Source organism: Sphingomonas sp., assembly GCF_050725575.1.
GTDB lineage: Bacteria > Pseudomonadota > Alphaproteobacteria > Sphingomonadales > Sphingomonadaceae > Sphingomonas.
Genome location: NZ_JBOHHW010000002.1, coordinates 223,397 through 279,854, shown reverse-complemented (window position 1 = coordinate 279,854; position 56,458 = coordinate 223,397). Strand labels below are relative to the sequence as shown.

Sequence of the window (56,458 nt, the reverse complement as noted above, 5' to 3'; positions counted from 1 at the left end):
GAGCGATGCGGAACGGGCGCGGGCGGTGCATCCAGCGATGCGTCCAGTAGAACCAGGTGTCGTGCGCGAAGAGATAGAGGAGCACCGACAGCGGCAGATACCAGAGCGGCCAGGCATAGATATCGCCGTAGATCTGCGTCCAGCCGCGATTCTGCCAGCCCCAGGCGACCACACCCGCCGGGACGCCGTAGATCGCGGCTGAGGCCAGGCTCCACCGAATCTCGCGCCGGATCTGCGGATCGAGGCCGGTATAAAGGCCGGGAAAACGCCAGCGCGTGGCGAGTGCGAAGGCGCCGCTGACGATCAGATAGCGCACACCTACGATCAGCGTCATGGCGATCGCGGAGATCAATATGGCTGATGCTGCAGTCATGCGGCGCCCTTATAGACGCCCAGCGGCTCCCGTCACCCGCTCGCGTTACGCCACCAGGGCGGCACAATCCTTCGCAATCTGCTCAAGCGCCTCGCGCGGTTCGCCCGCGCGCGCGCGAACGCTCAGCGAATGGATCACCGCGGCGACGATTCGGGCATGGGCAGCGGGATGCATGCTGCCGGCGGCGGCCAGCAATTCCTCGATACGGCGATCCTCCATGGCCAGAAAATCGGCGAGCGCCGCGCGTATCTGGGGGTCGGATGTGGATTCTGCGCTCGCCGTGCTCACCGCCAGGCAGCCCGATGGCCCTGTCTCGCCAGAGAGAAAGCCGTCAATCGTGAACATCAACATGCATTCGACCAAAGTGCGCAGGCCCAGTTGCTGCGCCGCGATCGCATCGAAACCTCGCTCGGCACGCGCGCTCACCCGGGCCAGCGCCGCCAGATAGAGCGCGCGCTTGTCGCCAAACGCCGCATAAAGGCTGGGGCGAGCCAAGCCGGTCGCATCGACCAGATCATCAAGCGACGTCGCCGCATAGCCCCGGGTGCGGAAACGCTCGCTCACCGCTTTCAGCGCCACATCGGGATCGAAGCCGCGCGGGCGGCCACGTGATCTGCCCTTTGCGGGCGGGTCGAGAGGGGAGTCGGGCAATTACGTACCATTTCGCAAAGAATCATTGACGGCCCTTATATTATGCGGAATGGTACAAAAATCAATTGACCGGGAGGCAGTCATGAAGCTCTATTTCACCCCCTTTGCCTGTTCGCTCGCCACGCGCATTGCAATCGAGGAAGCGGAACTGGATGCCGAGTTCGTCCTGGTTCCGTCGGGCAGAATCCTGCCTGACGGCCGCCCGTTCGCGGTGATCAGCCCGATGGAATATGTTCCGGCGATGGAGAACTCGGGCGGCATGGTACTAAGCGAGGGAACGGCGGTACTAACCTATATCGCCGATCTCGCCGCGGAGGGTGTCCTCGCGCCGGCGCCCTATACGCTCGAGCGCTACCAGATGATGCGCTGGCTCAATTTCATCGCGACCGAGATCCACAAGGGGATCTTTTCGCCGCTGATGACGCGCAAATCGGGCGAAGCGGCGCGGGAATGGGCATTGGGAATGATGCCCAAGCGCTTCGAGCTGCTGTCGCGGCAGCTCGACGGGCAGGATTATCTGGTCGGCAGCTTCAGCGTCGCGGACGCCTATCTGCTCGCAGTACTCAACTGGTGCGAGCATGCCAGCGTACCGATCGCGGACTGGCCGGTGCTTCTGGGCTGGCGCGCAAGGATGCGCCAGCGTCCGTCAGTCGCCCGGGCAATGGCGGCCGAGATGCCACTGTTGCAGGCGGCATAAGCCCGAAAGGGTGGCGTCACTTCTTTTTTGCGCCACCCTTTTTCACACCCACTTTCTCGATCCTGGTGCCATTGACGCTCCACACGGCATCGTCCGGGGTGCCGACAAACACCGGCTGGCGCGACCAAAGCGAAAGATAGACGTGCATTTCGGTCGGGTGCGGATCAAGCAGATGCGTTATCCACAGCCCCTTGGTATCGGCCGGGCTGTCGAGCACAACGCAGCTCTTGCTGAAATCGCGTGTCGCCAGCAGCCTGCCATCGGACCCGACATCCACCTCATGATGGCCGCCAAAGGGATAAGCGTCGCGCTGCAGCATCGGAGTCAGCAGATAGACCGGAATGATTCCGCTGCCCGGCCGTGGCGGCAAGGTGACGGTGTTGAAAGGTCGTTCGACGCAGGCGCCGAAGGGTTGGGCGACTGCGACGTCATGCGCCGCCGCCATGCGCACCGCCTGGGCCGACAGGCTGCGGTCGCCGGCCGGTTCGGGCACGCGGTCGCCAACGACCTTCCCGTCGCGATAATCGGCGACATAGATCGCATAGGGTGACGCTCCGTTCAGTCCGTAATAGGTCACGGTCAGCAAATCGCCCGCCGGCTCGACCACCCAGCCGCGGATTGCGCGCATCGACTCCCGGGGCAGCTTGCGCGCCACCATCGCGTCGGTGCTATGCCAGGCCGCCTGGTCGAAAGCGTAGATTTCAGCGCCGCGGGCAGCCACGGTCGCAAGGTCGGCGGTCGGAATGACCGATGGCTTGGCCGCTTCTCCGGCATGCGCCGGCACGGCCAGTATCGCGGTGGCCAGCGCCAGCGCTCCGAGCCGGAACAGTCGCATCGGCAGTCTCCCCCGAAATCCCCCAGACACAAGGTCTAGCATCGCTGCAGCGGGCGCCCTATCCCCACTCAAACCTAACGGACCGGCATCGACGCCGCAACCGCATTGCCGTCCCGCACAACTCCGCGCTTGCACAGAGGCGCGGATCGGTTAGGCGCTGAGACATGGCAGCGATCATTCCGTGCGATGTAGCGATCGTCGGCGCGGGGCTCGCCGGCGGGCTGATGGCGCTGGCGTTGAAGCGCCGGCATCCTGGTCTCGACATCCGCCTGATCGAAGGCAGCAGCACGATCGGCGGCAATCATGTCTGGTCGTTCTTCGCCAGCGACATTGCCGACGCTGACCGTTGGATCGTCGCGCCGCTGATCTGTTACGGCTGGAAATCCTACGACGTCGCCTTTCCTGCGCATACCCGCATGCTGACCAATGGCTATTATTCGATCGAGTCCGCGCGGCTCGACGCGGTCGTGCGCGCCGCCCTGCCCGAGGGTGCGCTGATGACCGGGCGCAAAGTGCTCGGCGCCAGCCCACGCGCGGTGGTGCTGGGGGATGGCGACCGGATCGAGGCGCGGGGCGTGATCGATGCGCGCGGGACCGGTGACCTGAAGCTGCTTGATCTCGGCTGGCAGAAATTCCTCGGGCGCGAATTCGCGCTGAGCGAACCGCATGAGTTGACCCGGCCGATCGTTATGGACGCAACGGTGGCACAGCTCGGCGGGTATCGCTTCGTTTATTCGCTGCCCTTCGCGGCGACACGGATGTTCGTAGAGGATACCTATTACAGCGACGGCCCGGAGATCGAGCGCGACGCGTTGGGTGTACGGATCGACGCCTATGTCGCGGCAAAAGAATGGCAGGTCGATCGCCTGGTGCGCGAGGAAGCCGGCGTGCTGCCGGTCGCGATGGGCGGCGATTTCGAGGAATATTGGCGGTCGGGCGGCAACAGGGTCGCCAAGATCGGCATGCGCGCCGGCCTGTTTCACCCGACCACCGGCTATTCGCTGCCCGATGCGGTACGGATCGCCGCTCTGGTGTCGAACTCGACCGACCTGACGGGAAAGGTGCTTCACGACCTGACCTATCATCATGCCCGGGCACGATGGCGTGAGCGCGGTTTCTATCGCCTGCTCGACAAGATGCTGTTCCGCGCCGCCGAGCCGGAAGAGCGTTACCGTATCCTTGAACGCTTCTATCGTTTGCCGCCTGCGCTTATAGGCCGTTTTTATGCAGGACGTTCGACCATGACCGACAAGGCGCGTATTCTCACCGGCAAGCCGCCAGTTCCGATCGGTCGCGCCATCCGCGCCATCACCGGCGGTATCTGATGAGCAGCGCCCCACCGCGTTCCGCGATCGTCATCGGCGCCGGATTCGGCGGGCTCGCGCTCGGCATCCGGCTGCAGTCGGCCGGAGTCGACACCACCATCGTCGAGGCGCGCGATAAGGCCGGGGGCCGCGCCTATGTCTGGGAGAAGGACGGCTTCACCTTCGATGCCGGGCCGACCGTGATCACCGATCCGCCTTGCCTGCAGGAATTATGGGCACTGACCGGACGCAACATGGCCGACGACGTGAAGCTCGTGCCGGTCACGCCCTTTTACCGGCTCAACTGGCCCGACGGCGTGAGCTTCGATTACACCAATGACGATCAGGTGCTGAACGCCGAGATCGCCAAGCTCAATCCCGAGGAGATCGCCGGATACCGCAAATTCCTCGATTATTCCGCCGGCGTGTTCCGCGAAGGCTATGAAAAGCTTGGCCATGTCGCGTTCCTCGACTTTGCGTCGATGATCAAGGCGGCGCCTTCGCTAGCCAAATATCAGGCATGGCGGTCAGTCTATTCGATCGTGTCGAGCTTCGTGAAGGACGAGCATCTGCGCCAGGCGCTGTCGTTCCACACGCTGCTGGTCGGCGGCAACCCGATGACCACCAGCGCGATCTACGCGCTGATCCACAAGCTGGAGCGCGATGGCGGGGTATGGTTCGCGATGGGCGGCACCAACCGGCTGGTTGCCGGCATGGTGACGCATTTCGAGCGGCTCGGCGGCAAACTGCGCCTGGGCGATCCGGCGACGAGCATCGAGACGCTCGGCGACAAAGCGACCGGCGTGACCACGAAGAATGGCTGGGTCGGCACCGCCGATATGGTGGCCTGCAATGGCGACGTCATGCACATCTACCGCGATCTGCTGAAAACCTCCCGCAGCGGGCAGCGGACCAAGGCGAAACTGGAGCGCAAACGCTATTCGCCATCGCTGTTCGTGGTGCATTTCGGCATCAAGGGCACATGGCCGGGCATTCCGCACCACATGATCCTGTTCGGGCCGCGTTATAAGGGCCTGCTCACCGACCTCTACGATACCGGCATCCTGCCCGAGGATTTCTCGCTCTACCTCCACCATCCGACCGTGACCGATCCATCGCTGGCACCCGAGGGGCATTCGACCTTCTACGCACTGGCGCCCGTGCCGCATCTGGGCAAGTTTCCGGTCGATTGGGACGAGTTGGGCCCAATCCTGGAAAAGCGCATCCTCGACGAGGTCGGGCGGCGGCTGATCCCCGATATCCATGAGCGGATCGTGACCAAATTCCATTATGCGCCGAACGACTTCGCCCAGGATCTCAACGCGCATCTCGGCAGCGCATTCAGCCTGGAGCCGATCCTGACGCAAAGCGCCTGGTTCCGCGTGCATAATCGTGACGACCATATCCCAAACCTGTATTTCGTCGGCGCCGGAACGCATCCGGGGGCGGGCATTCCCGGCGTGGTTGGCAGCGCCAAGGCGACGGCGGCACTGATGCTGGAGGGCGCGCGGTGACTCTCGCGCTGGTCGACGTCGTGCGCGAGCATTGGGGCTGGACGGGAGTCGCACCCGCGCAGGTTACGGCAACAAGCCCCTTCGGGCATCTGGTCGTCAAGGACGAGGCCGGCGCTTTCTGGTATCTCGATCCGGAAATACGTGAGCTGAATAGAATCGCGGACGATGATTCCGGGCTGGCACGATATTTCTCGGATAAGGTCGTCCGGTTCACCTGGGATGCTACCGTTCTGGTCGCTGCCGCGCATGAGCGCCTGGGCCCTCCCGGAGAGGGAAGATGTTACTCGCTGAAGCCGCATGCCTTGTTGCAAGGCGACTATGCGCCGGAGAATCTCTGCATTCTGCCGATTGCAGAAGTCGTCGGCTGGACCGGTGATGTCGAACGCCAGACGCGCCATCTGCCCCAAGGCGCATCCTTTGCCCTGAAAGTTGTCGATTAAATCATGAAACGTCTTGCCATCTATTGCGGCTCCGCCACGCCGGCCGATCCCGTCTATATCGAGTCCGCCCGACAGGTAGGCCGCATGCTGGCCGAACGCGGCATCGGCGTGGTCTATGGTGGCGGGCGGCTCGGGCTGATGGGCGCGGTAGCGGATTCGGCACTTGAGGCCGGGGGTGAGGTGATCGGGATCATCACCCAGGCGCTGGTCGATATCGAGGTCGCGCATCGCGGCTGCACCGAACTTCATGTCGTCGAGACGATGCATCAGCGCAAACAGGCGTTCACCGACCTGTCCGACGGCTTCGTTAACCTGCCCGGCGGAACGGGGACGATGGATGAGCTATGGGAAGCGATGAGCTGGGCGCAGCTCGGCTATCACACCAAGCCGGTCGGGCTGCTGAATGTCGCGGGCTATTATGATCATTTGATCGCCTTTTATCACAAGATGGGCGAGGTCGGTTTCCTGCGGCCACAGCATCAGGGGCTGTTGATCGTCGACACTGCGATTGATGGTTTGCTGGCGAAGATGGCCGATAGCCAGCCGATCAGGGCAATTACGACGATGAGCGCTTCCGACCTGTGAGTTCCTTCCGCTCCGTGCGGTCGGGCGGCAGATCATGAGTCATGCACCCGCCCTTCCCACCCGCGCCGCGATTGTCACAGCGGCACGGGACTCGATCGCGCGCGGATCAAAGAGTTTTGCAGCTGCAAGCACATTATTCGGCCCCGCGACGCGCGAACGCGCCTGGCTGCTTTATGCCTGGTGCCGCGCCTGCGACGATATCGCCGACGGACAGGACCATGGGCATGACATGAGTGTCGTGAACGATGCGCCGGAGCGACTCGTGCGCATGCGGGCATTGACCGAGGCGGCGCTGGCCGGTGAACCGGTCGGCGAACCCGCCTTCGAGGCGCTGCGCATCGTCGCGGCCGAGACGCGCCTGCCGCACGGTTTCGCGCGCGACTTGATTGAGGGGTTTGCGCTCGACGCGCGCGACTGGCGGCCACGTTCCGAAGCCGATCTCTACAAATATTGTTATCATGTCGCTGGCGTGGTCGGCTGCATGATGGCGGTGATCATGGGCGTGTCGCCCAATGACGATGCGACGCTCGACCGCGCCTGCGACCTGGGCATGGCGTTCCAGCTCGCCAATATCGCGCGCGATATCGAGGAGGATGACCGAGTCGGGCGTTGTTATGTGCCCGAGGACTGGCTGGTCGAAATGGATATCCCGCCGGGCCAGCATATGAAGCCGCCATTTCGCCGCCGCCTGGCGGTACTGGCGCGGCGGCTGGCCGATCGCGCTGCGCTGTTCGAGGCAAGCTCGCGGATCGGCACGACGAAGCTTGACCTGCGATCGGCCTGGGCAGTGCTGTCGGCTGCCGGCATCTATGGCGCGATCGGGCGCAAGGTCGCGGAAGGTGGCGAACATGCCTGGGATCACCGTGTGACGACGTCCAAGGCAGCGAAGATCGGCTTTATCAGTCGAGCGTTGGCCGAAGCGATGCAGCGACACAGGCTATACCCGGACGTACCGCGCGATCCCGAATTGTGGACGCGCCCGCGCCCCTGAAATTCCGCATCGAACAGGGTCAACGCTGCGCTAACCATGGTCAGTCACCGGCTGGTCACCCCGCATCCAGCATCGCGGACCTTGTGACCATGCTCTCTCTCAAATTGTCCCGCGCCCTGGCGCAGGGGCGCGCCGTCCGGCCCGAGCCCCCAAGCCGGGCCGCATTGCTGGCGATGTTGCTGCGCAAGCGCGCCGCCGCGCATAATGTCGGCGCGGCAGACCTCGAAGCCCTGCTGCGCGACCAGATCCGCTGGTCGCTGCCGATCGAACGCAACCCCGTTTCAGCCGAGTAACGGCTCTCCGGGATAAGGTTTGCGGTGGATCCGCGCCGCGATCCATCCGCCCACCAGCGGTACAATAATCGCACAGGCCTGCATCCATGGCGGATGGGGCAGCATGACGATGGCGGAGACGCCGCCGGCGACGACCAGCAGTGCGACGATCCAGCCCGCCCAGCGCCAGTCGGAAATTCGCAGCGCCAGCCATGCGCCGCCAAGCCCACCAAGGAACCAGGCCAGCACCACCAGCAGCTTCGCCGGGAGCGGCATGCCGGCCATGATCGCGGCGGTGGTTTCGGCATCGGCGCTGTCGAGCTCCCCACCCAGCGGATAGAGCGTTCCGGCAAGCAGCTCGATCAGCGCGACGATCGCCACGGCGGCGACCGCGCCGAGGACGACGCTCAGGATCCGTTTACCCATCAAAAAACCCCACCGTCCGGACGATGGGGTCGATCTATCAGTTCACCGGCGACCGGCCAATTGGGTTCAGTTGGCGGGTTCAGCTCGCGCGGCGATCCTGCTTCAGCTGCACCATATGCTCACCATTTGCGCGGCACGCGGCACTGACCACCGGAAAGTCGATATCGCTGTTGCGGGTGAGTGCCGCGGGCATCGCCGCCTGGCATTGCTGGATCGTCGCATAGCGCGCGGATTCGACCCGCGCCTCGGCGCAATTCGCGCTGCCGTCCGAGCATCCCATGATCGCCATGACGTAGAACAGGGGTTCCATGTCGTCGTCTCCCGTATCACGGGCATAAATCGACGAACCGACACTCTGGTTCCATGAAATGATTGTCCGGGGGATTGACCTTTCACCGGCGGCACTGACGACCTACATGTCATCCCTATGCCGCCCATGACCGAACCGACATCCCGAGAGCGTCCGCTCCTGCCGACGCTCCGGCGGTTCCTCCCCTATCTCTGGCCCGCCGATGCGCCGGCGCTGCGCTTGCGCATCGTACTCGCCATGGCGCTGGTCGTCGTGTCGAAGGTGGTGCAGGTCTATGGCGCACCCTTCGCACTGCAGGGCGCGGTCGACGGCATGGCCAAAGGCGATCGTAGCGCGACGACGCTGATCCTCGCTTTGGTCATCGGCTATGCCGCTGCGCGTTTCGGGTCGGTGCTGTTCGACAATCTGCGCAACACCGTGTTCGAACGGGTCGGACAGGATGCGACCCGCCGCCTTGCCGCAACCGTATTCCGCCACCTGCATCAGCTTTCGCTGCGCTTCCATCTCGAACGGCGCACGGGTGCTGTCACTAAGGTGGTCGAGCGCGGCACCAAGAGCATCGATACGATGCTCTATTTCCTGCTCTTCAACATCGCGCCGACCGTGCTTGAGCTGGCTATGGTGGTCGGCATCTTCTGGACCAAGTTCGGCGGCTGGCTGGTCACCGCCACGCTGATCATGGTGGTCGCCTATATCGCCTTCACCCGCGCGGTGACCGACTGGCGCGCGGCATTGCGCACGCAGATGAACGACCTCGATACCGGCGCGGTCAGCCATGCGGTCGATTCATTGCTCAATTTCGAGACGGTGAAATATTTCGGCGCGGAGGAGCGTGAGGCGAAACGCTACGACGCGGCGATGGCGGCCTATGCCGGCGCGGCAGTGCGTAGCGAGAATTCGCTCGCCTGGCTCAACATCGGCCAGGCGCTGATCACCAACGTGATGATGGCGTTCGGCATGGCGCTGATCGTGTGGGGCTGGAGCAGCGGCCGCTTCACCGCGGGTAACGTCGTGCTCGTCTCGACCCTGCTCGCGCAGCTGTTCCGCCCGCTCGACCTGCTCGGCATGGTCTATCGCACGATCCGTCAGGGCGTGATCGACATGGGGTCGATGTTCGACCTGATCGATACACCCTCGGAAGTGGTCGATGCGCCAGGCGCGACGGCTTTGGTGGTCGGCAGGGGCCATGTCCGGTTCGAGGATGTCCGCTTCGGCTATGACGACCCCGAGCATGGCGGGCGCGAGATCCTGAAGGGCATCGATCTCAATATCCCGGCCGGACATACTCTGGCGGTGGTCGGGCCGTCGGGAGCCGGCAAGTCCACGCTCGCACGGCTGATGTACCGTTTCTACGACCTGACCGGCGGCCGCATCACGATCGACGACCAGGATATCGCGCAAGTCACCCAGGCCAGCCTGCGCGCCGCGATCGGTATCGTGCCGCAGGATACGGTGCTGTTCAACGACACGATCGGCTACAACATCGCCTATGGCCGTGAAGGCGCGGACCAGGAACAGATCGAGACAGCGGCGCGCGGCGCCGCGATCGCCGGGTTCATCGAGAGCCAGAGTGAGGGATATCAGACGCGCGTCGGCGAACGCGGGCTGAAACTCTCGGGCGGCGAGAAGCAGCGCGTGGCGATCGCCCGTACCCTGCTCAAGAATCCGCCGATCCTGATCCTCGACGAAGCGACCAGCGCACTCGACAGCCGCACCGAGGGCGAGATCCAGGACACGCTGGAGGCGATTTCCGCGCGGCGCACGACGATCGTCATCGCCCATCGCCTGTCGACCGTGGTCAATGCCGACGAGATCGTCGTGCTCGAGGCCGGCCAGGTGGTCGAACGCGGCACGCATGCAAGGCTGCTGCTGCGCAAGGGCGGCCTCTATGCCGAAATGTGGAACCGCCAGGCGCAGGAGCGCGCCGATGAGGATGACGTGATGGCTGCGGAGTAATCGTGCGATTTCACTTGCTGTTCGCCGCCACGCGACCAACAAGGCCCGCCTGAACTCCCCAAGGAACGGCCATGATCGTCGCACGTTTGCTTACCACCACTGCCCTTGTCGCCACGCTATGGAGCGTCCCCGCCGGCAGCGCCGCGCCAGCGCGTACCAATCCCTTCGCCACGGCCAGCACCTTGCCGTACCAGGCGCCGGATTTCCGCAAGATCGAGACCAGCGATTACCTGCCGGCGTTCGCGCAGGGCATGAAGCAGCAGCTGGTCGAGGTGACGATCATCGCCAATAATCCGGCCGCGCCGACCTTCGACAATACCATCGCCGCGCTGGAGCGGTCGGGCCAGATGCTCAGCCGGGTCAGCCAGGTCTTCTCCGCGCTCAGCTCGGCCGATACCAATGACGCGCTGCAGGCTATCGACACCGAAATCTCGCCCAAGCTGACCGCGCATTCCGACGCGATCTATCTCAACGCGAAGCTCTTCGCGCGGGTCAAGGCGCTGTACGACCAGAAGGCGACGCTCTCGCTGACCCCGGAACAGGCGCAATTGCTCGAGGTCGATTACCAGCAGTTCGTGCGCGCCGGCGCGCAGCTGTCGGCGGCCGACCAGACCAGCCTGCGCGCACTCAACACGCAGATTTCGTCGCTGCAGACCGCATTCCAGCAAAAACTGCTCGCCGCGACCAAGGCCGGCGGGCTGGTGATCGACGATGTGAAGAAGCTCGACGGGCTCGGCGCCGACGGCATCGCCGCCGCGGCGAAGGCCGCTGCCGATCGCGGGTTGAAGGGCAAATGGGTGCTGCCGCTGCAGAACTCGACGCAGCAGCCGGCGCTCGCCTCGCTGACCGATCGCACGACGCGCCAGGCGCTGTTCGAGAAGAGCTGGACGCGGACCGAACAGGGCGACGCCAACGACACGCGCGCGACCGTCGCCGAGCTGGCGGTGCTACGCGCGCAAAAGGCCAAATTGCTCGGTTTCCCGACCTTTGCCGATTATGTCCTGGTCGACCAGATGGCCAAGACGCCGGGTGCGGCGAGCAATTTCCTCAAGCAGTTCGGCCCGGCTTTGTCGGCGAAGCAGCGCAGCGAGGCGGCCGCGATCCAGGCGCAGATCAAGGCGACCGGCGGCGATTTCGAGCTGAAGCCATGGGACTGGGATTTCTATTCCGAGCAGGTGCGCAAAGCGAAGTACGACCTGGATGGCGAGCAGCTGAAGCCCTATTTCGAGATCGACAAGGTGCTGAAGGACGGCGTTTTCTATGCCGCGAACCAGCTTTACGGGATCAGCTTCAAGGAGCGGAAGGATATCCCGGTCTATAATCCCGATGTCCGCGTGTTCGAGGTGTCCGAGGCGAACGGCACGACGATCGGCCTGATGTATTTCGATTACTGGAAGCGCGACAACAAGTCGGGCGGCGCATGGATGTCGAACTTTGTCGGCCAGTCCAAGCTGCTCGGCACCAAGCCGGTGATCTATAATGTCGCCAATTTCACCAAGCCGGCGGCGGGCAAGCCGGCGCTGATCAGCTTCGACGATGTGACGACCATGTTCCATGAATTCGGCCATGCGCTGCACGGCCTGTTCGCCGACCAGGTCTATCCGAGCCTGTCGGGCACCAACACGGCGCGCGATTTCGTCGAATTCCCGTCGCAGTTCAACGAGCATTGGGCGCTCGATCCCAAGGTGCTGGCGCATTATGCGGTGAATTATCAGACCGGGGCAGCGATGCCGCAAGCCTTGGTCGACAAGATCCGCGCCGCCGAGACGTTCAACCAGGGCTATACCACCGGCGAAGCGCTGGAGGCGGCGCAGCTCGACATGGCGTGGCACTCGCTGCCCGCCGACGCGCCGAAGCAGGACGTCGATGCGTTCGAAGCGAAAGCGCTGGCGGCAATGGGGCTGGAAACCGACAAGGTCCCGCCGCGCTATCGCAGCAGCTATTTCTCGCACATCTGGGGCGGCGGCTATGCCGCGGGCTATTATGCCTATGCCTGGACCCAGATGCTCGACCATGACGCCTATGCCTGGTTCGTCGCCAATGGCGGCCTGACCCGCGCCAATGGCCAGCGTTTCCGCGACCTGATCCTGTCGCGCGGCCACACCGAGGATTATGGGCCGATGTTCAAGACCTTCTACGGCAAGGATCCCGAGGTCGGCCCGATGCTCGATTATCTCGGGCTGAACACCAAATAAGCGCCACCGTTGCGATTGACGGCAGGTGCTTGAGGATCAAGCACCTGCCGGACGCACGAGGAGCGGCGGGAGATATGGGACACCGGTTGTGTCGTATCTTTTTCCAACCGCGCTTAATTAAACTGTTTAATATCAAATATTTATATCAAGATGAATAATCTTGAGCTGCGCCGGGCGAAAATCTCGCGGAGATCTCGGAGCATCCGGCGATCTCGACCATTGCGGTAATCCGGCCCGGACCCTAGGTCGGTCGCAATGTCGACCGATCCTCTGCCCATCCTGCAATCCACTTTCGGCTTTCCCGAGTTTCGCGGGGTGCAGCGGCACGTGATCGACCGCGTGCTCGCGGCCGAGAATACGCTGGCGGTGATGCCAACCGGCGCGGGCAAGTCGCTGTGTTACCAGCTGCCGGCCGTGGCGCTGGAGGGGACCTGCGTGGTGGTCTCGCCATTGATCGCGCTGATGCATGATCAGCTGCGCGCCGCATCCGCGATCGGTATTCGCGCGGCGACCCTGACCTCAGTCGACACCGACCAGATGGAGACGATCGCGCGGTTCCGGCGCGGCGAGCTCGACCTGCTCTATGTCGCGCCGGAGCGCGCCTCGGGCGAAAGCTTCCGCAATCTGCTGGGCCAGGCGCCGCTGGCGCTGTTCGCGATCGACGAAGCGCATTGCGTGTCGGAATGGGGGCATGATTTCCGTCCCGATTACCGTCTGCTGCGCCCGCTGCTCGATCATTTTCCGCAAGTCCCGCGCCTCGCGCTGACCGCGACCGCCGATGCGGTGACCCGGGCGGACATTCTCGATCAGCTCGGCATTCCGCGTAACGGCATGATCGTCGCCGGTTTCGACCGACCCAATATCCGCTACATGATCAGCCCGAAGGACAATGCCACGCGGCAGATCGCCGATCTGATCGCCGAACAGCCGGGTCCGGGCATCGTCTATGCCCAGACGCGCAAAGGGGTGGAGCAGCTGGCCGAGAAGCTCGCCGCGACGGGCCGCGCCACACGGCCCTATCATGCCGGGCTGGAGCCGCATGTGCGGTCGAGAAATCAGGCCGATTTCGTCGCCAGCGAGGATATGGTGATCGTCGCAACGGTGGCGTTCGGCATGGGCATCGACAAGCCCGATGTGCGCTTCGTCGCGCATGCCGGGATGCCGAAATCGATCGAGGCCTATTATCAGGAGACCGGCCGCGCCGGCCGCGACGGTGACCCGGCGGTCGCGCACCTGTTCTGGGGCGCGGAGGATTTCGCCAAGGCGCGGCAGCGGATCAGCGAAGTCGAGCCGCACCGCCAGGCGGGCGAGCGCACGCGATTGACCGCGCTGGGTGCGCTGGTCGAGACGGCGGGATGCCGGCGGCGCATATTGCTCAAGCATTTCGGTGATGATTCACCGGAGAATTGCGGCAATTGCGACAATTGCCTGAGCCCGCCCAGCGCAGTCGATGCAACCGAAGTGGCGCGCAAATTCCTGTCCGCGGTGTTCCGCACCGGGCAAAGCTTCGGCGTCGGCTATATCGAGAGCATCCTGACCGGCCAGTCGAGCGAGCGCAGCCTGATGAACGGGCATGAGGCGCTGTCGGTGTTCGGCATTGCGTCAAGCCCGGAGGAAGCGGCGCTGATCAAGCCGGTGTCGCGCGCGCTGCTGCTGCGCGATGCACTCCGCGCCAATGATTTCGGCGGGCTGGAATTCGGCCCCGAGGCCAAGGCGATCCTGAAGGGCGAGGCCGAGGTCGCGCTAATCGTTCCGCCCAAGCGCGAGCGGCGCCGGCGCGGCAGCACGGTCGCCAACCCGACCGGCGATCCCTTGTTCGAAGCGCTGCGCGCCAGACGCCGCGAGCTGGCGGCGGAGGCGAGCGTGCCACCTTATGTCATCTTCCACGATTCGGTGCTGCGTGAGATGGCGACGATGCGCCCCGCCAACGCCGCCGCGCTGGGACGGATTTCCGGTGTGGGCGCACGCAAGCTGGAGGCGTATGGTGATGCGTTCCTGCAAGTGATCCGGGAGGCGGCATGAGACTCCTGGCGGCATTGATCGTGAGCGCGGCCTTGTGCGGCTGCATGTCGGAGCCTCAGCGGGGCAATGGCGCCGCCGAAACCGGCGTGTCGACGATGGTGGAGAATGAGGCGGTGATGATTGCGCCGACACCTTCTCCCATATCCCCCTCTCCCATACCAGCCACACCAACCCCGGCCGAAACGGCGTCGCCCGCGCCCGACGAGGCGCCGGCGTTCAACGAGCAGCAATTGACCACTTATCCCAAGGCGCGCGGCCTGCCCGGCGATGTGCAGCGCTTCGTCGCGCGCTACGAGGATTGCGAGCATTTCATTGGCGAACCCGATTATGACGCCGAGCGCCGCGCCGAGCTGGAAAAAGCAGTGACGGAAGTCTGCAAGGGTATCGATGCCGAGGCAGCGGGGCTGCGCAGGAAATATGCGGCCGAGGCAGCGGTGACCACGGCGCTGGCCGGCTATGAGGATCTCCACCAGTAATTCCCGGTAATTCATTGCCCACCGCCATCTCGACTTTGCGCGCGCCCGGCGGCAAGGTCAGTGCCATGACCAGCATCCGCCCTATTGACGACTCGATTTCAGTCGCCCCGCAGATCACCCCCGCCGACGTGACCGAGATCGCGCGCGCCGGCTTTACCGCGATCATCAACAACCGCCCCGACGATGAAGAGCCCGGCCAGCCCGAGGGGGCGGCAGTGCGCCTGATCGCGGAGACGCTGCACCTGAAATATACCGAGATCCCGGTCACTCATTCGGGTTTTTCCGGCAATCAGGTCGATGCGATGGTCGCGGCACTCGAGGATGCCGGCGGACCGGTCCTTGCATATTGCCGTTCGGGCACGCGGTCGTGCAATCTCTGGGCGCTGGCGCGAGTCAAGATGGGCGACCATCCCGACACGGTGATGGCGAAGGCGGCCGCCACCGGATACGACCTGACCGGCATCCGCCCGCTGCTCGATGCGTTAGCCTCGGGCAGATGAACTGGGTCCAGCTTGGCGGCAGCCTGGTCGCGATTCTCGGGCTCGCCGGGATCGCACATCTGCTCAAGCTGGGCGAAAGCCGGATCGGCGACGCCGCCAAGGCCCGCGAAATGGCCGAGGATATGCTCGCCGGATTCGAGGCCCGCGCCGCGATCGTCAGCACTGATGGCAATGCCGCCCTGGTCGCAGGAAATGGCGCGATCGCGGTGCTGAAGCGCCACGGCGCGAAGGTCGCGGCACGCCGCCTGCTTGCGCCGCTGCGCATCCGTCCGGCGGTCGAAGGGGTCGAGATCGACACCGGCGAGCGGCTGTTCGGCGGGGTCGTGCTGCTCGGCGTGATCGATGAAGACGTACGCGGGCTGGAAGCGTCGCTGACAAGAGTGTAAGCAGCCTTTCATGGATCTGCATTTCCTCGTCGCTTATGACCCGGTCAAATATGCCGTGCCGGGCTTTGTCCTGCTCGTTGCGCTTGAGATGGTCGTCGCGCGCTTCCGGGACCGGACGCGCTATGAACCGCGCGATACGCTCACCTCGCTCGCGCTTGGGCTGGGCAGCACGGTGGCCGGGGCGCTCACCGCCGGGATCGTCTATGCCGTCGCTGTCTGGGTGTGGCAGTTCCGGCTCTTCGACATCGGTTACGCCTGGTACTGGTTCGCGATCGCCTTCGTGATCGACGACCTGGCCTATTATGTCTTTCACCGCATGGCGCATCGCGTGCGCTGGTTCTGGGCGAGCCATGTCATCCATCATTCGAGCCAGCATTATAATCTGTCGACCGCGCTCCGGCAGACCTGGACCGGCCTCGTCTCGCTCGGCTTCATCTTCCGTCTGCCGCTCGCTTTGATCGGCTTCCCGCCCGAGATGCTGCTGTTCGTCGGGGCGATCAACCTGATCTACCAGTTCTGGATTCATACCGAAGTGGTCGGACGCTGCCCGCGCTGGTTCGAGGCGGTGATGAACACGCCGTCGCACCACCGCGTCCATCATGCGACCAATGCGCGCTATCTCGACAAGAATTATGCTGGGGTGTTCATCATCTGGGACAAGATGTTCGGCACGTTCGAGCCGGAGCGCGATGACGACCGGCCGCGCTATGGCATCGTCCATAATCTCGGCAGCTTCAACCTGATCTGGGCCGCGTTCCACGAATGGGTCGGCATCGCCAGGGATGTGTGGGCGGCGCCGGGCTGGCGTGCCAAGCTGGGCTATATGGTCATGCCGCCGGGGTGGAGCCACGACGGCAGCCGGGATACGTCGGAAATTATCAAAGAGCGCTGGCTGGAAAAGCAGCGCCGAGCGGAGGGTGCGCAGTGGAAGAAGCCGATATCGTCGTCGTCGGAGGAGGATCGGGCGGGAGCGCCGCCGCAGGCCGCCTGAGCGAGGACGGGAAATACACCGTCGCCCTGCTCGAGGCGGGCGGTCGCAACACCGGTCTTCGCACCCGCATCCCCGGCTTCCTCGCCTTCCAGACCGAGAAGACCAACTGGCAGTTCGAAACCGTGCCGCAGGCCGGGCTCAACGGCCGGCGCGGCTATCAACCGCGCGGACGCGGCCTGGGCGGGTCGAGCGCGATCAATGCGATGCTCTATCTGCGCGGCGCTGCGTGGGATTACGACAATTGGGCGGCGATGGGCTGTTCCGGTTGGTCCTATGAGGACGTGCTGCCCTGGTTCAGGAAATCCGAAGCCAATGAGCGCGGCGGCGATGACTTCCACGGCGGCGATGGGCCGCTCCGGGTCAGCAACCAGCGCTCGCCGCATCCCGGCAGCCTTGAGTTCGTCGAAGCGGCGCGCAACCTGCAAATCCCCGGCAATGACGATTTCAACGGCGCGCGCCAGGAAGGCATCGGCCTTTATCAGGTGACGCAGCATGGCGGCGAGCGCTGGAGCGCGTCGCGCGGCTATATCGAACCGGCCAAGGATCGCCGCAATCTCGAAGTCCTGACTGACGTGGTCGCTGAACGCGTGTTGTTCGACGAAGGCCGCGCCTGGGGCGTCGCCTATCTGCAGGACGGCGAGGAGAAGATCATCAGGGCAAAGCGCGCGGTGGTGCTCGCCGGCGGCGTGTTCGGGACGCCGCAATTGCTCATGCTATCGGGCATTGGTCCGGGCGCGCATCTGCAGGACCATGGCCTCGCCGTGCGCACCGACCGGCCCGCGGTCGGCACCAATTTGCAGGACCATGTCGATTATGTCGCCGGGTTCGAGACCAAGGGCAGCTATTTCATCGGCCAGTCGCTGGCCGGCACGGTGAAATCGGCCGGCGCGGTGATCGAATGGTTCCGCCGCCGCACCGGATCGATGACCACGCCCTATGCCGAGGCGGGCGGCTTCCTGACGCTCGATCCGGGCGCCCCGGCGCCTGACATCCAGCTTCATTTCGTGCCGGTGATGCTGGAGGATCATGGCCGCACCAAGCTCAAGACGCATGGCTTCTCCTGCCATGTCTGCGTGCTGCGCCCGGAAAGCCATGGCACGGTCATGCTGCAGTCGATCGACGCGCGCGCCGCGCCGCTGATCGACCCCGCTTTCCTCGCCGACCGGCGTGATGTCGAGCTCCTCAAGAAGGGCGTCCGCGCGATGTACCGCATCCTCGAGGCGCCGCCGCTGGCCAATCACAAGGGCAAGGACCGCTATCCGATCGACCTCAACGACGACGAAGCGCTCGAGCGGCTGATCCGCGCCCGCGCCGACACCATCTATCATCCGGTCGGCACGGCGCGGATGGGGTCGGACGATCTGGCGGTGTGCGACCCGAAGCTGCGCGTACGCGGGGTCGAGGGGCTTTATGTCGCCGATGCCTCGATCATGCCCAAGCTGATATCGGGCAATACCAATGCGCCGTCGATCATGATCGGCGAGCGCTGCGCCGATTTCGTGCGGGCCGATCTCGCCTGAGGCGCAAGGGTCCAGACCCAATCACCATAACGGGTGACCGCTTCGCGGCAGGCCTCGATCATTGTGGTGACTGGGTTTGGACCCTAGACGCGCCGGATGGATAAGAAACTGTGGAACAGGATCGGGCTTATCGCCACGGTCTGCCTCGTGCCGGGCGGCTTCATCCTCGGCGCGACCCTCGCTGCGCGGCGCTACCGCCAGCAACAGGACGAAAAGGCTGCGGCCGGGGCGGAAGAGCCAGCGGAATCGAATCAGCCCGCGGACCAGGCCGAGACATAAAAAAGGGCCGGTGCGTTGCCGCACCGGCCTGAGGTTGTCCGCAGGAGGAACATGGTTTGGAAGCCGGTCTCCCCCGAGGCCGGCCCCCAATCTCGTCAATAATTATAGGCGCGTTCGCCGTGTTCGCTGATGTCGAGACCGTCATGCTCGACTTCGGCGGAGGGGCGCAGGCCGATGGTGTATTTGAGCGCCAGGAACAGGACCGCCGAAACACCGCCAGACCAGATCAGCGTCACGCCCACGGCCTTTGCCTGAGTGATCAGCTGTGTGCCGATGTCATAGAGTTCCGGATGGAACGCGGCCGGCATCACGGTGTAATCGAAATAGCCCTGGCCGCCGAGCGCCGGCGACGCGACGATCGCGGTGCCGAGCGCACCGACGATGCCGCCGATGCAGTGGACGCCGAACACATCGAGTGAGTCGTCATAGCCGAACTTGTTCTTGACCGTGGTCACGAAGAAGAAGCAGACGATCGAGGCGACCGCGCCAAGGAGGATCGAGGTCATCGGCGCGGCGAAACCGGCCGCCGGGGTGATCGCCACCAGGCCGGCGACGACACCCGAGGCCGCACCGAGCAGCGACGGTTTCTTGTGGATGATCTGTTCGATCACCGCCCAGGTCACACCGGCGGCGGCCGTGGCGACGAAGGTGTTGATGAACGCGACCGCAGTGACGGCGTTGGATTCGAGGTTGGAGCCGGCGTTGAAGCCGAACCAGCCGACCCACAGCAGCGCGGCGCCGATCATGGTCATGGTCAGCGAGTGCGGCGGCATCGGCTCAGTCTTGTAGCCGAGACGCTTGCCCACGATGATCGCACCGGCCAGGCCAGCGATACCGGCATTGATATGCACCACGGTGCCGCCGGCGAAATCGAGTGCGCCCCAGCCCCAGAGCAGGCCATGATCGCCAGGCGCGGCCGGGAGGAAGTCCGGGCCGGCCCAATACCAGACCATATGCGCCATCGGGAAATAGACGATGGTGAGCCACGCGACCACGAAGATGATCAATGGCGTGAATTTGATCCGTTCCGCGAACGCCCCGACGATCAGCGCGGGCGTAATGCACGCAAAGGTCATCTGGAAGATCACGAAGACATATTCGGGGAGATAGACCCCGTTGCTGAAGGTCGCGCCGAAGGTGGTCGCATCGACCCCCTTCAGGAAAACCTTGGAGAAGCCGCCGACGAACAGGTTCAGGTCACCGCCATTGGTGAAGGCCATCGAATAACCCCAGCACACCCAGACGAGCGACGCGACACACACGATGGTCAGCACCTGCATCAGCACCGACAGCATGTTCTTGGTGCGCACCAGGCCGCCATAGAAGAGCGCGAGACCGGGCACCGACATCATCAGCACCAGTGCCGACGAGATCAGCATCCAGCTGACGTCACCCTTGTTGACCATCGCAGCGGTCGGGACAAAGGCGGCGGGAGCAGCCGTCGCCGCAGCAGGCGCCGCTTCGGCGACCGCATTGGCCACTTGCGCCCAGGCGGGCATTGCCGCGAACAGCGCAAGCCCCGCGCCGGCAGCAAGTTTCAATCCATGCTTCATCATAACCCCCTTCATCACAGCGCTGTCTGGTCGGTTTCGCCGGTGCGGATGCGCACCGCCTGGCCAACGTCGAGCACGAAGATCTTGCCGTCGCCGATCGCGCCGGTGTTCGCCGCCGCCTGTACCGTCTCGACGACGCGCGCCGCGAGGTCGGACGCGCAGACGATCTCGATCTTGATCTTCGGCACCATGTTGGTGCTGTATTCGGCACCGCGATAGATTTCGGTCTGGCCCTTCTGGCGGCCAAAGCCCTTCACTTCGGTCACGGTCATGCCCGCGACCCCGATTTCGGTGAGCGCCTCGCGCACCTCGTCGAGTTTGAACGGCTTGATGATTGCTATGACGAGCTTCATTCGCGCCCCCTTTCATTGTCCCGGGAGCTCCTCAGCAATGCTCGTGCCAGAGTCGAAACAACACGGAATCGGGGCGGAATCCGCCCCGATTCCGGGGATCAAAGATTAAGCGGAGATAAAAATTTGTGCAGTTGCGAACAAATGCCCGAGAATCAGGCAGCGGTCCCGATGATCGCCTGTGCTTCGGCCAGATCATTCTCATCGACCATCACGCGCACCGGGATGAACAGATAGCTGCCGTCCCCGATGCTCGATTCACCGTCAAAGGCGAGTGCCGCGATGCCGTCCGAGTCCAGCCGGCCGATCAGGATATGCGCTTCATTGCGATTGAACCGGCCAAGTTCGACAAGCGCCATTATCGTGCCGCCACGGTCGGGTTGCGCGTCGGCAGGCCATCGATGCTGGTGGTTCGCTTGGCATATTTGCCGAAACGTTCGGCATCGCTCGATCCCGCATGATATTTGACCAGCGTCTGCCGCTCGCGCTCGAACGTCATATACGGCACGCCCCAGCCGCAGCTGGTCTGCACCTGGTCGATCGCCACGTCGAAAATCTGGCGCGTGCCGGGCAATAAAGTGAATTGCGCGCTGAGCTCAGCCCAGCGATCGTCCTGTGGCAGCACCGCTTGCCCCCGGCCATAGATGCGGAAGATCAAAGCGGGATTGTCGAACGCGCAGAACATGATGGTGATGCGCCCATCGGCGAGCAGATGCGCGTTGGTCTCGTTGCCCGAGCCCGCGACATCGAGATAGGCGACGCGCGTGTCGTTGAGCACGCGGAAGCAATCCATGCCCTTGGGACTGAGGTTGATCCGCGCACCCTCCGCCGCGGTCGCGACGAAGAAGACCGGCTGGCGCGCGATGAAGGCGCGGTGGTCGGCGGTCAGTGCGTCGAAGAATTCGGCCATCGCAATACCTCGATCATGCCGGCACCGGCCGGCGATAGCGTTCCCGGTCAGACCGCGCGCGGAATGCGCGGGCGCCCGAGCGGGCATTCGAGCGCCGTCCGGTCCCATGTGCCGAGATCAGCGGCGGCATCATAGGTCGAGCGGCAAAAGGCAAGCAATGCCACGTCCGGATCGGCCGCCGTGCGCACCGCGTCATAGGACAACAGGAATTCGCCGAGATCGCTGTTGAACGCCGCTTCGGCCGGCTCGACCGTCGCTTCGGCATAGCCGGCGGGTGCAGGATAGGCATAAGCGTAGAATGACGCGTGCGGATAAGCGTCGCTGCCCGGCCAGAAGCCAATGCTCGCTTCCTCATGGCTATAGGCCTCGCACGTCACTGCGTCGGGTAAGCCGGGCATGCCGCCGGCATGCCGCGGCGCACTGCGCCCCGAAAAACGCGTCGAGGCGAGGTCGAAGCTGCCCCAGAAGAAATGGATCGGGCTCGCCTTGCCAAGAAAGCCGGTGCGGAAGTCGCCGAAGACGCGCGAAACCCGGATCAGCGCACGCCAGAAATTGCGCGCGGCATCGGCGTCATAGGGTCGTTCGGCATGATCCTCGGCAAAGGGCACGCCATCGGGCATCTCGCTCGGCTTCGGATCATAGCGGCAATCGATCCCGAAACCGGCGAGCGCGGTCATTACCGCGGCGTGGAAATCGGCGATCCTTCCCGCAGCGAGCGGAATGGAGCGCATGCCGCCGTCGCTGGTCGCCAGCACAACCTGATCGGCGAGAAAGTCGAAATCGATCTGCAGGATTCGGTCGCCATAGGGGATCGGCGAGGTCGAAAGCCCGCGCGCGGAAAGATAGAGCGGCACATGCCAGCTATGGTTGAGCCACGGTGTCAGCGCGAGCCGGACCTTGCCGATAATCTGAGTGCGCAGCTGCAGGCCGATCGCCGTCTCACGCCACGCATTCCAGTCGAGTTCAGGCCAGACCGTCTTGCTCATTGCCGCCTCCTAAGCGAAAGGGCCGCCGAACAGCAGCTTCCATGACGCCACTACCAGCCAGTGTATCCCGATACAGGGCCAGAGGCTGCCGGTCGCGCGGTAGATCCTGGTCAACATGACGCCGAGCACCGCCGCGGCGGCGAGGAACCACGGATCGAGGAACAGGGCCGACCAGGGTGGTCCGAAGGTCAACGCCTGAAAGGGGTGCCAGGCAACGAACAGCGCATTGGCCAGGACTGCGCGCCAGATTGGCAGCTTTTGCCCGGGTGGCGGCAAAAACAGTCCGCGAAACACGACCTCTTCGCCAAGCGAGGGAATGACGATCAGGAAAAGCCCGACCTGCAACCATGTCGCCGCAGAAGCAATGGGCGCAAAATGGGCAAGATCGCCCGCCCAGGCGATCAAGGCGATCGACGGCAGCCCCCACGAAACGGCGAGAAATACCATCTTCCAGCCGGCCCTGTCCGGCCAGGTACGCAGCGCCGCAAGGATGCGCCGCCACGTTCCCATGTTCAGTCACCCTTTTTGGCGGCCGCACGCGCATCCGCAACGAGCTGCGCCAGGCCGGCCTTGCCGAGATTGCGCAACGCATTGCCGGCCGCTTCGCTCAGCGCCTTGTTGCCCGTCCCCTCGCCGGCAATGTCGAAATGGCCATCGGGCCGGGGCTGGATCGCGAAGAAGAAGGGCGCGGCCGGGCTTCCCGGCTTCGACAGCACCACGGCGCTCTTGCCGTCGCTGCACGCAAACACCGCCCAGTCGGACCCGCCGAAACTGCGCTCGACCGGACCGATCGTGCAGGCCATCGGCTCCCCCTGAGGCGCGGGCGCCGGGGCTGGCTGGGCCGGCGCCGCCTGGCTGGCAAGTGCTGCGAGGAACAGCGCGGCAATCACATCGCAGTCCCGCCGACGGTCAGGCCGGCAACGAGCAGGGTCGGCTGGCCGACACCGGCAGGCACGCTCTGACCGGCCTTGCCGCACATGCCGACGCCTTCATCCAGCGCGAAGTCGTTGCCGATGCCCTCGACGCGAGTCAGGCAGGACGGGCCGTCACCGATCAGCGTCGCGCCCTTGATCGGTGCGCCGAGCTTGCCATTCTCGATCTTGTACGCCTCGGTGCAGCTGAACACGAACTTGCCCGACACGATATCGACCTGGCCGCCGCCAAAGCTCTTGGCGAAGATGCCCGACTTTACCCGGCTCAGAAGCTCGGCCGGATCGTCCTTGCCGCCACGCATGAACGTGTTGGTCATGCGCGGCATCGGCGCGTGGGCGAAGCTTTCCCGCCGGCCGTTACCGGTCGGCGCGACGCCCATCAGCCGTGCGTTGAGCCGGTCATGGATATAGCCTTTGAGGATACCGTCCTCGATCAGGATATTCTCCTGGGTCGGCGTGCCCTCGTCATCGATCGACAGCGAGCCGCGGCGATCGGCGATCGATCCGTCATCGACCACGGTCACGCCGGGCGCTGCGACACGTTCGCCGATCCGGCCCGAAAAGGCCGAGGTGCCCTTGCGGTTGAAATCGCCCTCCAGCCCATGGCCGATCGCTTCGTGCAGCAGGATGCCGGGCCAGCCCGGCCCAAGCAGCACGGTCATTTCGCCCGCCGGGGCATCGACCGAATCGAGATTGACCACCGCCTGGGCCAGCGCCTCGTCGATCGCGCGGTTCCACGTCTCGGGCTGCATCAGCTGGTCATAGAGATAGCGTCCGCCAAGTCCGAAGGTGCCCGTTTCGCGCCGGCCATTCTGTTCGACCACGATCGAGACATTGAGGCGCACGAGCGGGCGGATATCGGTGGCGATGAAGCCGTCGGGGCGGACGATCTCGACCACGCTCCATGTCCCCGACAGCGCGACCGAGACCTGCGCGACGCGCGGGTCGCGCGCCCGGGCGGCGGCATCGATCGTCTGGCACAGATTGACCTTGTCGGCGAAGGGCACGAGGTCGAGCGGGTCGGCCGCGGTATAAAGGTGACGGTTGGTGCCTTGCGGCGGGCCCGCCTTGGGCCCGGTCGACGGATCGATCAGCGCCATCGTCTCGGCGGCACGGTTGATCGCGGCGGCGCTCAGTTCATTGGCGTGCGCAAAGGCCGTGGTCTCGCCCGACACCGCGCGCAGGCCGAAGCCGGAATGCGTGTCATAGCTCGCGGTCTTCAGCCGGCCATCATCGAAGCCGAACGCCTCGGCCTTGCGGTATTGCAGGTAAAGCTCGCCATCGTCCGCCTTGGACAGAGCATGCGCGGTCAGGCGCTGCGCCTCTTCGGGCTCGAGCTGGCCGGCATGATAGAGGAAAGCGCGGGGGTCTGCGGGACTGGTCATGCCCCGCAATATAGGAGGGTTAGAGGCTGGCGCCAGACGCGATATCGGGAAGAGTCGCCGGATCGACGCCGTCGGCGGGTCCGCCGATCAGCACGAAGCGCCGGTCGCAATAGCCGCAATCGACATAGCCATGCTCGTCGATCTGCAGGAACACGCGCGGATGGCCAAGCGAGGCGCCGCCGGGAATGTCGGTCGCGCCATCACAGGAGACGCGGGCGTGGCTGACGCGGAGAGTTTCGGGCGGTGCGATCATGAAAGACGCGATAGCAAGGTGGCGGCGACGCTTCAACGCCCTCATCGCCCAGGCTTGCCAATTGCGCCGATCACCCGCAGGCTCGTGCCATGAGCCACCCGATCCTCGCCGCCGCGCGCGCCGCCGGTCTTACTATTCTATTGAGCGCCGGATCCGCTTTGCCTGCGCAGCTTCATCTCAACGGCAAGCCCGCGGCGCCGAGTCCCGATCGGGCGGAGAGTGGCGGGTTCGCGGTCCTTCAACTCGCCTCGAACGACCCGCAGAAATTCCATGCCGATTGGGACATCCCCACCGCGGGTGCGAACCTCACCACCACGTCCAGTACCCCGCGTAACAAGCCTATCGTCACCTTTATCGTCTTTCGCGGCTGCCAGGCAGATGCGACGGGGCAGTGCAATGTGACGGTCGATTTCAATGTCATTGGGCCCGACAAAAGCGAGTATGCGCGGCAGGACCGCGCGCCGGTATGGGTCGGCCCCGCGCCAAACAACCAGAATTTCCAGCTTTCCCAGAGCGAGCTGGGCCTGATCATCGAAGACAAGGACAAGCTCGGCCCCTATGTGGTTCGTGCGGTGGTGACCGACCACATCGCCGGCATCACCTTGCGGACCGAGCAGGTGCTGACTGCCGAAGCGACGAAGTGACTTGTCACCGATCATATTCGGCCTAAGTCCCGCCCCATGACGGAAGCCGCAATCTCGATCGCCAATCTGTGCAAAACCTATGCGGGCGGCAAGCGCGCGCTCGATGATGTGACGCTCGATGTCGAGCGCGGCAGCATTTTCGGGCTGCTTGGGCCGAACGGCGCCGGCAAGTCGACCCTGATCAACATCCTCGCCGGGCTAGTCAACAAGAGCAGCGGCAGCGCGTCGATCTGGGGCTTCGACATTGATCAGCATCCGCGCAACGCCAAGGTCTCGATCGGGATCGTCAATCAGGAAATCCTGTTCGACCCCTTCTTCACTCCGGTCGAAACGCTGGAGATCCAGGCCGGACTGTACGGCGTGCCCAAGGCGAAGCGCCGATCAATGGAATTGCTCCGCGCGGTGCATCTGGAGGACAAGGCCAATGCCTATGCCCGGACCCTGTCGGGCGGGATGAAGCGGCGGCTGATGGTCGCCAAGGCGATGGTCCATATGCCACCGGTGCTGGTGCTCGACGAGCCGACCGCTGGCGTCGACATCGAGCTTCGCCAGCAGCTCTGGGCCTATGTCCGCCAGCTCAACGCACAGGGCGTGACGGTGGTGCTGACCACGCATTATCTCGAAGAGGCCGAGCAGCTCTGCGACCGCATTGCGATCATCAATCATGGCAAGCTGATCGCGAACAAGCCGACCCGCGAACTGGTCGGCATGGCGACCGAGAAGCTGGTCGAAGTGACCGTCGACCGCGACGTCGCGACGCCGCCAGCCGCGGCCTGTTTCCAGAAGATCGAGCTGAAGGGCAGCCGCACGCTGGCCATCACCTATCGCAAGGACGTGGCCAACGCCGGCGAAGTGCTCGCGGCGGTGCAGGCCGATGGCTATGGCATCGTTGACGTGTCGACCCGCGAGGCCGATCTGGAAGATGTGTTCCTCAACCTGACCCGCGCAACGAACGTCTAGTATATCGAGACGATTGCGGCGGCAGGGCTGCGGGAGATATGGGACACCGGTTGTCGCATATGTTTTCCGCCGTCGCCTCGGCGAGAAATTCATAAAATTCGTTTTATATCATGCGCTTAGCTGCAGACAGGATTCGTTCCGGTCAGGGCAGCAGCGCGGCGTGATGCGTGGCGATCGATCGATACAGAGCGTTGCCCGCCACCGCGCCAACATTGCCGATCTCCGTATGGTGCGCTTCGACTGAACCGATCATCGTGCCATAGGTATTGGCGACCCGCGCGCCCATCTGAGTCCAGACTGGCGTGACGGCCGCATTCGCCCCGCCCATGGCGGTTTCGGTCATCTTGCGGAACGCCTCGTGCGAATAGCGTTCCACCGCGGCGGTTTCGAAGATCCAGCCCGCGCCTTTTTCGCCGAACTCCGCCGCAGTACCGATGCGGAACGATCGCCGCCCGGCAAGGAAATGATACTGGTTGATCATGATCGCATAATCGGCCAGCGGTTTGGAAATCTGGTCCGCAAACACCAGCGCGCTGATCTTGGCGAAGAGCCCGCCGATCAATCCGGCCAGTTCCGGCACCAGTATATATTGGATCGCGGTACGGATCCGCCGATCGTCCACCGTTTCAAACTGCCGTCGAAGCGTCTGCACCGTAAAAGCGTGCTTGCTCAGATTCGCTATCCCGACGGTGTCGGTGTGAATGTCCGGGATCATCCAGTCGCGCACGATTCGCGGTACGCCGATTTTTTCGAGTCCCTGGGGCAGCGGCAACGGAATAGGCGGCAATCCCGCCAGTGCGATAAAAGGACGGACTCGCGCGACACCCCGGAAGACCAGAGTCGGCGCCGAGTTCCAGCGCCGGCGATCGGCGTGCACCGTGGCTGTGTCCGGATTCATGAACGAGACCATCTTGTTGGCGAGGTCGGCACCGCTCGGCAAAATCATGCCGGCACGTGGCGTGATGCGGGTACGGAACCGATTGACGTGCACCGGTCCGACACCGGTGCGCAGGCGCTGTTCCAGGAAGGTCGCCATCCATATCCCCTTCCACTGCCGGTTCCGTTGCCGGATTATCCACGACACGCCATTGGCAAACTCATAACGGCAGACGCCATAAGGAGTTCCGACGGCAATGATGGCGAAGAGGGTTTGCTTGTTTTCCCGCGCGATTCCAGCATAGGCTTCGCACGCAGGCCCGACGAGCATGTGTCTCGACGTCGTTCGACATCAACGGAGCTGAAGTGGCGGATTTCAAGCAAAGCGACGTCCTGATCATCGGATCGGGAGCTGCCGGTCTCACCGCGGCGCTCAACCTGGCCGACCGGTTCAGGGTGACGGTGCTCGCCAAGGGCGGGCTGAACGAGGGATCGACCGCCTGGGCGCAGGGCGGGATCGCTGCGGTGCTCGAACCCGGCGACACGTTCGAAAGCCATATCGAGGACACGATGGTCGCCGGCGCCGGGCTCAACGACCGCGCGACGGTGGAATTCGTCGTCGAAAGCGCCCCCGCCGCGATCGAACGCCTTGCCGCTCTGGGTGTCCCGTTCAACATGGACGGCGACGCCCGCCACCTGACGCGCGAGGGCGGGCACAGCCATCGCCGCATCGTCCATGTCGACGACGCGACCGGCTGGGCGGTGCAGGAAGCACTGACTCGCGCCGCGACCGCGCATCCCAACATTACCCTGGTGCCCGACATGGTCGCGATCGATCTCGCCACCGGGCGGCACGAGGAACGCTATTCGGGCTCGGGCCATGTGTGGGGCGTCTACGCCGTCAATCGCGCGACCGGCCGGGTCGAGCTCTATACCGCGCGCGCGACGATCCTCGCCACCGGCGGCGCCGGGCGCACCTATCTCTTCTCGACCGCGCCGCGCGGCGCGACCGGTGACGGTATCGCCATGGCGTGGCGCGCGGGGTGCCGGGTGTCGAACATGGAATTCATGCAATTCCACCCGACCTGCCTGTACAATCTCGAGGTCAAGAATTTCCTCATCACCGAGGCGGTGCGCGGCGAAGGCGGTCATTTGCTGATCCCGGAAACCGGCTATCGCTTCATGCCCGATTTCGATGCGCGCGCCGAACTCGCGCCGCGCGACATCGTCGCGCGGGCGATCGATCATGAGATCAAGCGCCTGGGCCTCGACTACGTCCATCTCGACATCAGCCATAAGGGCCCCGAGTTCGTGAAGGAGCATTTCCCCAACATCTATGAAAAGCTGATGGGCCTCGGCATCGACATGACGAAGGACCCGATCCCGGTGGTGCCGGCACAGCATTATACCTGTGGCGGGGTGGTGATCGACCTCGACGGCAGGACCGACCTGCCCGGCCTGTATGCCGCCGGCGAGTGCAGCGAATCCGGGCTGCACGGCGCCAATCGCCTCGCCTCCAACTCGCTGCTCGAATGCTTTGTGTTCGGCGAGGCAGCGGCAAAGCACATCAACGCGCATTGGGACGAACTGCCCACCCCACCGCCGATCCGCGCCTGGGACGAAAGCCGGGTCGAGGATTCGGACGAGGAAGTCGTCATCAAGCAGAACTGGACCGAGATCCGGCGCTTCATGTGGAACTATGTCGGCATTGTCCGCACCACCAAAAGGCTGGAGCGCGCGCAGCACCGCATTCGCCTGCTGACCGAGGAAGTGAATGATTATTATGGACATTTCCGCGTCACGCCGGATCTGATCGAGCTCCGCAACCTGCTCCAGACCGCCGATCTGATCGTCCGGTCGGCGCTGCATCGCCATGAATCGCGCGGGCTGCACTACACGCTTGATTACCCCGAGATGCTGCCCGAAGCGGTCGATACAGTATTGATTCCCTGAAGAGTCAGTGGGTTGCGCATTTTGTTACGGAACCGTCCCACCGCGCGGCAGCGGCATTTCATCGCAATCTCGGCGTTTAGCTATTTCTCAGCAAAATTATGCGCATAAAGGTCGAAATTCTCCGGGGGCGGGGCATTGTTGCGTGACTGAACAACTCATCAATTCTGGGCAATCCAATACCAGATGGGCCAATACCAGATGGGCCAACACCAGATGGCGGCGGGCGGCGATGATCGTCTTCGCCGCGGCGGCGGTTGCGTCCTGCGTTGCGGCCAGCCCGAAAGTGGCGGACTCTCGAGCTGCGCCCCCCGTCTATCGCGCACCTGCCTATCGGGCGCCCGTTTATCATGCGCCCGCCTATCAGCTCGTCATTCCCGTGCCGCCGCCGACCCCGCGTCCGGTCAGCGCGCCGCAGGCGCTGAGCGCTAATATCGCGGCGCTGGGCCGCAGCTTCAACGGCCGCGTCGGCATCGCCGTGCGCAGCATCGACAGCGGCTGGAGCGTCCAGACCAATGGCGATGTGCTGTTGCCGCAACAAAGCGTGAGCAAGCTGTGGGTGGCGATGACCGTGCTCGATTTCCGCGACGCCGGAAAGCTGCGGCTCGACGATCCGGTGACGGTGAAGCCCGAAGACCTGACCCTGTTCCATCAGCCGATCGCCGCGCTGGTCAAGGCCGATGGCTATGAAACCACGATCGGCGGGCTGTTGCAGCGTGCGCTGACGATGAGCGACAATACCGCCAATGACCGGCTGCTGCGCTATGTCGGCGGCCCGAAGGCGGTGCGCGCCTTCATCCAGCGCAAGCAGCTCGGTGATATCCGCTTCGGCCCGGGCGAACGACTGCTGCAAAGCGGCACCGCCGGCCTCGCCTGGAAGCCCGAATATGCCTTTGGCAACGCCTTTACCCGCGCGCGGGCGCGCTTGCCGCAAACCGATCGCATCGCCGCGTTCGAGCGCTACGTCACCGATCCGCCGGACGGCGCCGCGCCGATGGCGATCGCCGGCGCGCTGGTGAAGCTGAAGAGAGGCGAATTGCTTTCAGCCAGTTCGACCGACTATCTGATCGGTACGATGCAATCGTCCAAGACCGGCAAGATGCGCCTGCGCGGCGCCGTGCCGGAGGGCTGGAGCTTCGGCCACAAGACCGGCACCGGCCAGGATCTTGCCGGGCGCACCGCGGGCTATAACGATGTCGGCTTGCTGACTGCGCCCGACGGCAAGAGCTATGCGCTCGCGGTGATGATCGGCGACACGCTCAAATCGATTCCGGAACGCCAGGCGCTGATGCAGGCGGTGGTTGCCGCGGTGGTGGTCAATCATCACTGACGGAACGACGGTCGCGGCAGGCGGCCGGGATACCAGCCTCCATCGAGCCAATCGGACGCTGGCGGGCATTCTCCTGCTGGCGTTGGCGCTGCGCGTCGCAGTCGCCTTCATCCCGGCGATCGCGCATCCCGACGAGCTCTGGCAATATCTGGAGCCGGCACATTATCTGACCAACGGCACCTGGGTGCGCGCCTGGGAATATCGCGCCGGAATCCGGTCCTGGCTGATCCCGTTGGTGGTGGCCGGCCCGATGGGTATCGGCCATTTCATTGCGCCGGGAACCATGCTGCCGGTCCTGTTGCCGCGCTTCCTGTGCGCGCTCGGATCGCTCACCCTGGTGTGGACATGCTACCGCTTCGGCGCGCTCGCCGGGCGGCGCCAGGCGCTGATCGCCGGCATCGTCGCTGCGGTGTGGAGCGAGCTGCTGTTCTATGGCCCGCGCACTCTGTCCGAACCGATCTCGCTGTCGCTGTTCCTGCCCGCGGCATGGCTGCTGATCGGGAAAGGCGCTGACGTCAGCCGGCGTCAGCTCGCACTGGCCGGGCTGCTGCTGGGGCTGGCGGTATGCGCACGGCTGCAGATGGCGCCGATCGTCGGCGCGCTGGCGATCATCGGCGGCGGTCGCGACATACGCCGCTGGACCGCGATGATGATGGGCGGCATCGTCGCGCTGGCGATCTCGGCAGGTGTCGACGTGATTGCCGGGGACGTTCCATTCCGGTGGATGATCGAGAATTTCCGCATCAACCTGATTGAGCACAAGAGCGCCAGCTTCGGGGTCGAGCCCTGGTATTGGTACCTGACCCAGACGGTGCGGAACTGGAGCATCGCGACCCTCTTTATTGTGCCGCTCGCGCTGGTCGGCGCGCGCCGCCATCCCGCCCTGCTGATCCTCGCACTGGTCCATCTTGCCGCGCATTCGGTGATCCCGCACAAGGAAATGCGCTTCATCCTGCCCACGCTGGCATTGTTCGTTCTGCTGGCCAGCCTGGGGAGCGGCGACTTGCTGGCCCGGGTGACGCGCACGGCAAGCCGACGCACCGCGACATGGGCGGCGATCGGCACGATCGCTGCCTGGACGATCCTGTCCGGCATCGCCGCGGTATCGGGGAGCTCGCAGAAATTATGGCAATCGCATCGCACCATCCTGCTCGCGATCCGCGCCGCGGGCGTCGACCCCGCGGCCTGCGGTCTGGCATTTTTCAGCCCCAAGCCGCCTGCGCCGGCAAATTACAGCTTCTATGATCGCGAGACGCCGATCTATAATTTCTACGGTCCCGACGCGGCCAAGGTCGCCGCGCCCTGGCGAGGCGCTTTCAATGTCGCGATCGCCCCGCTTGCCGCCGGTGCCGGCCTTGGCCCGGCATACCGGGCGACGTATTGCGCGCCGGGTCGGAAGGGCGCACCGCAGGAATTCTGCGTCTTTCGCCGTCCGGGCGCTTGCCCGATCGCCGGACCAAAGCATTACGAGATCGAGGCAGTGATGCGGCGCTGGGGTCACTGAGCGGTCCTATGCCCGTCATGCCGAGCGCCGCGGCGGACCATCGATGCTGACGCGGCGCCACTTGCCCCCGCGGCGCGATCCTGTATCCCGCCGCTGATGGGCGGGCTCAGGCAGAACCACGGGCCGGGATTCCGCGCCAGCCAATTGGCGGCCGTGTGGCGGGACTGGCGCCCGGCGCTGATAGCGACCCTCGTCTATCTGTTGCTCTGCATGCTGAAATCGGGACCGGTCGAGCTCTTCACCGGGTCGAGATGGCATGGCTGGTTCGACCAGGGCCAGTATCTGCGCTCCACCCTGGCACTGGCGCAGGGCGACCTGTCGCCCGACAATCACTGGTATCCCTTACTCTACCCGCTGCTCGCCGTGCCGTTTGTGCCGCTGATGCCGGGCAATCCCTATCTGCCGCTTGACCTGATCTGCGTCGCCGTGATGGTGCGCGCGCTGATCCGTGTCGCAGCACATCTCGGCATCGGCCAGCGTGCGGCACTCATCGTCTTGCTGCTCAGCATCGCCTGGCCGCCGCAGCTCTGGCAGGCTTGGGTCCAGCCCTGGACGACCACTTTGTCCGCCGCTCTGCTCTGGTGGCTAATGGCGCGCGCCGGGGACCTGACCCTCGGCGAGACTCCGGTGCGGCCGCGCGATGTCGCGGGCTTCGTGTTTGTCGCGGCGCTGGTGCCGCTCGCCCGGCCGGCCGATATCATCGTGCCGGCGATTCTCTGCCTGTTCCTTGCCGCCCTGCTCGCGCGGCGTGGTGCGCTGAGCTGGCGTCATGTCGCGGCAGCGCTCGCCGCCGCCGCGGTGCCGATTCTCGGCTATGTCGCGCTCCATATGAGCATCTATGGCGCGGCGCTGAGCGATTATACCCAGCTGTCGGTCGAGATCGGCACGCGGTTCTCCGATCTGGGTTGGAAGATGTCGATCCTGTTCGTCGATCCCTCACCCTGGTTTCCGCGTGGCACGGGATTGTTTACCCGAATTCCGTGGATCGCGCTGGGACTGGCGGGGTCACTCTTCGTGCTGTTACGTGGAACAGGAACGCCACGGCACCGGGGCTATGCCGCCTGCCTGCTGACGGCGGCGGTCAGCTATAGTCTTGTTCTTGCTGCCTATATCGACCTGCTCCCAACCGGATTATGGCGCTTCAACGGCTTGCATTATTTCAAATGGATCCTGCCGTTGCTGGGTCTGATGGCGTGGCTGCTGATCCGCGACGCGCGCGCCGCACCCGGATCGGCCATTGCCACTCTGGCAGCCGCGTTCCTGCTGACCGGGCTGCGCCTCGTCGCCGTACCCGCCGGGGCGGACGAAGCCGCGCGACGCATTGACGTCATTGCACCACCGCGTGCCGACTGGAACGTGGTCTATTTTGCGCGCTCGGCGACCGTCGACCCGACCGGTTCGATGCGCAATGTGTTCGAGTATCGCCAGGTGCCGGATGGCGGCCCGGATGGCGGCCAGGTCCGCTTGCTTGCGCTGAGACGGAATTTCGCCCCCGGTGCCAAATGGGTTCCGAACGGCATTGCAGGCCTGGATTGGCCGGCTGGCGGCCCCGGGACGAGCGCGCCGTTCGCGCCGCCCGGCCCCGTCGCGCCGGTCGCTCGCTGGAAGGCGCAGCTTGCCTGGGGCCCGCCCTGCTGGCTCGGCACGTGCCGGGCGCAGCCGCTCTAGGGTTCGAGCGCAAGCGCCGGAGTGCCATTCGGTACTGGCGGTGCGATGGAACCGGCATGGATATCACCGACATCGAAACCCGCATCGCCGCGCAGGATTGGCCCGAAGCACTCGCATCGCTCGACGCATGCGGATCAGCCGTCCTGCCGGGACTGATCGACGCCGACACCTGTTCCGCCCTTGCCTCATGCTATGACGACGATGCACTGTTCCGCAGCCGGATCGTGATGGCGCGCCATGGTTTCGGGCGCGGCGCTTATGGCTATTTCGCCTATCCGCTGCCACCCGCCATCGCCTGTCTGCGCACAGGCCTGTATCCCCATCTGCAGCCGATCGCCAACGGCTGGGCAGAACGGCTGGGCAGTGCGGCGCGGTTTCCGGGAGATCATGCGGCGTTCATCGAACGCTGCCACGCGGCGGGCCAGAAACGCCCGACCCCATTGCTGCTGCGCTATGGCACGGGCGACTATAATTGCCTCCACCAGGATCTGTATGGCGAGCACGCTTTTCCGTTGCAGGTCGCCATTCTGTTGTCGCGGCCGCGAGAGGATTTCACCGGTGGAGAATTCGTGCTGACCGAACAGCGGCCGCGCATGCAGTCGCGCGTCGAGGTGGTCCCGCTGCAGCAAGGCGATGCCGTGGTCTTTGCGGTCAATCATCGTCCCGTGCACGGCGGTCGTGGCGATTACCGCGTGACGATGCGCCACGGCGTCAGCACGCTGCGCTCGGGCGCCCGGCACACTTTGGGGATAATCTTCCACGACTCCGTCTGATCGACTATGAACTTGCCATCGCCATGGTCGATCGATCCGGCTAAACGCCAGCAAATGTTGGCCTTTTCGAATGCGGTCGTGCTGCGACGCGGCGCGACCCTTATGCTGGTCCTGTTGCTGGCGTCGCTTGCGCTCGGATCGCTGCTCCCGATCTACACCGACGAGGTCGGCTGGCGCTTCCAGCTGTCGCGCTATTTGCAGGATGGCGGGGTCGATCGCTTTCTCGCGGAAACCTGCGGCGCGAACACCAACGCGACTCCCGCGTTCTTCATGATGCCGGTGCGCTGGTTCAGTTCGCTGCTGACTCGCTTCCTGTCCGACCCCGCGCTGATCCGGCTGTCCGGCGTGGGGTGTGCGGTGCTGGGCGTCTTCGGCATCCGCACGCTGATCCGCCGCACGACCGATGATGTGCGGCGGCGCGCGACCATCGATCTGCTGTGCTTCGCGCTGCTCGGGATCGGCGTCCTGCCGTTGCTGCTGGTATGGAGTCGTCCCGAACAACCGCTATGGCTGGCGGTCCTGGCCGCCACGCTGATCGCCCTCAGGCGCCCGCGCAATCCGGATGCGCTGCCCATCGGGCCGGTTGCGGCCATTTTGTTCCTCGCGCTGCTGGCGATCAGCTATCATTTAAAAGCACTTTTCTATCTGCCGCTGTTCGTGCTCGCGATCATCTTGTGCCGTCAGGGCGACCGGCGCTTCCTGGTCCGCGGCGCCGCGCTCACCCTGCTCTTCGCGCTGGCATGGCTTGGCTATCGTTACTGGTCGCAGCGCTTCGCCTGTCCCGACGATCCGGTGCTGGCGGCGAAGCTGGCCGAGGAGAATGCATCGATCCTGCTGCTCGGCGGCGGCTGGCGCAGCATGGTGTCGATGGCGCCGGACCTGATCGGGAATATGGTCCCCGGCGGCTATATCGAACTGTCGCTGCCGAAGCGGCTTTACATGTCCGACTGGCTGCCGTCGGATCTGATCTCGCCGGACGCACAGCGCATCTGGAAACGCATTGGCCATAGCGTGTGGAATGTCGCTCTGGCGACGGGGCTGGTTGCGCTGGTGCTGACGATGATTCGTCCGGACCGGCGCTGGAAACCGCTGCTGATCGCGCTTGCGCTGATCGTTTGCGCGACGGCCTGGGCCGCGCTGCAGCTCAACAAGGGCGTCTATGAGGCGGCGCTGTACATGCCGGTGATTGTCGCGGCGCTCGCGTTGATCCTGGCGGTGATGCCGGGCGAAGGACGCTGGCTGGCGCCGGTCGCATGGGTGATCGCCGCCGTTTCCCTGATCAGCCAGGTGGCGCTGATCGGCATCTACGGGCCACGATTATGGTCGGTAAGCGGGCATGGCGGCTATGTCGCGCAACAGCCTTATTCGCTCGGTGCCTATGGCTATGCCGCACTCCGGCGACAGATCGTGTCGGCTGGGGCGAAATGCGGGATCACCCCCGAATCGCCTCGCGTGCTGATCGACGATCTGACCTATTTTGCCTATTCTGAAGGGTATCGCCCGGTCCATCGGCTGGGACTGTTGTCGGTGTGGAATGGGTCCGCCGGCGATCCGATGACCTGGATGCGCGCGCATGGATCGAGCGGCGCGGTAATCGGCTGCCACTATCTGCCGCCTGCGATGCGGGCCCGCGCCATCGCGACGGGACCCTTTTGCTGCGTGAAACCGAACTGATTCATCGGATCGCGCAAGCCGGGTCGCATCGCGCCGCAGTCCTTGCTATTCCCTCGTCATGCCTCATCTCTATCTCGTCGACGGCTCCGGTTATATCTTCCGCGCCTATCACCGGCTGCCGCCGCTCACCAACGTACATGGCGAGCCTGTCGGCGCCGTCTATGGCTATACCACCATGTTGTGGAAGCTCGCCGACGAGCTGCACAAGGCCGATGGGCCGACGCACATGGCGGTGGTGCTCGACAAGTCGAGTCATACGTTCCGCAACGAACTGTACGATCAGTACAAGGCGCAGCGCCCGCCACCGCCCGAGGATCTGGTCCCGCAATTCCCGATGATTCGCGATGCGACACGCGCCTTTTCGCTGCCATGCATCGAGACCGAGGGGCTTGAGGCCGACGATATCATCGCCTGTTATGCCAAGGCCGCGCTGGCGCAGGGCTGGCTGGTGACGATCGTCAGCTCCGACAAGGATCTGATGCAGCTGATCGAGCCCGGGCTCGACATGTACGACACGATGAACAATCGCCGGCTCGGTGCGGAGCATGTGCAGGAGAAGTTCGGCGTTGGGCCCGAGCGGCTCGGCGACGTGCTCGCGCTGATGGGCGACAGCGTCGACAATGTGCCCGGCGTGACCGGGGTCGGCCCCAAGACCGCATCGAAGCTGATCAACGAACATGGCGATCTGGAGGGCGTGCTTGCCGCCGCGCCGTCGATGAAGCCGGGCAAGCTGCGCGACAATCTGATCGAGCAGGCCGATATGGCGCGGCTGAGCCGGGTGCTGGTCGAGCTGAAATGCGATGTGCCGCTGCCCGAGCCGCTCGACGATCTTGAGCTGAAGGGCATTCCCGAGGCACCGCTGCGTGCCTTCCTCGAACATCACGGCTTCAAGTCGCTGCTCGCCAAGCTCTCGGCGGTTGCCGATACGCCGGTCGAGACACCGACCTCGACCGTGCCGCAGGAGGAAGATCCGCCGTGCGAGCATGATGCCTATGAGACGGTGGTGGACGAAGCCGCGCTCGACCGCTGGATCACCATCGCGAAACATCAGGGCTGGGTCGCGATCGATACCGAGACCACCGGAGTCGATGCGACGCGCGCCGAGCTGGTCGGGGTGAGCATGGCACTGCACCCCAACCTCGCTTGCTATATCCCGCTTGCGCATGGCGGCACCGACATGTTCGCCGAAGTGCCGGTGCAGATCGACAGCGCCACTGCACTGGCGAAACTCAAGACCCTGTTCGAGGATCCGAGTGTCCTGAAGATCGGCCATAATCTGAAATACGACATGATCGTGCTTGGCCGCGCCGGACTCGACGTCGCGCCGTTCGATGATACGATCCTGATGAGCTTCGATCTCGATGCGGGGCTGCATGGGCATGGCATGGACGAACTCGCCGCGACGCATCTGTCGCACAGCTGCATTGCCTTCAAGGATGTGGTCGGCACCGGCAAGAACCAGCGCGGGTTCGCCGAAATCGACCTGAAGACGGCGACGCGCTACGCCGCCGAGGACGCTGACGTCACCTTGCGGTTCTGGCGTCGTTTCAAGCCGCGCCTGCCTGCCGAACAGGTGACGCGAGTCTATGAGATGGTCGACCGGCCGCTGGTGCCAGTGATCGCGCAGATGGAACGCCACGGCATCAGGGTCGATGCAGCGAAGCTGGCGCAGCTCTCGACCGAGTTTGCGCACCAGATGGGCGCACTCGAGGTCGAGATCCATGCCCTGGCCGGCGGCGGCTTCACCATCGGCAGCCCCAAGCAATTGGGCGATGTGCTGTTCGAGCGCATGGGCATCAAGGGCGGCCGCAAGGGCAAGTCGGGCGTCTATTCGACTGACGTCAACGAGCTGGAACGGATCGCCGCCGACAAGGATTCGCCCGGCAAGGACATTGCCCGCAAGGTGCTCGACTGGCGTCAGCTGTCGAAGCTCAAATCCACCTATACCGATGCGCTGCAGGCGCAGATCAACCCGGCGACCGGGCGCGTCCATACCAGCTACTCGCTGACCGGCGCACAGACCGGGCGGCTCTCCTCGACCGATCCCAATCTGCAGAATATCCCGATCCGCACCGAGGTCGGCCGGCAGATCCGCGATGCGTTCGTGGCGGAGGAGGGCAATGTCCTGCTCGCCGCCGATTATTCGCAGATCGAACTCCGCCTCGCCGCGCATATGGCCGATGTCCCTGCGCTGAAGGACGCGTTCGCCCGCGGCGACGACATTCACAGCCTGACTGCGCAGGAATTGTTCGGCGAGGTCAATCGCGACACGCGCGGCCGTGCCAAGACGATCAACTTCGCGATCCTCTACGGCATCAGCCGCTGGGGCCTGGCCGGCCGGCTCGACGTCACGGCGGATGAGGCGCAGGCGATGATTGACCGCTATTTCGAGCGCTTCCCGGGGATCAACAATTATATCGTCCAGACGATCGAGACGGTGCGCGACAAGGGCTATACGACCACCCTGTTCGGCCGGAAGACGCATTTCCCGCGCATCAAGTCGAAGATCCAGCATGAGCGCCAGGGCGCCGAACGCGCCGCGATCAACGCCCCGATCCAGGGCACCAGCGCCGACATCATCAAGCGCGCGATGGCGCGGATGGGGCCGGCGCTGATCGAAGCGGGGCTGCCCAATGTCCGCATGCTGCTCCAGGTGCATGACGAACTGGTGTTCGAACTGCCGGAAGGCGATGTCGATGCGGCGAGGCCGGTGATCGAACGCGTCATGGCCACCGCCGCCGAACCGGCGGTGGTGCTCGACGTGCCGCTCGGCATTGAGATCGGTACGGGGAAGAGCTGGGGCACGGCGCATTGACCTCCGCCACGGGCGACATCGATGATCTGAACGCGCTCGCCAAGGGTGGCCGGACCAACATCATCGGATTCCTGCTGCGGCTCGCGGCACGGTTGCCGTTCCTGTTCATCGCCGGCCGCGTCTATGGGCCGGAGACGGTCGGCCGCTTCGCGATCGCGGTGGTCGTGGTTGAGCTGGCCGCCTTGCTTGCGACGCTCGGCCTGAAGCGCGGGCTCGCCCAGGCCTTGTCGGATACCGATCGGCCGCATGTCCATGTCGTATGGGACGCGATGGCGGTGGCGTTCGTCGTCTCGCTCGTCGCCAGCGCGATCCTCATCACCTTTCCCGAGGCGATGTACCCCAATACGCCGATCACCGGCATGGATCGCTGGCTGCCGTGCATCATCTTCGCCACGGCCTGGTCCGACGTCAGCCTCGCCGCGCTCGCCTATCGCCGCAACGTTCAGGCGACGGTGACGGCGCGCGCGATCGTCGAACCCTGGACGATCAGCGCCGCCGCCTGGGCGCTGTCCTTCTATTCGCTGCGCGACGGGCTGGTGCTGTCCTATATCCTGTCGATGGCGGCGGCACTGATCGCGTCGCTGATCCCGTTCGTGCGCAGCTATGGCATCCCCCATGGCTGGAAACCGCGCGTGCGTCCGCTGCTCGCGCTGGCCGGGCGCAACGTGCCGCTTGCCGGGGCCGATGCGGTCGAATGGGGCACGCGCAACGTCGACCGCTTCATCCTCGGCGTGATGTTCGAACCCAGGATCGTCGGCATCTATTATATGGCGCAGCAGGTCGCCTCGATCCCGGCCAAGCTCAAGACCAGTTTCGACCCGATCCTCGGTCCGGTCATCACCACTGCGCTCGCCCGCGACGATCGCGAGGCGGTGGCAGCGCAGGTCAGACAGGTCGGCTTCTGGATCATGGCGGCGCAGGTCGGCCTCGCGCTGATGGGCTCGATCCCCGGCGAAGCGGTGATGGGCGTGGTCGGGCCGCAATTCGTCGCCGGCACCGCGGCGCTCGCCTTCCTGCTGTCGGCGGAAGCGGCGGCCTCGACCGGCGCGGTATGCGAGAGCGCGCTGGTCTATATCGCACGGATGAAGAACCTGCTGATTTCGCTCGGCATGCTGTGCTTCCAGATTGCGCTGAGCTTCACCCTGATCCTCGCGATCCGCAGCGGCGGATGGCCGGTCAATTACCAGGCGGCGGGACCGGCGATCGCCTTGCTGCTGTCGGTCGGCATAACGTCGGTGATCAAATCGACATTCCTGTCGCGCCTGCTCAGCGCGCGCGTCGCCGGCTGGCGCTGGCCGTTGCTCTGGGCGGCGCTGGCGGCGGGACTGGTCGGGAGTGCCTTCACCGCCCTGCCCAAAAGCTATGAATGGGCGGAGGCCGCGATCGGCATCCCGGCAATCTGCGGCACTTATTTGTACGTGCTGTTCAGATGGGCGTTCCGCCCCGCCGACCGGGCCTTGTTCCGCAAGGTACCCAAGTCGGGCGAGGCGACGCTGCCGGTCTAGCGCATCAATGCCGGAAGTGGCGCATGCCGGTGAAGACCATCGCCAGGCCCGCTTCGTCCGCCGCCGCGATGACTTCGTCGTCTCGGATCGAGCCGCCCGGCTGGATGATCGCGGTTGCCCCCGCCTCGACCGCGGCAAGCAGGCCGTCGGCGAAGGGGAAGAAAGCGTCGGAGGCGACCGCCGACCCGATCGTGCGCGGTGACGCCCAGCCGGCCTTGTCCGCTGCATCCTTTGCTTTCCACGCGGCGATGCGCGCGGATTCGAGGCGGTTCATCTGGCCCGCGCCGATCCCGGCAGTCGAGCCGTCCTTGGCATAAACGATCGCGTTCGACTTGACGTGCTTGGCGACAGTCCAGGCGAAGCGGCAATCGGCCAGTTCCGCGTCGGTCGGTGCGCGCTTCGTCACCACCTTCAATTCGGGCACGGCACCATTGTCGCGCGTCTGGACCAGCCAGCCGCCGGTGATCGATTTGGCCTGCAGCCCGGTACGCGCGGCATTGGGCAGGGCGCCGGTCAGCAGCAGGCGAAGATTCTTCTTCGCCGCGAAGATCGCCAGCGCCGCGTCATCGGCATCGGGCGCGACGACGACCTCGGTGAAGATCCCCGAAATGGCCCGCGCGGTCGCTTCGTCGAGCGTGCGGTTGAGCGCGATGATGCCGCCGAACGCCGACACCGTGTCGCAGGCAAAGGCCGCGGCATAGGCTTCCTCAAGCGTCGCGGCGGTGGCGACGCCGCAGGGATTGGCATGTTTGACGATCACCACTGACGGCGCGGCATCGCGGAACTCGGCGACCAGCTCGAGCGCGGCATCGGCGTCGTTGAGATTATTATAGCTCAGTTCCTTGCCCTGGATCTGCCGTGCCTGGCCGATGCCGCGCGCATGCGGGCCGGTCGCGGTATAGAAGGCGGCGGACTGGTGCGGGTTTTCGCCATAGCGCAGCGATGCGCTGCGCTTGAGCGTGACCGGCAGGGTTTCGGGGAACGCCTCTCCCTGGTCCACAAAGCCGAACCAGCTCGCGATCATGCCGTCATAGGCGGCGGTCGCAGCAAAGGCGCGCGCGGCAAGGCGCTTGCGCAACTCGAGCGTGGTCGCGCCGTGCGCGGCGTCCATCTCCGCGATCAGCGCGGGATAGTCGGCCGGATCAGTGACGATCGCGACAAAAGCGTGGTTCTTGGCCGCCGAGCGCACCATCGACGGGCCGCCGATATCGATATTCTCGATCACTTCGGGCCGGTCTGCGCCCTTCGCCACGGTCTGTTCGAAGGGGTAGAGATTGACCACGACCAGGTCGATCGCGCCGATGTCATGCTCCTTCATCGACGCGACATGCGCGGGATCGTCGCGCACCGCGAGCAACCCGCCATGGACCTTGGGGTGGAGCGTCTTGACCCGTCCGTCCATCATCTCGGGAAAGCCGGTCAGGTCGCTGATGTCGCGCACATCGAGCCCCGCATCGCGCAGTGCCTTGGCGGTGCCGCCGGTCGAGACCAGTTCAACGCCGTGCCGGACCAGCGCCTGGCCCAGATCAATGATGCCGGTCTTGTCCGACACCGAGAGGAGGGCGCGGCGGATGGGAATGCTGGTCATGAAAACTCCGGTATCAGTTGGCGCGTTTCAGGGCCCAGCTCACGCTGCACCCGCCCGCAGGGGATTCGCCCGTTATGACGAGCTGGTACGTCGATTGCGGACGACCCTCGGCATCGATCCACAAACTGTCTTCGATCGCCAGCGCCCCGCCCCGGCAGCGGAATTGCCATAGCGCACCGCCGGGCAGTCGCAGCAAGGCGGCCATGCCGTCAGCGGTCGGCGACACCTGTACGCCCTGGCCGAGATGGAAGCGGATGGCAAAGGCGGTGGTGGCGACCTTGCGGCGCCGGCCCACCGGCAGCAGCATGTCCTCGCCGCGCAGGTCGCGGCCGTCGCTGCCCAGCACCAGCTGGCGGCGATGAACGAAGCCGAAGCGCCGCGCATAACCGTCATGGCTCGCTTCGATCCGGCTGCCCGCATCGCTTTCCTGCCGCGCCAGCTCGACCTCGGCGACGCCGCGTCCGAGCGTGCCGTCGGGATGGATCGCGGTCGAGTTGCTGTCGCCGACAATCAGGGTCGAATGCGCCGCCGTGGTCCTCAACCCATCGGCCAGTGCCGCAGGCAGCTGCTGCACCGCAGTCCGCGCGCCGCCGCAATTGACCACCACCCGGTGGGAGCCGTCGGAGAATTCGAACGCAAGGGTCGAGGCGCATCCGCCCTCGACCAGCCGCGCGACCGGCGGTGGTGCTGCATCCATGATCAGCACGACGGATCCGGCGGCAAGGCGCTGATAACCCCAGTCGCGCGCCTGGCGCAGCGGTCGCGCGCGCACGCCGGTCGCCTCGAGGATCTGGCCGAGCGTCTCGCCGGTGACTGGCCCGCCGCCCTGCCAGCTCGACAGGCCCTTGTCGCCGTGACACACGCCGAGCAGCGCCGGAACCATGCGGTTGAGCACTTCGAACAGCGCGGCGGGCGGCTCCAGCCGGCGCGCGTCATAGGTTTCGCGCAGCATGGTCAGCAGCATGATGATGTCGAGTTGCGCCAGCGGCGAGCGCGCGACGCTGCCGCCATCGTCGAACACCGATGCCGACAAGGCCTTGATCAGCGCGGATTCGGTCGAGCCGCGCCGCGCATCGCCGCCGGCGATCAGCAGGCCGGCCGCGACCACGCCGCACAAGGCGGCGACACGCGGCGCACCGGGGGCCATCTTCTCCGCGCCGCGATCGATATGTCGGGCGCCGCGCGCCAGCGTGTTGAGCATATGGCTGCGATAAACAAGGTCAGTCGAGGACAGGATCAGCGGCGCATGCGCGGTCCAGAACAGGATGCGCCGGCCCCAGAGATCGGCGCGCCATGCCGGCTCGCTGACCTTGTCGGCATGCACGTCGAGCCAGCGGCGCATCAGATCCTCGGCGATCGGCGTCGCCTGGGCGCGCGTTGCCACGGTCGACAGGTCGCGCAACCAGGCGAAGCTGTGCAGATACTCGCCAAAGGCGCGTGAATAGTCCGGTTTCACCAGGTTGAGATCGGCGATCGCCCGCGTCTCGCCGCGAAAGCTGAGATTGCCCTCAAGCAGCGCGTGCCCGCGCTTGATGTCACCGAGGAAAGGGTCATCCGGCACGGCAGTGAGTTTCAGCGGATGCCGGCCCTTGAGCCTCAGCCCATGGATCGGCGTGCGCCAGGTCAGGCGGTGGAGTCGTTCGGAAATACGTTCGGACAGAGAAAGCCCCTTGTCGCCGCCCAGCCGGATCAGCCGCTTGCCTTCATCGATGCTGTCGGGCTCGGTCGGTTCGCTCACTCAACCCCTCAATGCAGCGATATTATCGGCATAGGCCGAAGGCCCGCCGCGGAAGGTGGCGGTGCCGGCGACCAGCGCATCGGCCCCCGCCGCGATCGCACGCGGCGCGGTATTGCGATCGATGCCGCCATCGACCTCCAGATCGACCGAGAGGCCAGCCTTGTCGATCATCTTGCGGATCGCCTCGATCTTGCGCAGCTGGCTCTCGATGAAGCTCTGCCCGCCAAAGCCGGGATTGACGCTCATCACCAGCACCAGGTCGACTTCCTCGAGCAGATAGTCGAGCGCCTTGGCCGGGGTTTGCGGGGTCAGCACGACGCCGGCGCGCTTGCCCAGCCCCTTGATGCGCTGGATCGTGCGGTGAGTATGGGCGCCGGCCTCGACATGGACGCTGATCGTGTCAGCGCCGGCTTCGGCGAAGTCCTCCAGAAAGGCATCGACCGGCGCGATCATCAGATGCACGTCGAGCGGCTTGGTGGTGTGCGGGCGCAATGCCTTCACCACTGCCGGGCCAATCGTGATGTTGGGCACGAAATGGCCGTCCATCACATCGACATGGATCCAGTCGGCGCCGGCTGCGTCGATCGCGCGCACCTCCTCACCGAGCCGGGCGAAATCGGCGGACAGGATCGAAGGGGCGATACGGACTGGCTGTTGCATGACCGGACCCTCTAGCATGGCGAACCCTCCCCGCAAGGGAAGGATCAGACAGCGCGCCTCAACCGCGCCATGAAAAACCCGTCACAGCCGCCCTGATCGGCCAGGGCGCCAGGCACGGTGCGCAGATAGCCCTCGTCATGCGCCGCGAGACCGTCGGGCAGTTCGTCGGGGCCGACCGGGTCGATCGCATAGTCGCTGCGCGTGCCAAGGAAGCGCTTGAGCTGCTTCTCGCCCTCGGCCGGTTCGAGCGAACAGGTCGCATAGACCAGCACCCCGCCGGGCCGCACCCAGTCGGCGGCGCGCGCCAGCATCTTTTCCTGCAGCGCGGCCATTTCCGAGATTTGCGACGGGCGCACGCGGTGCAGCACATCGGGATGGCGGCGGAAAATGCCGGTCGCACTGCACGGCGCATCGAGCAGCACTGCATCGGCCGGCGCGGCCGGCGCCCAGGTCAGCACATCGGCCGTCACCACATCGGCCGACAGCTTCGTCCGCGCGAGATTGTCGTGAAGTCGCGCCAGACGACTTTGCGCGCTGTCGACCGAGGTGACCTGCCAGCCGGCGCTGGCCAGCTGCATCGTCTTGCCGCCGGGCGCAGCACACAGATCAAGCGCGACGCCACTGCCGCGGCCAATCAGCCGCGCGGGGAGCGAGGCGGCGATGTCCTGGACCCACCAGGCACCCTCCTCGAACCCGGACAGTTCGGGGACGTGGCCGCCGGGCAAGCGTACATGGCCCGGCATCAGCGACACGCCGCCAAGCTCCTCGGCCCAGCGATCGGTCGCGGCCGGGTCGGCAATGACCAGATCGAGCGGCGGCGGTGCTGCAATCGCGTGCTCCGCCCCCTCGATCGCATCGTCGCCCCATGCCGCATGCCAGCGGATCGCGACCGGGTCGGGCAGGGTCGGAATCTCGGGCAGCGACGCGTTCTGGCGCGACAATGTACCGAACACGCCGTGGACCAGCTTGCGCGGACCGCCATCGACCAAGGGCAGCACGGTGCTGATCGCGGCATGCGCGGGCGTGCCAAGTGCGAGCGTCTGAACCAAAGCGATGCGCAGCGCGAAGCGCGCCTTGGCGTCATCGGGCAAGGGACGCGCGGTCGCCGAATCGATCAGCGCGTCGAGATCGGGCAGGCGGCGCAGCGTCTCGGCGGCAATGGCATGGGCCAGCGCCCGATCATCGGCGCGGTCAATGCCCGAGGTTGCGCGGTCGAGTGCGGCCTCGAGCGGCAGGCCCTGGCGCAGTACTGCGTCGAGCAGGCGGAGCGCTGCACGGCGGGCCGGGACGCCGGCGGGCTCGGGCTGGCTCGATTGGGGCCCGCTTGATTGGGAATAGGCCAAGTCAGCGCCGGCCCAGCGGGTCGCGCGGCAACAGGGTCGTTTTCAGCTGATTCACTTGAACCAACTCCTTTCAAGGTCGATGTGGCGTCAGGAAGCGCACAGTTCAATCGCGCGTCACCGTCCACCGAGGGAGCAGTCCATGGCCCAGCGGCCGCCACATGTGAAGCCACCCGCCTATCTGTCGAAGAATCCGCCGGTGCCGGAACCCGACCCGAAGGAGAAGGCCGAACCAGGCCCGGATGATCCCTTGGGTCTCAATCCGGTGCGTTATGGCGACTGGGAGCTGAAGGGCATTGCGGTCGATTTCTGACCGGAACGGAACGAAACGGCGCGCTGGCGCGTCACTTAGGGGTGACTTTCAGGACCCTGATCGCCGATCGCCGGCTTCACTGGACCGTCGGCGGGATCGTCGGGCTGATCCTGCTCGCGCTGATCGGACTCGCGGCCTTTCCCTGGGGCAGCCTCAAATCGACCGTCGAAAGCCGGATGAGCAGGAGTGTCGGCCAGCCGGTGACGATCGGGCGGATCGACCGGATCGACGGTTTTTCCTTCTCACCGACGATTGCAATCCGCGACGTGCGCATCCCGCAGGCCCGCTGGGCCGGGCCCGGCAATTTGGTGACGATCACGGCGGCGACCGTCCGCTTTCCGGTCTTCCCGCTCATCCTCGGCAAGTTCCGGCCTGAGTCGATCGACATATCCGGCCTGCGCCTCAATCTCGTCCGGGCGAAGGACGGGCGCGAGAATTGGCGTCAGCCGGGGGCCGACGACTCCGTCCCGCGCCTGACCGGGCTGCGCATCGCCGACAGCATCGTCAGCTATCGTGACGCCAAGGTCGGGCGCAGCTTCACGGCCAAGGTGACCGCCGACAGCGCCAGCGGCATCGTGCTGAACGGCACGGGCAAGGTCCTCGGCGCTCCGGTGACGCTCAGCGCGAAGGGTGCCGCGATCGAGAGCGCCGCTGGCCGACCCTGGCCGTTCGAGGCAAGGATCGACGGCCCGCGGCTGGGCATGACGATCATCGGCCGGATGGATGCGCCGCTCGACACCAATGCCATGACGATCGACCTGACTGCCCGTGCCGACGACCTGAAGATGATCGATGCCGTGATCGAGGCCGGGCTGTTCGGCACGCAGGATGTGCGGCTGAGGGCGCATGCCCGGCATGACGGGCCGGACTGGACCATCACCCGGCTGAGCGGCACGATCGGCCAGTCCGACATCGCCGGCGGCGTCACGGTGCGCAAGCGCGGCGGGCGCACGCTGCTCGACGGTGACGTCATTTCGAACCGGCTCGACTTCGACGATTTCGCGTCGGATGCCGGGCTGGCCAAGGCTGCGGCGCTGGAGCAGGAGATCGGGCTCAGGCTGGTGCCCAATATGCGGATCAACATCGTCAAGATCGACGATACCGACGGCAGCATCCGCTTCAATGCGCGCCAGGTGTTCGGCGGGAAGCGGCCGTCATCGGTGACGTCATTGCGCGGCACGCTGAAGCTTGATCACCAGTTGCTCGACATCGCGCCGCTGACGATCGAGCTGAAACAAGGGGCGATCGCCGGGTCGATGCGCGTCGATCAACGCGGTGGCGTCAAGGTGCCACTAGTGACGATCGACCTGAAGCTGAGCGGCAGCAGCGTCGGTGCGCTCGCCGGTGGGGCGGGTGCGGTCGACGGACGAGTCGATGCGCGCGCCAGGCTGGCCGGTCGCGGCAGCACGATCCGCGAAGCGGTCGGCAATGCCAATGGCAGCATCGGCCTGGTCGCGCGCGACGGCGGCTTGCCCGCCAAGGTCGCGGCGATGATCGGCTTCGACGCCTCGCGCGCGCTGACCACCGATAAGGATGCACGCGCCGGCCTGCGCTGCATCGTGCTGCGGCTTGCCCTGCAGGGCGGCGCCGGGCGGGTCGATCCACTGGTGCTCGACACCACGCTCAGCCAGTCGAACGGCCAGGGCAGCGTCACTTTCCCGGCCGAAACGCTGGCGATCACCCTGACCGGCGCACCGAAGCAGAAAAGCGTGCTGCGTCTGCCCGGATCCGTCACCATTGCCGGCACGATCCGCGAACCTGACGTCACCATCCCGCCCAAGGTGAAGTCAGTCGGCAATGTGCTGAAGGCGATCGGGCGATCGATCGCCGGCACGCAAGGCCCCAAGGCGACCGATGCCGATTGCGGCGCCTTATCGAGGCGAGCGCTGGGCGCCTGACCGGCCTTCACCGCTGTTATCGGCGCAATAAAAAAAGCCACCCCTGTTATGTTGGATTCGGAGGCCAGAATCTTCGTTTATTTCCAGCAGCTTATCTGTCGTCACCCCTGTTATCGATAACAGGGGTCGCGCAAGGGAATAACAGGGGTCGTTTTCGCCGGAACAGGGGTGACGATCACCCCCTGCCGCACGACCATGAGAAAGAGCCGGGAGAGACGCATGTCCATCCGAATCTGCTTCCTGCTCAATTCAGTCGCGAAAGTGAATCGGCGCTATGGCTCAAGCAGCACGGCGAGCTTCGCCACCGTGTTCCAGTTGCGCGCGGTGGCGACCTTGGGGAATTTCGCCTTGTTCATGCTCTGGAGCAGTTTCGAGTCGCGCATCTGCTGCTGGCCGAGAAAGTCGGTATAGAGTTCGCGCTCCGCCGCGTGGAGCCGCTCGGCACCGTCATGGACCTCGGCCAGCCGCGCGATCCGGTCGGGCGGAAAGGGGTCGCGGTGGAAGGTGACCAGCACATGGCTGGGATGGTCTAGCGCCGCATCGGCAAAGGGATTGGCGGCGATGACGGCGCGGATCTCGGCCAGATCGCGCACCATGACGTCAGTCTTCAGGCCGTGCCGCTCCAGCGCCGCCTCAAGCATCGTCTCGAGCTCGGGTCCCGGTTGCGCCGCATCGAACAGGACATTGCCCGAGGCCAGCAGCGTCTCGACGCGTGTGAAGCCCAGTCCTTCGGCGATTGCCTTGAGGTCAGACATCAGCAGCTTGCGGCCGCCGAGATTGACCCCGCGCAGCAATGCCGCCCGGCGCATCACGCTTCGCGCGTCAACGGCCGGGCAAGCAGCGCCCCGACCACCTCGCGGACATCGGCGCCGTCAAGCAGCGCACACACCGCGTCGACCACCGGCATCGCCACGCCGACCGCGCTGGCCGCCTGACACAGCACCGGCGCGGTGAACGCGCCCTCCGCCACGGTGCGGCGGTCGGCGAGCATTTCGCTCGCGCTGCGCCCCTGCCCCAGCCCGATGCCAAGCGAGAAATTGCGCGAGCTGGTCGAGGAACAGGTCAGCACCAGATCGCCGAGCCCGGACAGGCCGGCCAGAGTCTCCGCCCGCGCGCCGCGCGCCAGGCCGAAGCGAGTCATTTCGGCAAAACCGCGTGCGATCAGCGCGGCGCGGGCATTCTGGCCAAGCCCCGCGCCCTCGACCACGCCGCAAGCAATGGCGAGGACATTCTTGACCGCGCCGCCAATCTCCGCCCCGATGACGTCATTCGAGGCGTAAGTGCGGAACGCCGGCCCGGCGAGCCGTTCGGCCAGCGCCGTGCCAAGCGCATCATCCTCACAGGCGAGCGTCACGGCGGTCGGCTGGCCGGCGGCGACTTCATGCGCGAAGGTCGGCCCGGAGAGCACGGCGATCGGCGCCTGGGGATGGACCTGGCCGGCAACCTGCCCGACCAGCAATTGCGTGCCCGCCTCGATCCCCTTGGCGCACAGCACCAGTGGCGTCGCCCCGCTGTCGATCTCGGCCAGTACCGAGCGGACATGCTGCGCCGGCGCGACCACCAGCAACGCGTCGCAGCCCGACAGGTCGCCCAGCACGCCGGTAGCGCGGATCGTGTCAGGCAAGGTCACGCCGGACAGGAACACCGAATTCTCGCGCCGTGTGTTGATTGACGTCACGACGTCAGGTTCGCGCGCCCAGAGCAGCACGGGCTTACCGCCACGCGCCGCAACCTGCGCCAGCGCGGTGCCCCAGGCGCCGCCGCCAATCACGCCAATCTTCATGCCTTTACCCCCGCGCCACGCACTGCCTCCGCCGCCGGATCGAGCGGCCAGCGTGGCCGCGCCGCGATATCGAGCGGATCGGTGAACCCGGCGGCAAAGCGTTCCGCGCCGGCCCAGGCGATCATCGCGGCATTATCAGTGCACAGCCACAAGGGCGGCGCGACGAAGCGCAGGCCGTTGGCGGTGGCCAGCCCCTCAAGCGCCGAACGTACCGCTTGATTGGCCGCAACGCCGCCCGCGACGACCAGAGCGGTCGCACCCTGCGCCCTGTCGAGCGCCCGAATGGTGCGGTCGAGCAGGCAATCGACCACGGCGGCCTGGAACGAGGCGGCGATATCCTCCGCACGCCAAATGCCGGCATCGCGCGCGCGCGACACCGCGCTTTTCAGCCCGGCAAAGGAGAAATGCGGCTCGGCCGAGCCCTTGAGCGGCCGCGGCAGCGGCACGGCGTTGGGATTGCCCGCCAGCGCCGCGCGTTCGACCGCCGGACCGCCGGGAAAGCCGAGGCCAAGCAGCTTGGCGGTCTTGTCGAACGCTTCGCCTGCCGCATCGTCGATGGTGGTGGCGAGCCGGCGATAGGCGCCGACCCCCTCGACCAGCAGCAGCTGGCAATGCCCGCCCGAGACGAGCAGCAACAGATAGGGAAAATCGAGATCGGGATCGGTCAGCCGCGGGCTGAGCGCATGACCCTCGAGGTGATTGACCGCGACCAACGGCTTGCCGGCGGCGTGCGCCAGCGCCTTGCCGGTCACCAGGCCAACCATGACGCCACCAATCAGCCCCGGCCCGGCGGTCGCGGCGATGGCGTCAACCTCAGCGAGGGAGACGCCGGCATCGCCGAGCGCACCCTCGATCAGCGGCATCAGCGCCTCGACATGCGCGCGCGCGGCGATTTCCGGCACGACGCCGCCATAGGGGCGATGCGCGGCTTCCTGCCCGGCAAGACGATGCGCGAGGATACGCCGATCGCTCGTCACGAGCGCGGCTGCGGTTTCGTCACAACTGGATTCAAGGCCGAGGATCAGCGCCACGGCTTTCCTCTAATCCCATCGCCCGCTAGCACAAGCCATGCCTTCTGCTTTGTCTACTCCGTTCCGTCTCGGCACCCGTGGGTCGCCGCTTGCCCTGACTCAGGCGCGCATGGTGCGCGATGCGCTGTGCGCCGCGCATGGCTGGCAGGCCGATGATATCGAGATCGTCACCGTGATCACCACCGGCGACCGGGTGCAGGACCGCGCGCTGGCCGAGATCGGCGGCAAGGCGCTGTGGACCAAGGAGCTCGACCGCGCGCTGCTCGCCGGCGAGATCGATGCATCGGTCCATTCGATGAAGGATGTCGAGACGATCCGCCCCGGCAGCATCGCGATCGTCGCGATGCTGCCGCGGGCCGATGTGCGCGACCGGCTGATCGGCGCGACGGGGCTTGGCGATATCCCGCATGGCGGCACCGTCGGCACCAGTTCGCCGCGGCGCAGCGCCCAGATCATGCGCTTGCGTCCCGACCTGAAGGCGGTGGTGTTTCGCGGCAATGTCGATACGCGCCTCGCCAAGCTGGCGGCGGGCGATGTCGATGCGACCCTGCTTGCCGCCGCCGGGCTCGACCGGCTGGGGCGCGACGATATCGGCACCGCGATCCCGGTTGACGTCATGCTGCCGGCCCCGGCGCAGGGTGCGGTGGGGATCGAGACGCGCGCCGACGATGCGCGCGCGATCGGGCTGATCGGCGCGATCGACCATGTGGAAACGCATCGCTGCGTGCTGGTCGAGCGGGCGCTGCTCGCCGCGCTGGATGCCGATTGCCATTCGCCGGTCGCGGCGCTCGCACTGATCGCGGGCGACGAGGTAACGCTGCGCGCCGAACTCCTCTCCGAGGACGGCAGCGAGCATGTGACCGGCACGGCGAGCGGGCCGGTCGACGATGCCGGGCTGGCCGGGCGGCTTGCGCGCGACCTGCTCGACCGGGCGCCGGCGGCGGTGCGGGTGTTGTTCGCGGCATGACCCGCCCGGTGGCGGTGCTGCGGCCCGAACCGGGCAATGCGGCGACCGCCGCGCGTGCCGACGCGCTGGGGCTGCAAGTCATTCGCTTGCCTTTGTTCGCCGTGACGCCAGTCGCCTGGGTCGTACCCGACGCTTCGGCTTATGATGCCCTGATCCTGACCAGCGCCAACGCACTGCGCCATGGGGGCGAGGGATTGACGGGTCTGCGCACGCTGCCGGTATTCGCCGTGGGCGACCGCACGGCCGAGGCGGCGCGCGCGGCAGGATTTGACGTCATGACGACGGGCATTGCCGATCTGGCGGCGCTGCTGGCGCTGGCCGAGGCGCGGGGCATCGCCAGGGCGCTGCACCTTGCCGGACGGGACCGTGCGCCGGGAGAGAGCGCAGTGATCCGCCGCGCGATCACTGTCTATGAAAGCAATGCGATCGCGATTGCGCCCGATGCGATCGGGGCACTCGAAGGATCAGTCGCGCTGCTTCATTCCGCGCGGGCAGCCCGGCGGCTGGCGGCGCTGATCCATAACCGCAAGACGATCCGCATCGCCGCGCTGAGCGAGGCCGTCATCGACGCCGCGGGCCAGGGCTGGGCCGGCCAGGCCGTCGCCGCCCGGCCCGATGACGACGCTTTGCTCGCCGCCGCCCGGACGCTCGCCGATTGACCGGGCGAGCGCGCGCAGGGATAAGGCGGACATGACCGACATGCCGATCAATCCCATTGCCCCGGCACCCGTAACGGCCGCCGCCGGGTCCTCGCCCCGATCCTCACGGCGCAGTCTTGCGATCATCGCCGTGCTGGCGTTCCTCGGCGGGCTGACCGTGACGGCCGCGGTGCTGCATTATCAAAGCCGCTGGTTTCCCGCGCAGAACGTTGCGGTGGTACCCAAGGGGCAATTGCCCGTGGTTGTGGTCCCGGCGGCCGGCGCACCGATCGCGACCGCGCCAGTGATCGACCTTAACGCGCTGTCGTCGCGCGAAACCGACCTTGCCGCCCGGCTCACCGATCTGGAGGCGCGGACGGCACGGATCAGCAGCGACGCGCAGGCGGCATCGGGCTATGCGACCCGCGCGGAAGGCATGATGATCGCCTTTGCCGCGCGCCGCGCGCTCGATCGCGGCCTGTCGCTCGGCTATGTCGAACAACATCTGCGCGCGCGTTTCGGTACCACCCAGCCGCGCGCGGTGGCGGCGATCCTGCAGGCCGCGCGCGAGCCGGTGACGATCGCCGAGCTGCGCGCCGGGCTCGACGGCATCACCCCCGAGCTGGTGACCGGCGCGCGGAGCACCGGCTGGTGGACCAGTTTCCGCCGCGAACTGGGCAATCTGGTGGTGCTGCACCAATCGACCACGCCCTCGCCGCTGCCGGTCGACCGGCTCGCCCGCGCGAAGCAGATGCTCGAACAGAACAAGGTGGAGGCAGCGCTGGCCGAAGTGGCGCGGATGCCGGGCGCGGCCCAGGCGACGCGCTGGACCGCCGCCGCGCGGCGCTATATCGGCGCACGCCGCGCGCTCGACACGATCGAGGCCGCCGCGATCCTCGGCCAGTCGGGCGCGGCCGACCTGCCGGACAATGATCCAGCCGCCCCGGCGAACTGACGCCGCGCAGCGATCCTGCGCCAGGCTCATCGGCCCGCCACCGATACGCCTCACTCAGCCCGTCGCGCGACGGGCCGCTTTCGCATCGGCTGGTCGCGCGCGATTAACATCGTTTACCTTTTGTTAACCATCTCGGCATACCCCTTGGTAACCCGCTGGCACCCCTTCGCTGTGGCGGTCTTGTACTTTTACCGCTGAAGGACCAGCCGATATGAATCGTGCTCTGTTGACGCTTGCCCTGATTGGACCGCTGACGGCGGGTTGCGCGACGACGCGGGCCCATACGAGCGTGGTTGTCGAGGCGGCGGTACAGAGCTCGGGCTGGGAATCGGTCGCCACGCCGGCCGATCTCGAGCGCATCAACGCGCTGCCCGAACGCTGGGCCAAGGCCCGCGCGGCCGTGCCGAAACGCTTCGCCGGCAAGCTGGCCGCCGAGGGACCGCTGGTCCAGCCCGACGCGGCGCTCGACTTGCCCGCGCTTCCGCCGGGCCCGTATCGCTGCCGCCTGATCCGGTTCGGCGGACGCGCGCCCTTTACCAGCTTCGCGCCCGATATCTGCTATGTGGAAGGGGACACCAAGAGCCTGTCCTTCACCAAGCAGACCGGCACCATCCTGCCCGGCGGCTGGCTCTACGCCGATACCGGCAAGCGCCAGATCTTTCTCGGTACGTTCCGCAACGGCAGCGAAAAGATCGCGCCGTCCTATGGCCATGACTCGGCGCGCGACGTCGCCGGCGTGATCGAACGCGTGGCGCCGTTCCGCTGGCGGCTGGCCCTGACCCAGGCCGGCAAGGGCGCATTGCTCGACGTCTATGAGCTCGTGCCGATGCCGCCGAGCGTGCCGGGCAGCTCGGCGCGGTAGGATCATCTGCAATAGCCGGCGGTTGCGGACGACCGTGGCCACTGGCAATCAGGCATCCATGAAGATGCGCGCCCTCTATCTGACGTCATTGTTGCCGCTTGCCCTTGCCGCCTGCCAGCTCGCCGCGAATATCGAGGTGTCGGGCACGGTGTCGGCCGCGGTCTTCATCATCCAGGAAGAAGGGCTTTTGTGGTCGGGCCCTGCGACGTTCGATGAGCTGGCCGTCGTTTCGGCCGCGGACGGCCATCAGTGGCGCATGACAGCGAAGAATAATTGCGCGGAGAAAGCGCCGAGGATTGTCTACGGCCAGATTCCCGCCGGTTTCACCGCGGATCGCCCGGCGCCGGCCCTGAAGGAAGGACGATCCTATGACGTCTTCGTTTCAGGGTGCGGGCGAATAGGCAAAGCATCATTCAGGATCATCGGTGGGCGCGTCGTATCGATATGAGCCGACGGCCGGTCGCTACTCCCTGACCCGATCGATCAGCGCCATCGCTCCCGCCGGGGCACGCACCTTCGCGCCGTTGATGAAGAAGATGAAGCTGTCGCGCGGCGCCGCTTTTGGCGCCCCCGATCCGGCATAGGGCAGGCCGTCCGGCTGTCCGCCCGCCGCCCAGGTCCGCGCGGCATCGGCCCAGCGGTCGAGTTCGGCGGCGGTATAACCGGTCGCCACCTCTTCCTGGGCATTTTCGAGCCGGGCATAGACGAAATCGCCGCTGACGTCAGCGATCGCCGGATAGTCGGCGGAATCGGCATAGACGATCGCCACCCCGGCGGCGCGGCACAGGTCGATGAATTCGGGCACCGCGAAGCTTTCGTGCCGCACCTGGACGGCGTGGCGCAGTTTCACACCGTCCTGGCTGTCCGGCAGCAATTTCAGGAATGCGCCGAAATCATCCGCGTCGAATTTCTTGGTCGCCATGAATTGCCACAGGATCGGGCCGAGCTTGTTGCCAAGTTCGGTTATGCCCTGGCCGGTGAAGCGCGCGATCGACTCGCCCGCCTCGGCCAGGATCTTGCGGTTGGTGCAAAAGCGCGACGCTTTCAGCGTGAAGACGAAACCGTCGGGCGCCGCCTTGGCCCAGCCCTCGAACGTCGCCGGCTTGAACCCGCTATAATAAGTGCCGTTGACCTCGATCGCGGTCATCTTGCCGGCGGCATATTCCAGCTCGCGCTTCTGCGGCCATTTATCGGGAAAGAATGTGCCGCGCCATGGCTCATAGGTCCAGCCGCCGATGCCGATCCGGATGTCACCCATTGTCGTGCTGCGTGTCATCGGGCCAGACTAGCGGGAAAATCGGCGCGATGAAACGGCGCCGGCCGGCCCTGCCGCTTCATGACGAAAAATTCATTGGCGAACGCCGCCCCGACGACCGACATCCGGCGCCAGGATGGAGAATCCCATGGAAGTCGAAGTCAGTGCCGAAGCCAAGGACAAGCGCCTGAATCGCTGGGTCGCGATCACCGTCGTGATCCTGTCGGTGTTCATGGGGCTGGGCAATATCAAGGACGGCAACATCGTCCAGGCGATGCAGCAGGCCAAGGCGGATTCGGTCGATCGCTGGGGCGAGTATCAGGCGACCAAGACCAAGACGCATATCGCCGAGACCGCGCGCAGCGAGATCGCGATCCTCGCCGCCACGATTTCGCCCGCTCTTCCCGCGGCGAAAGCCGCGACGGCCACGCTTGCCGAGACTGATGCGACAATCGCCAAATACCACGCCGAGGCGCCGACCCTCGCCAAAGAGGCGCAGGGTTTTGCCGACCAGTATGACGCGCTCAACGTCCATGACGACCAGTTCGATGCGAGCGAAGCCCTGATCTCGACCGCGATCTCGCTCGCCGCCGTCGCCGCGCTGACCGAGAGTTTCGGCCTGATCGCCGCATCCTGGGC

General features: G+C 65.5%; 57 protein-coding genes (2 of these 57 cut by a window edge). 34 read left to right on the top strand and 23 right to left on the bottom strand.

Annotated elements, in window-relative coordinates; genetic code table 11:
* A protein-coding gene (locus ACRECS_RS02575) for a sterol desaturase family protein (RefSeq protein ID WP_431581379.1) crosses the window boundary here: on the bottom strand, positions 1-373 show its 5' portion. It extends 356 nt beyond the left edge of the window; 373 of the gene's 729 nt are visible here — the first part of the coding sequence; its start codon is at positions 371-373; its stop codon lies beyond the left edge, outside the window.
* A gap of 45 nt (positions 374-418) precedes the next feature.
* Complete coding sequence (locus tag ACRECS_RS02570; RefSeq protein ID WP_431581378.1) at positions 419-1,024, bottom strand: TetR/AcrR family transcriptional regulator; 606 nt, start codon at positions 1,022-1,024, stop codon at positions 419-421.
* An 82-nt stretch (positions 1,025-1,106) separates the two neighbouring features.
* Here ACRECS_RS02570 and ACRECS_RS02565 point away from each other — a divergent pair, with 82 nt between their 5' ends.
* Entirely contained in the window at positions 1,107-1,721 is a 615-nt protein-coding gene (locus ACRECS_RS02565) for a glutathione binding-like protein (protein ID WP_431581377.1), read from the top strand.
* 16 nt (positions 1,722-1,737) lie between these two features.
* On the opposite strand, the gene ACRECS_RS02560 is transcribed toward ACRECS_RS02565, so the two are convergent.
* The gene (locus tag ACRECS_RS02560; RefSeq protein ID WP_431581376.1) at positions 1,738-2,556 is read right to left on the bottom strand and encodes a hypothetical protein; all 819 of its coding nucleotides are present in this window, start codon (positions 2,554-2,556) and stop codon (positions 1,738-1,740) included.
* Positions 2,557-2,720: 164 nt separating this feature from the next.
* On the opposite strand from ACRECS_RS02560, the gene crtY reads away from it, so the two are divergent.
* The 6 genes from crtY to ACRECS_RS02530 all read left to right on the top strand — a co-directional run bounded on the left by crtY (position 2,721) and on the right by ACRECS_RS02530 (position 7,683).
* Entirely contained in the window at positions 2,721-3,881 is a 1,161-nt protein-coding gene (gene crtY / locus ACRECS_RS02555; protein ID WP_431581375.1) for a lycopene beta-cyclase CrtY, read from the top strand.
* Positions 3,881-5,374: a phytoene desaturase gene (locus tag ACRECS_RS02550; RefSeq protein ID WP_431581374.1), complete on the top strand. Its 1,494-nt coding sequence runs from the start codon at positions 3,881-3,883 to the stop codon at positions 5,372-5,374. The genes crtY and ACRECS_RS02550 overlap by 1 nt, the downstream gene beginning before the upstream one ends.
* Positions 5,371-5,814 carry a hypothetical protein gene (locus tag ACRECS_RS02545; RefSeq protein WP_431581373.1) on the top strand — a complete coding sequence of 148 codons (444 nt, stop codon included), beginning with the start codon at positions 5,371-5,373 and terminating at the stop codon, positions 5,812-5,814. The genes ACRECS_RS02550 and ACRECS_RS02545 overlap by 4 nt, the downstream gene beginning before the upstream one ends.
* Before the next feature lie 3 nt (positions 5,815-5,817).
* Positions 5,818-6,399 (top strand): TIGR00730 family Rossman fold protein, encoded by a 582-nt coding sequence (locus ACRECS_RS02540; protein ID WP_431581372.1) that lies wholly within the window; start codon positions 5,818-5,820, stop codon positions 6,397-6,399.
* Positions 6,400-6,433: 34 nt separating this feature from the next.
* Entirely contained in the window at positions 6,434-7,390 is a 957-nt protein-coding gene (locus ACRECS_RS02535) for a phytoene/squalene synthase family protein (protein WP_431581371.1), read from the top strand.
* A gap of 83 nt (positions 7,391-7,473) precedes the next feature.
* Positions 7,474-7,683 carry a hypothetical protein gene (locus ACRECS_RS02530; protein ID WP_431581370.1) on the top strand — a complete coding sequence of 70 codons (210 nt, stop codon included), beginning with the start codon at positions 7,474-7,476 and terminating at the stop codon, positions 7,681-7,683.
* On the opposite strand, the gene ACRECS_RS02525 is transcribed toward ACRECS_RS02530, so the two are convergent.
* Complete coding sequence (locus ACRECS_RS02525; RefSeq protein WP_431581369.1) at positions 7,672-8,088, bottom strand: hypothetical protein; 417 nt, start codon at positions 8,086-8,088, stop codon at positions 7,672-7,674. The genes ACRECS_RS02530 and ACRECS_RS02525 overlap by 12 nt on opposite strands.
* 79 nt (positions 8,089-8,167) lie before the next feature.
* On the bottom strand, positions 8,168-8,398 hold the full coding sequence (locus ACRECS_RS02520; RefSeq protein WP_431581368.1) for a hypothetical protein: 231 nt from the start codon (positions 8,396-8,398) through the stop codon (positions 8,168-8,170).
* A gap of 117 nt (positions 8,399-8,515) precedes the next feature.
* On the opposite strand from ACRECS_RS02520, the gene ACRECS_RS02515 reads away from it, so the two are divergent.
* From ACRECS_RS02515 to ACRECS_RS02475, 9 genes are all read left to right on the top strand, one after another.
* Positions 8,516-10,354 (top strand): ABCB family ABC transporter ATP-binding protein/permease, encoded by a 1,839-nt coding sequence (locus ACRECS_RS02515; protein ID WP_431581367.1) that lies wholly within the window; start codon positions 8,516-8,518, stop codon positions 10,352-10,354.
* A gap of 71 nt (positions 10,355-10,425) precedes the next feature.
* Positions 10,426-12,549, top strand: a complete 2,124-nt coding sequence (gene dcp, locus ACRECS_RS02510) for a peptidyl-dipeptidase Dcp (RefSeq protein WP_431581366.1) — start codon at positions 10,426-10,428, stop codon at positions 12,547-12,549.
* A gap of 255 nt (positions 12,550-12,804) precedes the next feature.
* Positions 12,805-14,571 carry a DNA helicase RecQ gene (gene recQ, locus ACRECS_RS02505; RefSeq protein WP_431581365.1) on the top strand — a complete coding sequence of 589 codons (1,767 nt, stop codon included), beginning with the start codon at positions 12,805-12,807 and terminating at the stop codon, positions 14,569-14,571.
* A complete protein-coding gene (locus ACRECS_RS02500) occupies positions 14,568-15,047 on the top strand; it encodes a hypothetical protein (RefSeq protein ID WP_431581364.1) in 480 nt (159 codons plus the stop codon). Before recQ ends, ACRECS_RS02500 begins: the two co-directional genes overlap by 4 nt.
* 65 nt (positions 15,048-15,112) lie before the next feature.
* Positions 15,113-15,547: a TIGR01244 family sulfur transferase gene (locus ACRECS_RS02495; protein WP_431581363.1), complete on the top strand. Its 435-nt coding sequence runs from the start codon at positions 15,113-15,115 to the stop codon at positions 15,545-15,547.
* Positions 15,544-15,933: a hypothetical protein gene (locus ACRECS_RS02490; RefSeq protein WP_187761464.1), complete on the top strand. Its 390-nt coding sequence runs from the start codon at positions 15,544-15,546 to the stop codon at positions 15,931-15,933. The genes ACRECS_RS02495 and ACRECS_RS02490 overlap by 4 nt, the downstream gene beginning before the upstream one ends.
* Before the next feature lie 10 nt (positions 15,934-15,943).
* Positions 15,944-16,924 carry a sterol desaturase family protein gene (locus tag ACRECS_RS02485; protein ID WP_431581362.1) on the top strand — a complete coding sequence of 327 codons (981 nt, stop codon included), beginning with the start codon at positions 15,944-15,946 and terminating at the stop codon, positions 16,922-16,924.
* Positions 16,858-18,444 carry a GMC family oxidoreductase gene (locus ACRECS_RS02480; RefSeq protein WP_431581361.1) on the top strand — a complete coding sequence of 529 codons (1,587 nt, stop codon included), beginning with the start codon at positions 16,858-16,860 and terminating at the stop codon, positions 18,442-18,444. The genes ACRECS_RS02485 and ACRECS_RS02480 overlap by 67 nt, the downstream gene beginning before the upstream one ends.
* Before the next feature lie 96 nt (positions 18,445-18,540).
* Positions 18,541-18,723, top strand: a complete 183-nt coding sequence (locus ACRECS_RS02475; protein ID WP_431581360.1) for a hypothetical protein — start codon at positions 18,541-18,543, stop codon at positions 18,721-18,723.
* A 95-nt stretch (positions 18,724-18,818) separates the two neighbouring features.
* On the opposite strand, the gene ACRECS_RS02470 is transcribed toward ACRECS_RS02475, so the two are convergent.
* The 9 genes from ACRECS_RS02470 to ACRECS_RS02430 all read right to left on the bottom strand — a co-directional run bounded on the left by ACRECS_RS02470 (position 18,819) and on the right by ACRECS_RS02430 (position 25,092).
* Positions 18,819-20,276 (bottom strand): ammonium transporter, encoded by a 1,458-nt coding sequence (locus tag ACRECS_RS02470; RefSeq protein ID WP_431581359.1) that lies wholly within the window; start codon positions 20,274-20,276, stop codon positions 18,819-18,821.
* A gap of 14 nt (positions 20,277-20,290) precedes the next feature.
* Positions 20,291-20,629: a P-II family nitrogen regulator gene (locus tag ACRECS_RS02465; protein WP_187761459.1), complete on the bottom strand. Its 339-nt coding sequence runs from the start codon at positions 20,627-20,629 to the stop codon at positions 20,291-20,293.
* 152 nt (positions 20,630-20,781) lie between these two features.
* Positions 20,782-20,985: a DUF2007 domain-containing protein gene (locus tag ACRECS_RS02460; RefSeq protein WP_431581358.1), complete on the bottom strand. Its 204-nt coding sequence runs from the start codon at positions 20,983-20,985 to the stop codon at positions 20,782-20,784.
* Positions 20,985-21,536: a pyridoxamine 5'-phosphate oxidase family protein gene (locus ACRECS_RS02455; RefSeq protein WP_431581357.1), complete on the bottom strand. Its 552-nt coding sequence runs from the start codon at positions 21,534-21,536 to the stop codon at positions 20,985-20,987. Before ACRECS_RS02455 ends, ACRECS_RS02460 begins: the two co-directional genes overlap by 1 nt.
* 47 nt (positions 21,537-21,583) lie before the next feature.
* Positions 21,584-22,522, bottom strand: a complete 939-nt coding sequence (locus tag ACRECS_RS02450) for a DUF5996 family protein (protein ID WP_431581356.1) — start codon at positions 22,520-22,522, stop codon at positions 21,584-21,586.
* 9 nt (positions 22,523-22,531) lie between these two features.
* Positions 22,532-23,032, bottom strand: a complete 501-nt coding sequence (locus ACRECS_RS02445) for a CPBP family glutamic-type intramembrane protease (protein WP_431581355.1) — start codon at positions 23,030-23,032, stop codon at positions 22,532-22,534.
* Between the two features lie 2 nt (positions 23,033-23,034).
* Positions 23,035-23,412: a hypothetical protein gene (locus tag ACRECS_RS02440; RefSeq protein WP_431581354.1), complete on the bottom strand. Its 378-nt coding sequence runs from the start codon at positions 23,410-23,412 to the stop codon at positions 23,035-23,037.
* Positions 23,409-24,839, bottom strand: coding sequence for a metalloprotease TldD (gene tldD, locus ACRECS_RS02435; protein WP_431581353.1), 1,431 nt, complete (start codon positions 24,837-24,839; stop codon positions 23,409-23,411). Before tldD ends, ACRECS_RS02440 begins: the two co-directional genes overlap by 4 nt.
* Before the next feature lie 19 nt (positions 24,840-24,858).
* Positions 24,859-25,092 (bottom strand): zinc-finger domain-containing protein, encoded by a 234-nt coding sequence (locus tag ACRECS_RS02430; protein ID WP_187761453.1) that lies wholly within the window; start codon positions 25,090-25,092, stop codon positions 24,859-24,861.
* Between the two features lie 89 nt (positions 25,093-25,181).
* On the opposite strand from ACRECS_RS02430, the gene ACRECS_RS02425 reads away from it, so the two are divergent.
* Together ACRECS_RS02425 and ACRECS_RS02420 are read left to right on the top strand one after the other, a co-directional pair.
* Positions 25,182-25,736, top strand: coding sequence for a hypothetical protein (locus ACRECS_RS02425; RefSeq protein ID WP_431581352.1), 555 nt, complete (start codon positions 25,182-25,184; stop codon positions 25,734-25,736).
* 36 nt (positions 25,737-25,772) lie between these two features.
* Positions 25,773-26,696, top strand: coding sequence for an ABC transporter ATP-binding protein (locus tag ACRECS_RS02420; protein ID WP_431581351.1), 924 nt, complete (start codon positions 25,773-25,775; stop codon positions 26,694-26,696).
* A gap of 142 nt (positions 26,697-26,838) precedes the next feature.
* Here ACRECS_RS02420 and ACRECS_RS02415 read toward each other — a convergent pair whose 3' ends face one another.
* Positions 26,839-27,732: a hypothetical protein gene (locus tag ACRECS_RS02415; RefSeq protein WP_431581350.1), complete on the bottom strand. Its 894-nt coding sequence runs from the start codon at positions 27,730-27,732 to the stop codon at positions 26,839-26,841.
* 206 nt (positions 27,733-27,938) lie between these two features.
* Here ACRECS_RS02415 and nadB point away from each other — a divergent pair, with 206 nt between their 5' ends.
* From nadB to ACRECS_RS02375, 8 genes are all read left to right on the top strand, one after another.
* Entirely contained in the window at positions 27,939-29,525 is a 1,587-nt protein-coding gene (gene nadB / locus ACRECS_RS02410) for an L-aspartate oxidase (RefSeq protein WP_431581349.1), read from the top strand.
* 229 nt (positions 29,526-29,754) lie between these two features.
* Positions 29,755-30,852: a serine hydrolase gene (locus ACRECS_RS02405; RefSeq protein ID WP_431581348.1), complete on the top strand. Its 1,098-nt coding sequence runs from the start codon at positions 29,755-29,757 to the stop codon at positions 30,850-30,852.
* Positions 30,824-32,356 carry a hypothetical protein gene (locus ACRECS_RS02400; protein ID WP_431581347.1) on the top strand — a complete coding sequence of 511 codons (1,533 nt, stop codon included), beginning with the start codon at positions 30,824-30,826 and terminating at the stop codon, positions 32,354-32,356. The genes ACRECS_RS02405 and ACRECS_RS02400 overlap by 29 nt, the downstream gene beginning before the upstream one ends.
* A 96-nt stretch (positions 32,357-32,452) precedes the next feature.
* Positions 32,453-34,024: a hypothetical protein gene (locus ACRECS_RS02395; RefSeq protein ID WP_431581346.1), complete on the top strand. Its 1,572-nt coding sequence runs from the start codon at positions 32,453-32,455 to the stop codon at positions 34,022-34,024.
* A 56-nt stretch (positions 34,025-34,080) separates the two neighbouring features.
* Entirely contained in the window at positions 34,081-34,797 is a 717-nt protein-coding gene (locus ACRECS_RS02390) for a 2OG-Fe(II) oxygenase (RefSeq protein ID WP_431581345.1), read from the top strand.
* 54 nt (positions 34,798-34,851) lie between these two features.
* Positions 34,852-36,471 carry a hypothetical protein gene (locus tag ACRECS_RS02385; RefSeq protein ID WP_431581344.1) on the top strand — a complete coding sequence of 540 codons (1,620 nt, stop codon included), beginning with the start codon at positions 34,852-34,854 and terminating at the stop codon, positions 36,469-36,471.
* 58 nt (positions 36,472-36,529) lie between these two features.
* Positions 36,530-39,286: a DNA polymerase I gene (gene polA, locus ACRECS_RS02380; RefSeq protein WP_431581343.1), complete on the top strand. Its 2,757-nt coding sequence runs from the start codon at positions 36,530-36,532 to the stop codon at positions 39,284-39,286.
* Positions 39,283-40,791, top strand: a complete 1,509-nt coding sequence (locus ACRECS_RS02375) for a lipopolysaccharide biosynthesis protein (protein WP_431581342.1) — start codon at positions 39,283-39,285, stop codon at positions 40,789-40,791. The genes polA and ACRECS_RS02375 overlap by 4 nt, the downstream gene beginning before the upstream one ends.
* 4 nt (positions 40,792-40,795) lie before the next feature.
* Here ACRECS_RS02375 and purH read toward each other — a convergent pair whose 3' ends face one another.
* From purH to ACRECS_RS02355, 4 genes are read right to left on the bottom strand one after another with little or no spacing between them, the layout of a single operon-like run.
* Entirely contained in the window at positions 40,796-42,379 is a 1,584-nt protein-coding gene (gene purH, locus ACRECS_RS02370) for a bifunctional phosphoribosylaminoimidazolecarboxamide formyltransferase/IMP cyclohydrolase (RefSeq protein ID WP_431581341.1), read from the bottom strand.
* 13 nt (positions 42,380-42,392) lie between these two features.
* Positions 42,393-44,117 carry a heparinase II/III family protein gene (locus ACRECS_RS02365; protein WP_431581340.1) on the bottom strand — a complete coding sequence of 575 codons (1,725 nt, stop codon included), beginning with the start codon at positions 44,115-44,117 and terminating at the stop codon, positions 42,393-42,395.
* The gene (gene rpe, locus ACRECS_RS02360; protein ID WP_431581339.1) at positions 44,118-44,777 is read right to left on the bottom strand and encodes a ribulose-phosphate 3-epimerase; all 660 of its coding nucleotides are present in this window, start codon (positions 44,775-44,777) and stop codon (positions 44,118-44,120) included.
* A 44-nt stretch (positions 44,778-44,821) separates the two neighbouring features.
* Positions 44,822-46,120, bottom strand: coding sequence for an RsmB/NOP family class I SAM-dependent RNA methyltransferase (locus ACRECS_RS02355; protein ID WP_431581338.1), 1,299 nt, complete (start codon positions 46,118-46,120; stop codon positions 44,822-44,824).
* A gap of 139 nt (positions 46,121-46,259) precedes the next feature.
* Here ACRECS_RS02355 and ACRECS_RS02350 point away from each other — a divergent pair, with 139 nt between their 5' ends.
* Together ACRECS_RS02350 and ACRECS_RS02345 are read left to right on the top strand one after the other, a co-directional pair.
* Positions 46,260-46,430, top strand: a complete 171-nt coding sequence (locus ACRECS_RS02350) for a DUF1674 domain-containing protein (protein WP_431581337.1) — start codon at positions 46,260-46,262, stop codon at positions 46,428-46,430.
* Between the two features lie 41 nt (positions 46,431-46,471).
* The gene (locus ACRECS_RS02345) at positions 46,472-48,328 is read left to right on the top strand and encodes an AsmA family protein (protein ID WP_431581336.1); all 1,857 of its coding nucleotides are present in this window, start codon (positions 46,472-46,474) and stop codon (positions 48,326-48,328) included.
* A gap of 272 nt (positions 48,329-48,600) precedes the next feature.
* Here the strand turns inward: ACRECS_RS02345 and ACRECS_RS02340 are convergent, their stop codons facing one another.
* Genes ACRECS_RS02340 through tsaD form a run of 3 tightly spaced genes read right to left on the bottom strand, consistent with a single transcriptional unit; the run spans position 48,601 to position 51,142 of the window.
* Positions 48,601-49,137 carry a DUF1697 domain-containing protein gene (locus ACRECS_RS02340; RefSeq protein WP_431581413.1) on the bottom strand — a complete coding sequence of 179 codons (537 nt, stop codon included), beginning with the start codon at positions 49,135-49,137 and terminating at the stop codon, positions 48,601-48,603.
* Complete coding sequence (locus ACRECS_RS02335; protein WP_431581335.1) at positions 49,137-50,111, bottom strand: NAD(P)H-dependent glycerol-3-phosphate dehydrogenase; 975 nt, start codon at positions 50,109-50,111, stop codon at positions 49,137-49,139. Before ACRECS_RS02335 ends, ACRECS_RS02340 begins: the two co-directional genes overlap by 1 nt.
* Positions 50,108-51,142 carry a tRNA (adenosine(37)-N6)-threonylcarbamoyltransferase complex transferase subunit TsaD gene (gene tsaD / locus ACRECS_RS02330; protein WP_431581334.1) on the bottom strand — a complete coding sequence of 345 codons (1,035 nt, stop codon included), beginning with the start codon at positions 51,140-51,142 and terminating at the stop codon, positions 50,108-50,110. The genes ACRECS_RS02335 and tsaD overlap by 4 nt, the downstream gene beginning before the upstream one ends.
* A gap of 37 nt (positions 51,143-51,179) precedes the next feature.
* On the opposite strand from tsaD, the gene hemC reads away from it, so the two are divergent.
* The 5 genes from hemC to ACRECS_RS02305 all read left to right on the top strand — a co-directional run bounded on the left by hemC (position 51,180) and on the right by ACRECS_RS02305 (position 55,012).
* Positions 51,180-52,109 (top strand): hydroxymethylbilane synthase, encoded by a 930-nt coding sequence (gene hemC, locus ACRECS_RS02325; protein ID WP_431581333.1) that lies wholly within the window; start codon positions 51,180-51,182, stop codon positions 52,107-52,109.
* On the top strand, positions 52,106-52,768 hold the full coding sequence (locus ACRECS_RS02320; RefSeq protein ID WP_431581332.1) for a uroporphyrinogen-III synthase: 663 nt from the start codon (positions 52,106-52,108) through the stop codon (positions 52,766-52,768). Before hemC ends, ACRECS_RS02320 begins: the two co-directional genes overlap by 4 nt.
* 31 nt (positions 52,769-52,799) lie before the next feature.
* A complete protein-coding gene (locus tag ACRECS_RS02315) occupies positions 52,800-53,702 on the top strand; it encodes a hypothetical protein (protein WP_431581331.1) in 903 nt (300 codons plus the stop codon).
* 211 nt (positions 53,703-53,913) lie between these two features.
* Positions 53,914-54,564, top strand: coding sequence for a DUF4893 domain-containing protein (locus tag ACRECS_RS02310; protein WP_431581330.1), 651 nt, complete (start codon positions 53,914-53,916; stop codon positions 54,562-54,564).
* A gap of 58 nt (positions 54,565-54,622) precedes the next feature.
* Positions 54,623-55,012: a hypothetical protein gene (locus ACRECS_RS02305; protein ID WP_431581329.1), complete on the top strand. Its 390-nt coding sequence runs from the start codon at positions 54,623-54,625 to the stop codon at positions 55,010-55,012.
* A 15-nt stretch (positions 55,013-55,027) separates the two neighbouring features.
* On the opposite strand, the gene ACRECS_RS02300 is transcribed toward ACRECS_RS02305, so the two are convergent.
* Positions 55,028-55,822, bottom strand: a complete 795-nt coding sequence (locus ACRECS_RS02300) for a DUF72 domain-containing protein (RefSeq protein WP_431581328.1) — start codon at positions 55,820-55,822, stop codon at positions 55,028-55,030.
* Positions 55,823-55,967: 145 nt separating this feature from the next.
* Here ACRECS_RS02300 and ACRECS_RS02295 point away from each other — a divergent pair, with 145 nt between their 5' ends.
* Positions 55,968-56,458 carry the 5' portion of a DUF4337 domain-containing protein gene (locus tag ACRECS_RS02295; RefSeq protein ID WP_431581327.1) on the top strand. It continues 88 nt past the right edge of the window, so the window shows 491 of its 579 coding nt (coding positions 1-491); the start codon lies at positions 55,968-55,970; its stop codon lies off the right edge, out of view.

Bases quoted from the DNA above. Each gene is read 5' to 3' on its own strand.
- ACRECS_RS02565 (WP_431581377.1), top strand. From the start codon at position 1,107: ATGAAGCTCTATTTCACCCCCTTTGCCTGTTCGCTCGCCACGCGCATT.
- ACRECS_RS02560 (WP_431581376.1), bottom strand. From the start codon at position 2,556: ATGCGACTGTTCCGGCTCGGAGCGCTGGCGCTGGCCACCGCGATACTG.
- crtY (WP_431581375.1), top strand. From the start codon at position 2,721: ATGGCAGCGATCATTCCGTGCGATGTAGCGATCGTCGGCGCGGGGCTC.
- ACRECS_RS02550 (WP_431581374.1), top strand. From the start codon at position 3,881: ATGAGCAGCGCCCCACCGCGTTCCGCGATCGTCATCGGCGCCGGATTC.
- ACRECS_RS02540 (WP_431581372.1), top strand. From the start codon at position 5,818: ATGAAACGTCTTGCCATCTATTGCGGCTCCGCCACGCCGGCCGATCCC.
- ACRECS_RS02535 (WP_431581371.1), top strand. From the start codon at position 6,434: ATGAGTCATGCACCCGCCCTTCCCACCCGCGCCGCGATTGTCACAGCG.
- ACRECS_RS02525 (WP_431581369.1), bottom strand. From the start codon at position 8,088: ATGGGTAAACGGATCCTGAGCGTCGTCCTCGGCGCGGTCGCCGCCGTG.
- ACRECS_RS02520 (WP_431581368.1), bottom strand. From the start codon at position 8,398: ATGGAACCCCTGTTCTACGTCATGGCGATCATGGGATGCTCGGACGGC.
- ACRECS_RS02515 (WP_431581367.1), top strand. From the start codon at position 8,516: ATGCCGCCCATGACCGAACCGACATCCCGAGAGCGTCCGCTCCTGCCG.
- dcp (WP_431581366.1), top strand. From the start codon at position 10,426: ATGATCGTCGCACGTTTGCTTACCACCACTGCCCTTGTCGCCACGCTA.
- recQ (WP_431581365.1), top strand. From the start codon at position 12,805: ATGTCGACCGATCCTCTGCCCATCCTGCAATCCACTTTCGGCTTTCCC.
- ACRECS_RS02500 (WP_431581364.1), top strand. From the start codon at position 14,568: ATGAGACTCCTGGCGGCATTGATCGTGAGCGCGGCCTTGTGCGGCTGC.
- ACRECS_RS02495 (WP_431581363.1), top strand. From the start codon at position 15,113: ATGACCAGCATCCGCCCTATTGACGACTCGATTTCAGTCGCCCCGCAG.
- ACRECS_RS02490 (WP_187761464.1), top strand. From the start codon at position 15,544: ATGAACTGGGTCCAGCTTGGCGGCAGCCTGGTCGCGATTCTCGGGCTC.
- ACRECS_RS02485 (WP_431581362.1), top strand. From the start codon at position 15,944: ATGGATCTGCATTTCCTCGTCGCTTATGACCCGGTCAAATATGCCGTG.
- ACRECS_RS02475 (WP_431581360.1), top strand. From the start codon at position 18,541: ATGGATAAGAAACTGTGGAACAGGATCGGGCTTATCGCCACGGTCTGC.
- ACRECS_RS02470 (WP_431581359.1), bottom strand. From the start codon at position 20,276: ATGAAGCATGGATTGAAACTTGCTGCCGGCGCGGGGCTTGCGCTGTTC.
- ACRECS_RS02465 (WP_187761459.1), bottom strand. From the start codon at position 20,629: ATGAAGCTCGTCATAGCAATCATCAAGCCGTTCAAACTCGACGAGGTG.
- ACRECS_RS02460 (WP_431581358.1), bottom strand. From the start codon at position 20,985: ATGGCGCTTGTCGAACTTGGCCGGTTCAATCGCAATGAAGCGCATATC.
- ACRECS_RS02455 (WP_431581357.1), bottom strand. From the start codon at position 21,536: ATGGCCGAATTCTTCGACGCACTGACCGCCGACCACCGCGCCTTCATC.
- ACRECS_RS02450 (WP_431581356.1), bottom strand. From the start codon at position 22,522: ATGAGCAAGACGGTCTGGCCTGAACTCGACTGGAATGCGTGGCGTGAG.
- ACRECS_RS02445 (WP_431581355.1), bottom strand. From the start codon at position 23,032: ATGGGAACGTGGCGGCGCATCCTTGCGGCGCTGCGTACCTGGCCGGAC.
- tldD (WP_431581353.1), bottom strand. From the start codon at position 24,839: ATGACCAGTCCCGCAGACCCCCGCGCTTTCCTCTATCATGCCGGCCAG.
- ACRECS_RS02430 (WP_187761453.1), bottom strand. From the start codon at position 25,092: ATGATCGCACCGCCCGAAACTCTCCGCGTCAGCCACGCCCGCGTCTCC.
- ACRECS_RS02425 (WP_431581352.1), top strand. From the start codon at position 25,182: ATGAGCCACCCGATCCTCGCCGCCGCGCGCGCCGCCGGTCTTACTATT.
- ACRECS_RS02420 (WP_431581351.1), top strand. From the start codon at position 25,773: ATGACGGAAGCCGCAATCTCGATCGCCAATCTGTGCAAAACCTATGCG.
- ACRECS_RS02415 (WP_431581350.1), bottom strand. From the start codon at position 27,732: ATGGCGACCTTCCTGGAACAGCGCCTGCGCACCGGTGTCGGACCGGTG.
- ACRECS_RS02405 (WP_431581348.1), top strand. From the start codon at position 29,755: ATGATCGTCTTCGCCGCGGCGGCGGTTGCGTCCTGCGTTGCGGCCAGC.
- ACRECS_RS02395 (WP_431581346.1), top strand. From the start codon at position 32,453: ATGGGCGGGCTCAGGCAGAACCACGGGCCGGGATTCCGCGCCAGCCAA.
- ACRECS_RS02390 (WP_431581345.1), top strand. From the start codon at position 34,081: ATGGATATCACCGACATCGAAACCCGCATCGCCGCGCAGGATTGGCCC.
- ACRECS_RS02385 (WP_431581344.1), top strand. From the start codon at position 34,852: ATGTTGGCCTTTTCGAATGCGGTCGTGCTGCGACGCGGCGCGACCCTT.
- polA (WP_431581343.1), top strand. From the start codon at position 36,530: ATGCCTCATCTCTATCTCGTCGACGGCTCCGGTTATATCTTCCGCGCC.
- purH (WP_431581341.1), bottom strand. From the start codon at position 42,379: ATGACCAGCATTCCCATCCGCCGCGCCCTCCTCTCGGTGTCGGACAAG.
- rpe (WP_431581339.1), bottom strand. From the start codon at position 44,777: ATGCAACAGCCAGTCCGTATCGCCCCTTCGATCCTGTCCGCCGATTTC.
- ACRECS_RS02350 (WP_431581337.1), top strand. From the start codon at position 46,260: ATGGCCCAGCGGCCGCCACATGTGAAGCCACCCGCCTATCTGTCGAAG.
- ACRECS_RS02340 (WP_431581413.1), bottom strand. From the start codon at position 49,137: ATGCGCCGGGCGGCATTGCTGCGCGGGGTCAATCTCGGCGGCCGCAAG.
- ACRECS_RS02335 (WP_431581335.1), bottom strand. From the start codon at position 50,111: ATGAAGATTGGCGTGATTGGCGGCGGCGCCTGGGGCACCGCGCTGGCG.
- hemC (WP_431581333.1), top strand. From the start codon at position 51,180: ATGCCTTCTGCTTTGTCTACTCCGTTCCGTCTCGGCACCCGTGGGTCG.
- ACRECS_RS02320 (WP_431581332.1), top strand. From the start codon at position 52,106: ATGACCCGCCCGGTGGCGGTGCTGCGGCCCGAACCGGGCAATGCGGCG.
- ACRECS_RS02315 (WP_431581331.1), top strand. From the start codon at position 52,800: ATGACCGACATGCCGATCAATCCCATTGCCCCGGCACCCGTAACGGCC.
- ACRECS_RS02310 (WP_431581330.1), top strand. From the start codon at position 53,914: ATGAATCGTGCTCTGTTGACGCTTGCCCTGATTGGACCGCTGACGGCG.
- ACRECS_RS02305 (WP_431581329.1), top strand. From the start codon at position 54,623: ATGAAGATGCGCGCCCTCTATCTGACGTCATTGTTGCCGCTTGCCCTT.
- ACRECS_RS02300 (WP_431581328.1), bottom strand. From the start codon at position 55,822: ATGGGTGACATCCGGATCGGCATCGGCGGCTGGACCTATGAGCCATGG.